We start from the raw sequence: 56,438 nt of genomic DNA, 5'->3' as shown, positions 1-56,438 counted from the left end.
TCTTTGGAAAACAATCATCTTTTTTTAAACATTGTATTTTAAAATTAAAATTTGAATTCCTTTTCCTCTATTGATATACTATTTCATAATATAGAAAGGAAGAAAATTTATGAATAAAGTCATTTTAATGTGTGGAGTTAGCGGCGCAGGAAAGACAACTTTTTCAAAAGAAAAAGAAAAGGATGGATACATAAGGCTATCTATAGATGAACTTATCTGGGAAGATTATGGCGTATATGGTGTCGATTACAAATCTGAAGAATATGAAAAAGTGTCGGCCTTATCATCCACGAAGATGAAAGAACTAACTATTAAGTATGTGCAGAAAGGAAAAAATGTTATCGTAGATTCCAGTTTTTGGTCAAAGAGCCATCGAGATAGTTATCGTAAATTACTAGAAGATTATGAAGTAGAAATTCAAGTAGTTTACCTCAAAGCCGATTACGCCATACTTAAAAAACGCTTGGAAATTCGAAATCAAACTCAAACTGCTAATTCAGCTTTTCCAATTACTGAGGATATCCTTAAACGATTTTATTCAGGGTTTGAAGAACCCATAAATGAAAATGAAATTGTTATCATTCAAAGTTAAGTCTTAAAATGATTACCCACTTACTGTGTACTTGAAAGATACACAATTTCAGAAAAACAACGGGTAAACCATGTATATTTGAGTCAATTTAGCTAATTTCATTCTATTTTATACTTTTTGCCAAAAACAGTAGTTAATTACAATTTGATTTTGCCACAAGTTTTGGTACAGTTTTAAGTAAAAAAACAGCCTTTTTAAGGCTAATTTTGAAAACGGCATAAACAAATGTTTTTGCCTATCTTGCAAATCATAAAATAAATAAGATCAACTAGAAAAATCTAGCTTCTCTTATTTAAGATTGTACTATATATTTCAAAACACAGTATTTGAGGTTCCATTGCAAAGTTTAAAAATCAATGAAATTAAAGTATAATGGACCAAAAGTGGTAGAGGGATTCTTCATGAAAAACGCTTTTAAAGGAAAACAATTTGATAAAGTCATTATTATTGAAGCCGTAGGCTTATATTGCCGGTTTTCTTTGAGTTACCGTGAAGTGGCTGAAATTCTTCGACACCGCTGGATTTCCCTAAACCCTACAACCATTATGCCTTGGGTGCATGAATACAGTAAAATTCTATATGGGATTTGGAAAAAGAAACAAAAGCGACGGACGTATTCATGGCGCATGGATGAAACCTACGTAAAAATTAAAGGCGTCGAACATTACCTATATCGGACGGTTGATTCTCAAGGAAATACGTTAGATTTCTGTTTAATAAAAAAGAGAAATCACAAGTCCGCCATGGCTTTTCTTACAAATCTGATTAAACAATATGGGGAAACTAGAGCGCTGGTTAGCGATAAAAACCCAGCCATTATTTGTGCAATTAAGAAGCTTCGCAAGAAGAAATTACTAAGAAAACCGAGTATCGCAAAGTGAAATACCTCAATAATATCATTGAACAAGATCACCGACAAGTGAAAAAGCAGTTTCCGAAGTAGCTGGGTTTCAAAAAATACAGACGGCCTCTGCTTACATTAAAGGTATTGAAGTCGTCAACGCGTTATACAAAGAAAGTCGAAGAACGATTTCACTCTTCGACGTTTCCGTATGGGCTGAAATTGAAACTATGTTGGGAGTCGCATAGAAAATGGTCGAAAATTAAAGATATTCTTTCATTTTTGTTTTTACAAAACTTTGCAACGGAACCTTTTCAATCATTGATAACACTCTTTTCCTGTTTATTTCTAAAATGATAATAAGCCCCTAGCATACCGGCTTCATTTTCATGATGGGCAAAAACAATCTTGGTGTTAGCGACTAAACTTGCTAACAAATAATCGGCTACCTTTGCTTCTATTTTATCTTTTAAATAAGCTTTTTGTCCCATAATCCCACCGCCTAGAACAACCGTTTCAGGGTTAATCACATAACAGATTGTAGCAATTCCTTGTCCTAAATAGTCCACCATCCGGTCAATTGCTGTGATGCATTTTTCATTGCCTTCCTTGGCTTCTTTAAAAATACGATGACCATTCCAGTCGCTGTGATAATCCCCGTGAGCCTCTGACACAGCCCTCACGAGGGCTGTTGTCGACGCTAAATCTTGAAAAGTAGAATCCCCCATTTTTAAATACCCAATCTCACAAGCACTATTATTGTAGCCATGAAAGACATCTGTTTTCGTTAACATACAGCCACCTATACCAGTTCCAATTGTTAGACATAGTGTCACTTTACTTCCTTTGGCATTTCCTGAGAGTACCTCGGCTAATCCGGCGCAATTCACGTCATTTTCAATTTCACATGGCAAATTGTATTTTTCTTCTATTATTTGTTTAAATTGTGTCCCTGCATAATTTGGAATAGCTGGACCCGAGTAAAAAATCTTGCCTTTATCTGGGTCAACCATCCCAGCAGATGACAAACAAATTCCTGAAAGATTCTGCTCTTCTTGAAAACTGTCAATAATCGCCACTACTTTTTGCAAAATTCCTGGACCTCCAAGCTCTGCAGCAGTATCCATTTCATTTTTTTTCAGCAATTTCCCTTGATGATCAACTAATCCATATTTAATCATCGTACCACCAATATCTATTACTGCATATTTTTTCATTTTTTCATCTCAACTTTAACAACAAATTTGTTTTTCGTTGCTTGAATCAACTCAGCGGCTTTTTTAATAGTTATTTGATCACTTTCAATAATTTCTGCTAATGGGGAGCGAACAGAACCGATATCTAGCGCTTCATTCATTCGTAAAATTTCTTTAACGACAGCGTACATATTCCCATGTCCTGACACCATTAAACCAATGATATCATTAATTGCATATTGTAATTGTTTTGCTTCTTTTAATTTTTTATCTTTGATAAAAGTATTTAATTGTAGGAACAATTCCGGCATAACACCATAAGTGCCTCCAATACCACCTTGTGCTCCCATTAAACGTCCCCCTAAGAATTGTTCATCTGGGCCATTGAAAACGATATAATTTTCCCCACCAAGAGAACAGAATGTTTGGATATCTTGAACAGGCATTGACGAATTTTTAACGCCAATTACTTTAGGATTTTTCATCATTTCAGTGTAAAGGCTGGGCGTTAATGATACTCCTGCTAATTGTGGAATGTTATAAATAATAAAGTCTGTATTAGGTGCTGCTTCACTGATTGAATTCCAATAATGAGCAATTGAGTATTCTGGCAAGCGGAAATAAATTGGCGGAATCGCTGCAATGCTGTCTACCCCTAAACTTTCTGCATGTTTTGCTAACTCTATACTATCTTTTGTACTGTTACAGGCAACGTGAGCAATAATAGTTAATTTACCTTTAGCTACCTTCATGACATTTTCTAGCACAACTTTACGATCTTCTACACTTTGGTAAATACATTCGCCAGAAGAGCCATTCACATATAGTCCCTTAACCTTTTTTTCAATAAAGTAGTGGGTTAATTTTTGGACACGCTCTGGACTAATTTCTCCCTTGTCATCGTAGCATGCATAAAAAGCTGGAATAATTCCTTCATATTTCGTTAAATTTTTCATTATTTTTGTTTCTCCTCTGTATTGTTTATTTTTTTATTTCTGTTACAAATCGTTCAGTAATAAGTTGAGGGCGAGTAATAATTGAACCCACTACCACACTAAAGCAACCTAAATCTAATACTCGTCTAGCTTTTTTTGGTGTGTCTATATTTCCTTCTGCAATTACAGGATGTTTTACTTGAGCTAAAATAGTCCGTATAATGTCAAAATCATTCGCTTCAATTTTTAAGTCTCTACTTTGGTCTGTATAGCCCACTAAAGTTGTTCCGATAAAATCAAACCCTAGCTTATCTGCCAAAACGGCTTCTTCAACTGTGGAACAATCTGCCATCCAGAGCTGCTTTGGGTATTTCCTCTTTATTTCTTTAAAGAAGTCCGTTAAATTTTGATTATCTGGGCGGTTATCTATTGTAGCATCTAGAGCGATAATATCAGATTTAACGGAGACCAACTCATCGACCTCTTTCATTGTTGTTGTAATATATACTTTGGAATCTGGATAATCTCGTTTTACAATGCCTATAACTGGTAAATCTACACATTTTTTAATTTCAGCAATGTCTTCTTTGCTATTTCCACGAATTCCTGATGCACCACCTTCTTTAGCTGCTACAGCCATTTTCCCCATAATAAATGACGAGTGTAGTGGTTCCTCTGGTAATGCTTGACATGAAACAATTAACTTCCCTTTTAAATTCGCGACGTTCTTATTCAAATGACTTCCTCCAAATCCTATGATTTCCTTTTATTCATATTTTTTTAAAAAACGTTCGACAATTAGGAGCTGTACACACGTAAAAACTGAAAAACCAAGTACTAGAAAAACAGAAACCATGGCCATCATCATCACAATAGTTGCTTGAAATAATTGACTCATTACAAGTACAATTCCTGCTAAAAAAAATGACCCTGGGAGGTTGAGGCAAGCCATTAAAAAGCTTTTTTTAAATAGCACCTTAATCGATTGATCAAACTTGATACTCATGGGGATTAGATATAGAAAAATTATCAACAACACCAGCCCTCCACCGTAGCATAAAGCTTTAAATAATAAGAAAATTTGCCCTTCCCCAGTTTCAATAATAATCAAATCTGCGTACAAAACAACAGCAGCAGTCAACTCAATCAGACCAATAAATAAACCTTTTTTCCAATTTTTTTGTAATGCTTGAAAGAAAATTTTAGATGGAGCTTTACTCGACCCGCTTTTAATTTCTAACATACTGGCATATAAACTGCTTTGAGCAATACCAATAGTGACTATTGGCAAACAGCCTATTAAAAATAAGATATTTAAAATAAATAAATTATAGACTCCAGTAAAGGATTTTGTTAATTTGCTATCCGTACTAAATATCGAGTTTCCGTTATCTATCAATTCTTCTCACCTCAGTTTGCTTATAACAATTTATCCACAACTGCCTGTGAACTCTTATGTTGGTTTTCTAGACTTTGTTTTCTATTCCTTTGATAATAAGTGTGATAGAGCAAGTCCAACAAATAAAGCTGACTCATCTTAACGGTCAAATCGCCTCCTTCTAAGGGAGATTCCTTCCCACCACACAATAGAACCTCATCAGTGTAAGCTGTCAAAGGTGATTTTTTATAACGCGTAATTCCTGCAATTTTAACCTGATTATTTTTAGCAATTTTAGCAATATTCACAATATCTTTCGTTGCCCCAGAATAAGAAACTAAAAAGATTAAGCTACGCTCTGTCAACATTGATGTCGCCATTGCCTGCATGTGGGCATCTTCTATAATCCGCACTTTCGGGGTTATTCGGATAAATTGGTTCCAAATATCATGGGCTGTCTGTAAGCTATCACCAACACCAAAAAAATACACAGAATCAGCTTCCTCAATCAGCTTAACAATCTTCATAATTGAGTCTTTGTCCAATAAATGATAGGATTCTTCAATAGCTTCAATCTGCCTTTGCATACGTCTTTTTTCAAATCCGGTATCCTCTGAGCTTGTTTGTACCTTGTGCCCATTTTCATTGGAAGCTAAATACAACGATAATTGCATTTTAAACTCTTGGTAACCACCAAATTCTAACGTTCGGCAAAAACGATACACACTTGTTTCGCCAACTTCACAATCATTGGCTAATTCAGTAATAGACATATAGATAACCTTTTCTTTGTTAATCAAAATATAATCAGCGATTTTCTTCTCCGATTTTGTTAATTGATTGTAACTTATCTGTATTTTTAATGGTAAATCCATTCTTTTCACCCTACCTTTTTAACTAACTAGACTACCATTAAATAAGGACTTTGACTACATATTTTTTAACCTCACTACTTGTTAACGTACTTTTCCCTGCTTGATGCGCTTCTTCTGGTAAAAATAAAAGGAAATTACCTACAGATAAAGAAAATGTGTAGGTTTCACTACAATTTACTAAACCAAAATCATTTCCTTCGTCATAAGGCTTCGTTGCTACTTCTTCTCCTGTTCCGTAGGTAACTTGCTCTTCCCCCTCAATCACAATATGAATATCTGCATAGCGCCTGTGGTACTCAAATTCTTTGGGTTTATCGGACTTCAATTTATTTTTTTGTACCATCAAATAAATTTGTTCTCTTAATATCTCATTCTTACCTAATTTCAATTTGGATAAATCATTATTTGACAAATAAGCAAGTGCTTTGGCTAAATTAGGATACATTCCTTTGTAGCTCTCTAAATTTTCAATCTTATCATAAATCATTTGGGGCTTCCTCCTATTTGAACCACTTAATTTAAGCTGTTTTATGTGTGCTTAATCGTTCAAGGCTTTAGAACGCCTTAAACCTTTATCAATCGCTTTATTTCCTGCTTCAACAAAAGAATCTAATGCATCTTTAGTCGTTTTTTCATTTGTGAGTGCTGCTTGAATTTCTGGATACAAAGCATTTCTAATTTCAGCATAACCTGGTGTATTGTTTGAAAAATTCACCACATATTTATCATTATTCATATAGGTTTCTAATAAAGGTAAATTCTCCTTCTCTGCTTCAACAATACTAGTCCTAACTGGTAAGAAATTCATACTCGCTTGAATTAATTCTTCATTTTCAGAATAAAATTTAACAAAATCTTGAGCTAAATTCATTCGTTCATCACCATTGGTATTAAAAACACCTGAACCTAGTACGTAGGTAAATGATAATGGTTGGTCTTGGCTAGGAATATTTGCTAAGCGGATATCAAACTCATCTAGCGAACCATTTTTCATATTTTCTAACATACCCTCATACAAAACTGCGTTAGCAAAACTAATGCCCACTTGTTTATTTTGAAACATAGCGTTCACATCACTACTTGAAAGTGACTCCGCACCTGTGGTCAATAATTTTTCATCGTTTAACTCTTTTAAAAAATCAAGAGCTTCGACTCCTGCTTTTTGGTTAACATTTAAGTTGCCTTTTTGTTCAAAAAAAGGACTGCCAAACATACGCAAATACATCATATTCCATGTATCACCTTGATTATTTTTTGCATAAAACCCTAGTGGAGCTACTTTATCATTACTTTCTTTCAATGCTGTTAATATTTTTTTGAAATCATTAACAGACCAATCAACAATGTCATTTTTTCCAGCCATATATTCCTCTAACCCAGCTTCTTTAAACATTTCTGCATTATAAACTAAAAGTCCAGGATTTTGAGCAAATGGATAAAAATAGGTCTTGTTATTAATACTTACATTATCCCATATTGCCGTAGAAATATCTGCACGATTGGTTTCATCAATGACAGAGTCAAAGGGTTCCAATAAACCTTGATGTGCAAATGTCGATAAAACAAAGGTTGAATCAAAGAAAATATCAGGCAAAGTGTTGGTTTGTGTTGCCACACTCAGCTTACTATCTCGCTCATCTCCGGGAACAACTTGGACACTAATTTTTGTCCCTGGATGCTCTTTTTCATACAATTTCGCAGCTGTTTTAAGAAAGCTATCGTAGTCCGCTCCTTTTTCATCAGCATCAAAGGTACCCTTCCATTGCGGGGTTAACCACACTTCAATTTCATTTTGCGCTTGCTCATTGTTGGATGAACAACCTGCCAAACCAAGAAGAGCTATACATGCCGTTGCTAAGAAAACAATTAATTTTTTTTTCATGAATCGATTCCCTCCTATTATTCTTTTACTGATCCGGCTGTTGCTCCTTTAACGAAAAAACGTTGGAATAAGAAAAAAATGATAATCATTGGTAAGGCTGCAATTGCTGCACCCGCAACGCGCAATCCGATATTAGGATTTACATCTTGTTGCAAACTAGCAACACCAATAGTCAACGTCTTCATTTCTTTACTACGAGCCATCAATAACTGCCATAAATAATCATTCCAAGCCATTACAAAGTTCAAAATAAATAATGCACCTAACCCTGGTTTAACAATAGGTAGCATCAATTTATAGAAAACAGTCCACTCATGAGCACCATCAATTTTAGCAGATTCACGAATTGACTCTGGAATTGCTTTAAAATAAGAATATAACATGAAGGTTCCAAATCCAGTAGCTAAATTAGGTACGATCATAGATTGATAGGTATCAATCCAATTTAATTTGACAACGACATCAAATAAAGGAACAATAAAGGTTTCTTTTGGCACCATGATAGAAACAATGACAAGTAAAAATAAGACTGTACGCCCTTTGAAATGAAGTTTTGCAAATCCATAGGCGGCTAAAGCAGATATAATTACACTAAACAAACCAACAAAGAATGATACGATAAAACTATTGGTAATCCATTGAACTGCGGGTTGTCCTGAAAACAATTCTTTTAGATTTCCCATGAACCAGTTTTTAGGTAAAATATCTGGTGGCATTTTATAAATTTCTGCGGATGTTTTAAAAGTATTCGTTAACAACCAAAATAATGGGAGTAAAAATAAAAGAGCAATTACAAACACAATTATATTGGTAATTAAATCAAATCTTTCCATTCGTTTTAATTTCTTTAACATCTATATCCTCCTAATTATTTTGTTTTTAAGAATGATTTCAATTGTGGCATGCTTAATAATAAAGCAATAATAAACATCAATACACCAATAGCTGAAGCAACTCCAGTATTATTATAAACAAAAGCATTTTGGTATAAATAATACATCATTGTGACTGATCCATTATTTGGCCCACCGCCTGTTAATAGCTGAATAACAACAAAAATCTTCAACACAGCAATGATATTGATAACTGTTAAATAAGCTGTCGTTGGCTTCATTAATGGAATTAAAATATGGCGAATTCGTTGCCATCTTGTTGCACCATCTAACTGTGCGGCTTCAAAATAATCCTCTGGTAAACCAATCATTGTAGCTAAATATAAAATGATGGCTTGACCCACATTCCCGATAAATGTAACAAAAATAATAACAGACATAACTGTATTGGGATTCCCTAAAAGGTTAACATCTTTAACCCCCATATTGCCCAACATGTAACTTATTAAGCCATTTGATGGATTTAGTAAAAAATTCCAAATAATACTCATAACAACCATTGAAACCATTACTGGTAAGTAATAACTCCCTCGAATAAACGACACGTATTTTGAATTTTTATCATAAACTGTAGTTGCTACAAATAAGGCGAACACAATAGTAAGAATTACAATTGCAGCAACAAAAAAAATAGTATTTACTACTGACTTCATGAAAATAGGATCACTAAACAAATTAATAAAATTATCAAAACCAACAAAATAAGAATCCATACCATACACTTCATAAAAGCTCATCTTAAATCCATTAAAAACTGGATAGATTATAAATACAGCCATCAATATTACCTGTGGTGCAATAAATAGATATCCAGAAAAAGGGTTCTCAATGCTTGTGAATTTTTTCTTCTTTTTTTCATTCATTTTCTAATATATCCTCCTCATATTAATCTAGATTATCTCCTAATGTCTTACTATCTTTAATCCTCCTCATTATAATTATCAGATTTCGAACCCGCTTACAAAACAGAATTCTTCATTCACTCATCTAATGGAACTAACAACAACATTTTGTATGCGTTTTCAAAATCAGTATACTACATAAAAAATAAAAAAGGAAACATTTTCCAAAAAAAAATAAAAAAAGAAAATTCCCTCCTTAATTTATTTTTTTATTTAAAAACTTGTCTTTTATATGAAATATGAATTCTATATATTTAGTTCATTTGAAAATTTTATGTTTTTCTAGTAATCTTAATGGTTGCATCAGAGTCAATAATTAAGACAATTTGTTCGAGATACTTTTTAAGGAGTTATTATTACCTAGAACTAAACAACAACCAAACTATGTAATATGTGAAGACACTTATTTAAAAATCATATCCAAAAACGACAAAACTGAAACGGCCTACTTTCCTGAACTTCTGAACATCGTCATTCTAACATTAGAAAATGACCCTTTTGATTTTCTTGGGTATATCTATATGGGTTCAGTTGAAAAGTTTAAAAATCAATGAAACTAAAGTATAATGGACCAAAAGTAGTGGAGGGATTTTTCATGAAAAATGTTTTTAAAGGAAAACATTTTGATAAAGTCATTATTATTGAAGCCGTAGGCTTATATTGCCGGTTTTCTTTAAGTTACCGTGAAGTAGCTGAAATTCTTCGACTTATGCTAGTTTGAAAATACATCATATAGAGTTTAAGGGTATACGATGTGACTCGGCTCTTATAATGGAATCACGGACAATGTATTCGATAAAATCAACAACTAAAAAAGTAGTCAAGAACTTATACGTTGATGACTACCCATTTTTATTGTTACTAGTAATTTTATTATGGCGCACTTTAATAGTGGCACGCAAACGTATAGATTTAAAAAACAACATAATCAAATGAAAGGAACTGGCAATGGTAAAGAAAAGTAATGTACCTAATAACGACAACATCATAAATATTAATTTGATTCCTAGCATACTTTCCCACTCCTTCCAATGTTTATAGTTATTCATCTTACTAACTATAAACAAAGTATAACATATTTGTTATACTTTGTAAATACATGTTATACTTTTGTACATATTATTTACACTTTTGTTTTATTGTTGTATAATAATGAAAAGGAGGCGTTTAACTTGCTACAAATTCATGATATTTTAGAAAATGACTCACTCTCCACAGATGATAAAATAATCGCCATAGAAGCGTTTTTAAAAGAAGACCTAATAAATATTAAAGAAGCAATTGAAATCTTAGGAGTAGCCAGAATAACCGTAAATAGACATATAGAAGATGGGAATCTCCCTCTCTTAATCAATAAAGGCCAATTTAAAGTTCTAAGTAAAAATGATGTCATCAACTTTAAATCAACAATTGATTCTACAAAAGAATTCTTCAAGAAAAAGGAAAGAAATTAAAATAAACGATTCTAACTCACAATAGTGTGAAAGAATCGTTTTTTATTTTCTAATTCACCTGGTCACCAAGTTTTTCTTATGCAAAAAGGGACAAGAAATATAAATAATTTCTTGTCCCTTTTTATATGGTTATTTCTAGACTGCTAATTGCTTATATCGATAAATCTTTCTAAAAACTAACGCAACTAATAAGAAAATTGTTTTTACTACCAACACGATTAAATGAAAAGCTATAGAGCACGCTAAGAAAATTAAGGTGAATAATAAAGATGTCACCATGATTAATAGTCTAATTCCTGCCATAAATATCCACTCCTTTCATTTATTGTGTTGCCTAAACGTAATAACTCTCAACTTTTGTTCTTGTTTTCCTCACGAATAATAGTCACTGTTAAATTTTCAATAGTATAAATTACTTCTTCAAATGAGATCCCATTAGCGAATGAATTTGTTTGAGTATATTCAGTCCATCTTCTTTTAACACTATCACTATTCTTAATCAATGGAAAGTCTTGACTATAATAATCGTTGAATGCATTTGTTAACCCTCGTTGGTCAAATGTTTTTCGAATACTTTTTTCAAGAGTTTTATCATTCAATTGCTCCATCTTAGTTATTGTATAGATATCGTACAAATCTTTTGACCTAGTATTTATTGAACCAAGCGCATAAAATGCACTTAGTTTCTCAGATAGGATCTGTTCTGTTGGATAAGCAGCAATGTTAATTTCTCTGTCTCCAAATAATATAGGATGTGTGTGATTGTGTACTGGAGGAAAAATCGAGTCTCCAACCGTAACATCAATTTTTAATGATTCTTGAATCCGTTCATATTGCGCTTTTAGCTTCACTTCAAACCCATCATATTGGAATCCTTCTCGAATACCCCGAATAGATTTCAATTCAAATTTAATCCCATCTACTGTTGGTTCCGAAAAAATAGTATTAAATACTTCTCTTAATTTCTCTTCCGACACTGCTATTTGTTGAATCGTTGTATCAATATCCTGTGTCGTTCGATTTTCAATTCCGTATCTAGAGCCTACTAAAAACCCACCTTTTAGAACAAAATTCGTTTTGTATTCAGATTCAGCAATAGCTTCCAATAATCGATCCATCATAAAATGTTTTAAAACTAATTGTGCCGGAATATTCTTTTCTTTTGCTACATTTCTAACTAGTGCTTTAAGTTGAACTGGATTCATTTTGTTCATCCTTCCATTTAAACCAGTGCCTGAATATAGGAATCTAATTCCTTATCCACAGGTAGATAGTTCATGTACTTCAGTAATTTTGGAATGTCTCTATCTTTCATTTGCATATAATTTTTTACAGCTTCGATTTTATATTCACTTAACGTTCTCGACCACGGATTCCAAACATCACAAAGGGTACGTTCTTTATTATACATTCTTAATTCATTCCCTAACACACTTTTCACATAAATCATTCCTAATAAGTGATACTCTGCCTTCACATAATGAGCATCAATGGGAATCTCCTCTAACACTTTTTTATTTAAATGATACCCTTGAGGAAATGAAAAGTGAACTTTTTCTGGTAATACATTACTTAAATCGTGCAAAGCTAATGCAGATTCATGAGATAAAATCCCTTTTTCAAATCGTTGCTGAAGGAGAAAATTTGTATCTTCAAAATCACTACTCCCAATAAAAAGTCCTCTATAAACTTGTTCAAGTTCACCCGACTTAAGCATACGATAAATCGTATTTCGTGCAATACCAGCATCGTTAATTTGGTTCCAAGATAAATTACCATTATATTGATCCAATAATTGATAGACACTTTTTTTCATGATATTGCCCCTTTCGTGTACAATTACACTTTTATTATAACATAATTAAAGTGTAATTGTACACAAACGGACTATTATTCGTTAAATAAACTTAATTGCGTTGTGTTTTGTTCAATTCGTTTTAACGAATTTTTGTAATAACTTTCATTCATTTCAAAACCTATATATCTTCGTTCTGTGTTAATCGCTGCAATGGCTGTCGTTCCACTTCCCATGCAGTTATCTAGAACAAGGTCATTTTTATTTGTATAGCTTCTTATCAAATACTCTAGCAGTTCAACTGGCTTTTGAGTAGGGTGAAAACAGTGTTTTGATTCCTTGTTAAATTTCAACACATTATTTGGATATCCACTAAATTCTTGAATATATCCCTTCATAGCCAAGCTCTCTGAATGATAAATATCACTTTTATCTGGATTACGTCTTGTTTTAACTTGTGGGTTTCTAATTGGAACAAGCCCTTGCGGATAATAACGTGGTGTTCCTTTACTAAAAACTGAGATTGTTTCTACTGACCGCATGGGTTGTTTTTTAGCAAAAGCAAATCCAGTAGCGGTATTTTTCACCCAATACCAATCATATTTATATTCCTTTAAATTACTAGCTCTAAGTGCTGTAGAGAAAGGTTCTGCACCAAATAGGACAATTGCTCCATCCTTCTTAATCAAACGTCTATACTGCTCCCACAATTCATCAAACGGTAGTATTGTGTCCCATGAACATGCTGTTGTTCCATAAGGTAAATCACAAATAATTGCATCGATACTTTCATTTGGCAGTCGTTCCATTCCTTTTAAACAATCTTCATTAAAAATCGTATTGATTTCCATTTAATTTCTCCCAATAAAGTGCGGCCACACAAGTTCTATTTATTTAAGATCTTATGAACCTAGTATACTGAGAAGTCGGTTTACACATGGTTAAAACGTTGATTTACAAAGGTTTCTAAAAGGTTTCATTTCTTTAAATGGTATAAAGCACAATTTACATCCCCTCTTTTTCATTTTATTTAAAGTATTTGGCTATCTCATAAATGACTAAAGTCGTCACGCTGTTACCTGCCTGTTTATACAGCTGAGAATTTGACATTGTAGGCTCATATTCACAATCATAATGATTTAATTGTCGATTTAGTATGTCGAAAGCTATTTCTTTACTACCGAATTTTGCGGCTAAAAATGCCCAATCAGGAAATGCCTGGAGTCGCCAACATTCCATAGGCGTTAGTTTCCGTATTTGAAAGTCTTCAGTTAAAATTCCTTGTTGGTCGTTCGTTAGTAGCGTGTTGGCAATATCTTTACCAACACGCCCTCTTCTAAACTCTGAGTCTGGGAATGAAAGATTAATGCTATCCCCAACTGTAGCTTCAGCATATCCTTTCTTCGTTGATTCTTTAATGGCGATTTTTGGTTCTTGCCCGCCACCACTCATTGTAGTCAATGTTGTTGATATTCCATCAATATCTAGCACACTAGAGCCTTGACGAAAATTACTTTCTAAATTTCCCATGACCATAATTCCATGTCGGTCTTGAGCTGTTACAGTAAACATATCTTCTTCATTTGATTTAAATCTTCTACCATTTTGTCTATTTTTTAGTCTATCTGGAGTCAGTACAGGGAGTACTATTTTATTTCCTTCACCATTATTAGTTGTCAACGTAGGAGATAATCCATTACTATTATAAACTGATCCATTCATCCCTCTTTTTGAAGGATTGACGTTCCCTACAACAATTTGTTTAGGTGATTTATAGTCTGTTGCAGTCAAACAACTCATTACACCATCCGTATAAAAAGTTCGTTCTCGTGTATGCAGACTGACATTGTTTTCAACATGAGTCGTTCCAGCTAAACTTATTTTTCCTGATTTACTATCAGTTGATTGACCTTCTGTTGTGAGAGGAAAAATGTTTGCGGAACATTCTCCTCTAAGATGTCCGATAATATAAATCCGCTCTCGATTTTGGGGGACGTATCCTTTACTGTTAATACACGAGAATTCCACATCATACCCAAGCTCATCCAGCGTTCTGAGGATTGTTTCAAACGTAGCCCCTCCTTCGTGATTGAGTAGTCCTTTGACGTTTTCAAGGAATAAAATGCGAGGTCTGAGAATAGATGCGAACCGTGCAATCTCAAAAAAGAGAGTTCCTCTAGTATCTGAAAAACCTCGTCTTTTTCCCGCAAGGCTGAAAGCTTGGCACGGAAATCCTCCGCAGAGAACGTCGACACGTCCGATTCCTCGAATAAAGTCATCTGTGATTGTTGTAATATCATGCATTTCCACCTCGTTTTTCGTAGTATGAATTGACTTGTAACTCTTTCTTGCATAGGAATCAATTTCGCAAAAACCTAAACATCGATGTCCGGCTTTTTCCATTCCTAAACGAAATCCTCCCACTCCGGAAAATAGATCCAAAAAAGTTAAAGAGTTTGTATTTGCTAATTCATTTTGAGTTGCTTCTTGTTCGTTAAGTTGACTATTTTTTTTCAACATGGGCTAATCTTTCCCACAGCTGTGTTCGAGTATTTCAAGTACTTGATATATTCATCTTAACGAAAATAAGGGTGGAAAAAGGCTGATATAATAGTACTTAAGCGATTGCTAAACGTTTATTTTTTCAACACTAACAAGCTCAATCCGCAACTAAACTGGAGCATTGTTTTTTTAGAATCATCTACAACAATATTTTTTTGATAATGTATTCTTTCGCTCACATTTGAAACAGTTAATCCATAAAAATAACGCAACATAAAAATTTTCCTTCTTCTTTCAGTTATCTCGGGGCGGTAAGGGTGTATGATAGAAGAATACCCAACTACAAAATATTTGTGGAGTCGCTCATACTCAGACTGATAAATTTCAAGACTAGTATTTGTTTCAATTTTACTGCTTGAATCTGATTCAAAATTAACCAATGTATACTCAGATGTGAGTTTTGGCAATATCGGTTGACCAACACGTTCCCTTGCTGTTTTGTAAGCAGCAATGAATATTCCGACATTGTGTTTCGTTTGTTTCCAATCAATTTCATCATATGAAGGCAGTTCATAGTCACGAATATCAAAAAGTTGCACACAATAACCTCCTTTGTGTTAAAATATAGAGGTTGTTGTGTGGCTTGCCTAACGACAGCAATAGGGTTGGCGGAGAGAAATCTCCGCCTTTTTCCTTGTCTTTAGTTAAAAAAAATGGGAAAATACTGTTCGTTCATCCAACTTAATGACTATAATACCTACATATCGTTTTTATTTTTTTCACGTTTTGCCTTCCATAATTTTTTTGGAATAATAGTTAAGATCCACCAACAACTTTTTACAAATAAGAGCAATAAAAAGAGCACCATTCTAATAAAAAGTATTACTATAGAAAATAGAATTTTTAAAATTTTCAACTCTAACATTTAGAATTAGCTCCTTTCTATAATTGATCTGATTAAAAATAATGATTATCGTTCGAGGTCTTCTCTCTTTGCATGTTGTTTTTTCTTTTCTTGTTCCTTTTGAGGAACTTTGTTCAATTCAACAAGGAGTTCTTTCACTTGTAAATACCTCGTTAAATTAGTTTCTTGACTAGTTAGCTGTTCTTGTAATACTTTTTCCTGAGTATGGTTTTCTTTAACTAATTCAATAACTTTATTTGAGTCCACATTAGGACTAATTCCTCGTTTTTCTAATTCATTTTTGGAAACTTCAAATGCCTTAAGTTCATCTTTAAATTTCATTGATAAACTATTTTTCTGAAATCCTGATTGCTCAACAGAAACATACGTATCGTAGTATTTTTGATAGGTAATTAAGAATTTGGCTACCGTATTGTACTCCCCAATCTTCTCTTCCAAACTTTTTATACTAACTCTAGTGGAATCAACTTGACTCATTAATTCATCAATCGTTTTCATTAGACCTGGTATATCCTTAACTTTATTTTTTCTCAAAAGAGAGAGATTTTCAGCCAACTCTTTTGTATGTTTAATTGACAATCTTCTATCTAAATTATTGAGTTTATATTTTAAATGGTCATCTAACATTGGGGATTGGTCTTCAATTACTTTTATTAAGTCTTTACCCTTAATAGGTTCATATGGTATTTTTTTCTTGCTGTTATTGCTTTGTTCTTTTTGATAGTAATAGTTCCAATTATTTGATAATTCAATAGAAACTTTCTTTGACATTTTATTGTAATGAACAAACTCTTTCGGTAAAAAGAAACGAGAAATCCCATGACTCTCAAAATTAAGACTGACTCCTTTTTCACTTATTGATTGAATATTTTTTGCAGAAATTTCAATCGTATGCCGAGGTATTTCTAATTTTGTTTCTAATTGTCTAAGTAACATTTCACCTTTTAAGAAAAAGTTCGTCTGCTTCCCATTCTCCATAAAATAATAATTAAATTGATCCCCCAAATGAATTTGATATTTTTTTTCTTTTGGTAAAAAATCAACATGGTTCGCATCAATAAAAATATGACCCGTCTGACCTGTTCCATTGTCAGCACGAATTAATAATCCTTCTTTTGTAATTTTTTCAATCATAGAATCATCTAATAATACAGGAGAATCAATTTCACTGACTGCCGTTTGAGCCTGTTCTTCATATACCTCTTTAAGTGGAATTGTTAGTTCTTCCCTAACTAAGGGCATACCTTTTCTTAATTGTTCGGTTATTTTATCAATGGTCAATCCTTGATTAAGAACTCGTTCATTAAGCTTCAAGTTTTCTGTATCTAGAAATTCAAACTGAACTTCACCTTTACGATTACGCTTATAGCTAATTGAGAATTCATTTTTTAATATCCTTTCAAAATCTTCAATTGAAAGACTCTTTTCAAATGTTTCTAAAATGGAATTTTCAGTTCGACTAATTAACATTTCATTTTGTTTTAGTCTTTCTTTTAGTCCATCTTTTGTAAAACGACCATCATCAGAAAGTTTTTCATCACGTGTATTTCTCTTTTGGTCTTCAAAGTTATAAGTAACATGTTTGCCAGTTAAGTCCATCGTTACTCCTAACTCTTGAGCATGAGAGACTAATGATTCCAAATTTGTTTCACGTTCTAATAAAAAACTCATACGTTTACGTATTTGAACTCGATATGTTGTTTGAGTTCTGTACTTCTGATACTGCTGATAATTATTTTTTAATGGGAGTTTTTCTGGAAGAACAGAAAGCCCATGTTCTGCACATAGCTTGTCACTTATTGACCGAATTTGTGAAGCTGTTTTATAAGGTACGCAGCGAAACTTTGTATGGGAATAAAATGATGTAGCATTAAATACAATATGATTATGGATGTGCTCCTTATCTATATGGGTTGCAATCACGAATTCGTGCTTACCACCTAACATTTCTTGCATTAATTTTTTCCCAATTTCATGAGCTTCTTCTGGAGTAATATTATCTTCAGGAGAAAAACTTTGGATAACATGATGTGCTCGTATATCTGCACCACCAACATTCCTATAATTCCCTTTAACCTCACGAGCTAATTCTTGTGTCATTGCAAACTCAGCAACACTGAATGATGGATCACAATTATAGCCAGATACTAATTCACCTTCACTTGTTTTTAAATCATTCGTGATGTAATCAATTGCTTGTTGTTGTTCTGATTTTTCTTTATTGGTTTTATCGAAATCCATGATATACTCTAAAGCTTCTTTATGGCTTCTTTTAATTTGAAGAATTTTAGTAACTGCCATCTAAATCCCTCTCCGGTCTTCGTAAATAATTTTTAACAAACCTCGATTAATTTCTTTGGTCAAACGAATATAATTTTGGTTCATCATATTCATATCGTCACGAGTAAAGCTTCCAGTTCCATTTAATTTTTTTGCAATCTGATTGATATTGTTTCCAATCATAGAAAGCTGTTTTATCAGTTCTTTTAAATCTGAAAAGTCTTTATGAATGACAAGACCCTCTGTTAGCATCCGTCTACTGTAAGATGAAAAGTTTGTAGTATTGGCCAACTCCATTTTACGTTGAATTTGTAAGTACTCATTTTTGGATAATCTAATATTTTTTTGTACGTCTCGTTCTCTTTCAACCATTACTATCTCAGCTCCTTTAGTAAACATAACGAAATTTTTTATTGACATAATATACAGGAACGGAGAACGCTCATTTCAAGGGCGGTTTTGGCGCAAGCATTGCAAGTGGCTAGCCACTTACTAAATTATATAGGCAGACAAGAAAATCTTGTCTGCCTATATAAACTTTGGGGGTTCCCCCCAATCTCCCTTTCCTCTAGCTTTTCTGTTCTATTTTTTTTTCTTACTTTGTTCTTATTTTCGATTTTTTTACGTGTATGATTTCATCATTGACTAACTCCAATGGAGGGATTTTATCGTAGTAGATTAAGAACTCTTCATCCGTCATTTTTTCAATTTTTAGGATCATTTTTCTTTGTTCATTGGCTTCTCTTGAATCTAAAGTAGCCATCTCTTCTTTCAACTCATCTAGTAATTCCTGTTTTGTTGGTAAAGGTTCCATGCCTAGATATGTCCCCTTACTTAGTCCTATAACTGCTTCCATATTTTCCTCAAAATTCAAGGGATTCGAATTGGTTGAATAAGTCATTATTTATCTCTCCTTCTGTGGATTTTTCTTGCCCTGCTGACGTTCCTGGGCTTGGGACTTTTTTACATTTTCATTGTGATTATCAGAGCGGCCACGTGCAATTCCGAGCTTCACTCCGACTCCTTGTTCTACTTGTTTTTCTTTTGAAAGCTCTTCTAAACTTTCATTAATTCCAGTAATTACCTTATCAGCTTGTTTTTGAATTGTAGCAAAACTTTGAGTAAGTTCTTTCACTTCTTTTCCACTACTCCATGAAGCAAGATAACCGAATGAGTAGTCTGAAGTATCTAACCCAAATCTAGAACAAACTACAAAAGCGACACTCTCAGCTTCAACTTCCATCGTTCGTCTATCTTTATCTTCCCTTAATTTTGGCTCATGCAAATGACTGTGGGTAATTTCATGGATAAGTGTTTTTATTGTCTGAGCTTCACTCATCCCTTTGTTTAAAGCAATCCGTTTGTTTCCGAAATCACAATACCCTTTTGCACCACTTTGAATCTCCTCAAATTCAATTTTATAAGAGGTAGTGCTAGCTATTGCTTCAAACAATTTACTATAATCATTAACCGGTCCACTTAACTCTTTTGTTAAGGTTGGCATCGGTGCTCCATCTGTTTGGGAAACATCAAAAACAGTCATAGTCTTAAAACGTCTAACGGTAACTTCTTCCGTTACAGTTTCCTTTTTACCATTAATTTCTTTTGTTTTAGTTTGTTCTTGCTTGATGTTCATTGGAGCAAGAATCTTGATTCCTTTTTGTCCTTTTACAACATGACGTTCAAAAACTTTTTTCCAAGTTTGAAAACCAGCCACTGCTTTTGCATTTGGCATTTGTTGCAAAATTAATATTGTATTGCTCCAAGAATAATTATGAAATTGACTCATTGTTTTTAAATATTGTTTATACTTATCTGATTCTAAAAAATCTTTAACTCCTTCTCTTGCATATTCCACTAAATCTTTTGTAGTTGCATTTTCTTTAAAACTAGGTGACAAAGTAGCTGCTCTTTCTTTTTTATTCTCCTCTTTTGTTCCAGGTTCAAACAGAACTTTATCTGTTATTTTTGACCCTTTCGGTTCATGGTTTTGGTTAACTGACTTATTTTTACTTGAGTGATCTGTAATAACTGCTTCGCTTTTTGTTTCAATTGAAGTTTCTTTTTTTCCTCTACGAAAAAACCCTTTTTTACTTTGTGCCTCATTTTCTTTTTGTTCTCTTTCACTTGTCACTTCTTCATTCTGATTGACAATAGTCTGAACAAAATTCTCCGCTTGTTCTTGTCGATCAAAGTATATCGGATTCCCTACTCGTGTCGGATCTTGGAAATAAATCATTTTTTTATTTGCTGAAGCGGACCAAGTTTCAAAATCTTCAACGTAAATATTCTTCCAAGCTGCTGCTGAAATTTCTTGCTCTTTTGTTTCAATAGGGGTAGATAAGTGTGATTCTTTTTTCGCCAATAAATTCTGACTCATGACTTCATAATACAAACGATCTTGATTATCACGATTGTCAAAATACGTAGTTGCGCTTTGATAAGAAATTGTTTCACTCCAGGCATTACCATCAAAACTTTGAAGATAAGCCTGAACATTAGCATACTCTCTAATATAAGCTCCATTTACAATGTCTTGTATCATATAAACTCCAGCCTCATTTTGCTTCACGTTCAAGGCAGCCAGTTCATGATAAGGGATGTACTCTTTATCTAGTCCATCATATTGTTTGGCCCAATCGTTCAATGCTACTAACTCATTTTGAAGATTTTCTTTTTGCATGTTTAATTGATTTTGTTTTAGTGCATTTGCATTCACTTCTTGTGCAAATTCATTAAACTCAGCAAATGTTTCAAATGTTTTGGGCTCTGTACCAGGTATCGCCATCACCAACATCGGTTCCATTTTAGTTGCATCGAATGTAGATTCATTAGCTGATTTTCCTTTTTCACTTTGATTTTGTTTAACTCCCATAAAAGTACTCGTATGTTGGTACATTGCTTTTGTTGCTTCGGGTACTAGCTTTCCTTCACCTACATCCAAAGAAACATGTTTCAAAGCTTCCAGTTTATCTTTCATGACTAACTGATCTCTATCTTCATGGACAAGATTTTCAATAAAAACTTGAGCATTTTGAAAGGCAACTGATTGACCAAAATTAAAGTCCTTATGAGTTACAAGATAATCTCCTAAAGAATGAAACCAAGTGTCTGCACTTTCTAGTACTATTAAGTTTTCCGGTGTTAATTTTAATTCGTTTATTTCATCAATTGGAACATATTCTTTACCAACACCATCATATTCATTTGCCCATTTTTTAAATTCATTCAATCGTGTTAAATTCAGTTCTACTTTGCCTGCAGTTGGCATATACGTTTTGTGAACTTCTGACAACTTTTCTGCACTGTCATATGCTGTTTGAATTGAATCATTGGTCATCACTTGAATCATTGCGGCAAATTTAGAATCTTCCGGAAGTTGCCCCGCTATCTTACCAGGTATCTTTTTCCCATCCTTGTCTTCAATCAATTGATTATCTATCAACTGCTGATTCAAATAATCCATTTGAATCGTTAATCGCATATTATCAGAAGGCGACAACGCTCCTTTTTCTAATTCGGTAATTTCTTTTGTCAAACCTTCTAACACCAAATCTATTTTATTTTCTAAATCTTCAGAAAGAGTAAATACAGATTTTTCTTCCTCTTTTTTATGAATATTGACTATGCTTTCAGTAAGCTCTACCATTGATTGTGGTGTAACGTTAGTATAAGCATCGACTAATTCTCTAATCTTTGAACCTTCTTTTAGTTGATCCCCACGCTCACTAACCACAAGTTTGTTTTCTTGTACCTCAACTAGTTCATTTGCAATTAATTGCTCTTTAAGATAATCAACTTGAAGCGACACTCTCATTTCTTGAACTGGAGTAAATGTTCCATTCTCTATAGCATCCAATTCCTGACTAATTCCTTCTAAAACTAATTCGACTGTTTTTTCTACTTCAACTGGAAGAGTATAAATCACTTGTTCTTTAGAATGTTTTTGATCCATGAACTCAAGAAATTTATCTGGAAACTGTGCTTCAAAATCTTTTTGATTCGTTAACAATGATGTGTCTTCTTTAATACTTTCAAAAGCATCATTTAAAGGTTCTTTACTAGCTTCTAATGTCTTCACAAAGGTTTGAACCTTTGGATCATCCATATTCATTTGTGATAGCTTTTCAACCAATTTCCCCTTTCCTGAAATAATTTCACTTTGTTTAAAAATTTCTTTTGGATCTAACTGAATCATTTGTTCTTCAAATTGATTCAAGTCTGAAACCAATCGTTCAATTAATGGTACTTTTAAATCATTCACTTGAGTTTCAATGACCCCTTTATCTTTAATCTCAGTTGCTTCATTTTGTTCAAACGTTTCATTGAATACAGATAAGTCTTCAATATTTGGAGGTTCTTCCATATTGGCTACATCAAAAGGATCAACTTGTTGTTCAAATGATTTATCTTCTTTTTGAATTTCTTGATTCAATTCACTTTTAGACAAGATAGTAATATTTTTCGGATCAAATACAACGTATTCTTTTGTATGAGTATTATCATCAAGCACAAAATCTTTGATACCATACTTAATATTTAACTGCTCTAAAGCTTCGTTAAGATACTCATTACTACCGAAATCACCACCAAGTCTATTATTTAGGTCATTAATAATTGATAAGTCATCCGAACTACTATTTACTACCTCTTCTGCTAATTGATGTGAAATTTGTTTGTTTCCCTCATCCATCATTACTTCACTTGATAGTTCTGCTTCATCAGCAATAATAAAAGGATATTGTTCCTCACCTTGAAGCTGAGATTCTGCTATATGATTTATCAGCAACTCTACTTCATCAATTGTCAAAGTTACTCTTTCGTCATATACAGCTCTGCTTGTTAGTAAATCTCCGCTTACTTCATACAAATATCCTTCATTTGCATACATTTCTGCTCTTTCTTTATTATCTGTAAAGTACAATCCATAGCCCATTGATGTTGCATCTGAAGTATGAACACTTTGAAGTTGAAACTCATCAAATGATTTTTCTGAACCATGAAAAAGAACCATCGGCTTATTAGTCGATGGCTCTCCATTTTTCTCTTTAGTTATGGTTGGCACAACATTAACCTCCTCGATTTTCACGTTCTGTTGCATTTCATTATGAGGTTTATATAAATCCCCCTCTTTTACTGATATACGCTCCTGCGAGCTTCTAGCAGCCTTTAAAACATCATTCCAATCTTTCAAAACTTCTTCTTTTACTTCTATCCCTTGTGTTTTGTACATCAACTGAATCCGTTCAAGTTTTTCCACCATTTATCTGGTTTCTTTTGTGTCATTACGACTTACAACTAATTTTGTAAAATCATACGTATTCGATTCAGATTTAACTTTTGCTAACGCCTGCGCAGCTTCTTTACTTTTTTCAATTACATTAATTGGTTCTGGTTTTTCTTTAGGACCTAAAACCTTCCCAAAAAACTGCTCATTTTTCCATGGATTTGCTAATTCATTTGTGTTACTTCCATTCGTAAATGCTTTATGAACAGTAGCAATGGCTATAGGATCAACATTATATTCAGTCCCTATCCTTTGATAGATCATCATATGTTCCTTTGAAACAGCATTATTATAAGGCTGTGCAAGTTGGTAATTTTCTCTAGTAGTAAATTGGTATTTACTTGATAGTTTATCTACAAACTTTTGACCAGCTGCATCATTATCAACTGCAAGTATTACCCCTTTATCGATATTTCCTTTTTTCTCAACAACTAGATCCTTTAAAAATTCCACTAAAGACCTTTCTTTCAGTCCTTCCAAATCAACAAACATACAGTTATCAAGAGTCGGATGTAATGTCCAATAACTCAACAAATCAATAAATGATTCACCTACAACTATTTTATCTGGAGTTCCTATCGTATAATTCCATCCATAGTTTGACTCACTATTTCCCATAATTCGTTTGTCACGGCCGCGCTTTCCAAATTTTTCTTCATCATACGTAAGACCTTGAATTGTTCCACCTACTAGTTTTCCATGCCTCTCCCATTTAGCCGTAATACAAGGCGCTTCTTCTTTACTTTCCGGATAGAATGGCATGTAGGTTGACTGCCGTATAAAACCCTCATCATATAAACGAGCAATTAATTTTTCATTTATCCCACGTACATCCACTAAATAATCTTTTGCGAGTGAAAAGTCATTCTTATCTTGCACATAATAGTAAAATTTTGGTTTCTTTTTTTCTTCATACTTTATTGTTGTTTCAATTAAATCTGTTGTATTTAAAAACTCAACAGCTTCCTTAAACGTCTTATCTGCAAATAATTGAACAAAAGTAATAGCATCGCCACTGATATCTTGACTAAACCATTTAAAACGATTCATTTTCGGGTACATAACTAAACTATTATGCTCTACTCCTCGAATTGTTCTACCTGATTTTTCTAATCCGATTCCTAATGATTCGCAAACCGAAAGAATATCGATTGTTTTCGCATATGAAACTTTTTCTTTAAATGATTTCTGTTTTTCGGTTTTGGTTGGTATTTCAACTTCAGTGATTGTAGCTGTTTCCACCATATTTCTACTCCTCTCTATTGAAAAAAACCAGGACTCCCTATAAGAAGTCCTGGTTCAATATGATTAATCAATTTTATTTTCTTGTAGGTTCATATTCTCTTCTGAAGGTGGCACTTCAGGAAGAACAGGTTCCTCTACTTCTGGAAGTTCAATCACTTCTTTCACAGTAACTGTTCTTACATAAAGTTTAGAAGCTTTGCCGTGTCTATCTACTACTTGATAAGTCACTTCATATACACCTGGTGTACTTGTATCTACTAAATTTGTCACCTCAATAGTAGAAGTCAAAATATCACCGTCTTCAGTATCCGTAACTGTAACTCCTTCCAATGGATCAAAAGAAGAATTCAAGTCAATTTCTACATCTACAATTCCGTGAATAACTGGTGCATCGTTGATTATAGTCACATTAATTTCTTTGTTTGTTTCTTTACCATGACTATCAACAACTGTATAAGTTAAAGGATACACACCTTCTTGTTCCGTTTGAATAGCATTAAATTGTTCCATATTTACGTTTACTTCAAGAGGTAATCCATTCTTGTCATCCTCTCTATCAGTAGCTGTCACACCGTCCATGACGTCATCCAACGTAATATTCGTACCAACATGGAAACTTAAGTCTTTAATACCATGCAACACAGGGGCATGATTTTGTACAATTACTAGACGCTCTACTTTTTCTGAAGCTTTTCCAAAGCGATCTCTTACTTGATAAACAACTTTATAGCTACCTTCAGTATTTGGATCAACCGTGTTTTCAACAATATCGTTTTCAGAAACAAGAATAATTTCCCCATTGTAGGCTTTTGCTAACACACCATCTAAAGGATTGAATGGTTGGTCAATTTCATGATAGACAGTTGGTGCATAAATTCGTGGTGGCGCATTTACAATTCGAACGCTCATTCTAGTTCTAGCCGAAATACCATAACTAGTAGTAACTTCAAACCATACATTGTAAATCCCTTCCACTTCAGTGTTTACTTGTGATGAAATCATAACTCTTGATGAAAGATCACCCTCAATTTCATCCCATGCGGTTACCCAATCAGTGGGATTAAATGACTCCCCAATCTTTAATTCAACAGCTGTAGAAGAAAGTGAAATACTTGGTATTGATGCTACAAATACAGGAACTTTAGCAACTGTAGTTTCATTAAATTTGTTTGTAGCAATCACAAGAAACGATTGATCACCAACATTTGAAGTATCTAATCCTGTTGTATCAACATAAACAGCTACATTCGGATCAAGTGAATCCACTACATTGAAATAATCCATCGGATCAACTATTGAATCTTTCACTATTACAATACCTTCTTGATAATGAATAGTCGGTTTACTCGTTTCAATTACTGGTGGTAAAATTGGTTCCACTGGTTTTGTTGGCTTATCTGGTAAGTTTGGCAACAGAACTGGAGGTGCAACTTCCGTTGGATTTGCAGTAGCAATAACCTTTTCTGCTTCTTTGGTTTGTTCTTTAATTACTGCAGCAACCAATTGCATTTCTTTTGGTGTTAATGATGAAGAAAATCCAGTAACTGAATTTTGATTATTTTTTAATTCAACATCATATTTTTTCAGCGTATCTTCAGCAATATCCGTTTTTTTACTGTTATTCTCTTTTTTTCTGTTAGATTTATCAGATATTTTCTTGTCAGATGACTCTATTTTTTTTGTAACCTCTGTCTTAGGTTCAGATGTTGATTGCAAACTAAAAGCTGCTGTACCAAGTACACCAGCTGATAATAATATTCCTAATCCTATATAAATACTCTTCTTACTTATTGTTTTTGGTAGATTCATTAATAATCTCTCCTCCTAAATTTTCTAAACGAGAAACCCATTGTTTTTGGCTCTCACTATCATTCTCTTTTTTATAATGTTCAATCATTTCTAAACATGCCTTTCCTGTTGCTAATAATTCTTCAAGTTCGTCATCGTTTATCTTTTTTTGAATTGCCGCTGCATCATCTATTTTTCCAGCTTGAATCAGTTTAATAGCTTTGATCTTATAAGCAAAATGAATCTCATTAGTTAATATTTTGCTTTTCAAAGTTTTATTGAGAATTTCTGCTTCAGTTAATCGACCAAGCTCAATATATGAATGTGCTAACATTACTTGACGTTCTTTTGTAAGTTTAGAATCATTGAGTCCTATGACTTCTTCCCATTCTTTTTGATAAAAAGCCAAGTCAAAAGTAGCTTCAGCTGTTGGAAAGGTCTCGTTTAGTTCTTTTAATGCTTTAAATTCTTGCTTTTCTGTTAAATAATCCACTAAGTCTCCTAATTTTTCAGGGAACTTCTTTCCTGCACCAATATAGTCTTTTTCTTCCAAGTAGTCATTCCATGATTTTTCTGGTTCACTTTTACTAAGCCACTGAACAGCAGATTCAACCAGGGGAAATGATTGAACTAGTATACCTCCGACAGTTAGTAAACAAACGGCTCCAACAAGTAATAAAACCATCCGTTTCTGTCCTTTCAATAATGATTTTTGAATTATGGACTTGTTTGTAGTCTCTTTATCCATAGAACCTGGTTCTGATTTTTCTATTTTTTCTTTGCTACTTTTTTGTTTACGTTCTTTTTTTGGCTTCGGGTCCTTAGTAACTTGGATTTGCTTGTTTGGTTTTACTATTGACGATTCTTTCGGAGCAAAAAAACGTTCAGATAAAACAACCTCAATATCATTTTCAAGGGGAAATACAACGTCCTCCGAAAACAACAAATTGTCTTTTTTATCATACAAATTAACCGTACAAGCTCCCTGTGATTTTTCTACTAATAATCGCTTGTTTTCCTTTTCCAGAATTTCAAACGCATCGTACATATCCATTCGTTCCTCTGGAACAGTCATTTTTTTTGCATTAACCAGACAAATGGTTTCTTTGGCCATAAATACTCACCCCTCTCCAATTATTGTGAATGGTTATTTTTTTGTTGATGTCCTTGATGATTCGATTGCTTAATTTCTTGATGTTGTGGTGTATTTGTTTCTCCCGATGCGTGTTTTGACAGTAAAGCTTTCAACTCACTAGCTGATAATTTATAGGCTTCTAATACGGCCATAGTTGACTCAGTTTCTAAATTTTTAACTGCTTTTTTCTTTTGTTGCAACTTTTGTCGATCACTTTCAATTCTTCCTTCAATAACTTTAATTTCATCATTTAAACTAGTGATTTTTTCTTCAACCGTTTTTTTTCGTGCCATCTTCATTACTCCCATTCTTTATACACATTTTTTAATTTTTACTTATTCTGAAATTGTAATCAGTTCAAGTTTATTCACTAAAAACTCTTTACTATCCTTATCTTTAACAAACTGAAGTTTTACTATAGGATTGTTTTCTAGTCCTCTTTTAACAATTTCACCCTCTGTATTGAGTAAATTAAGAGTGTGAGTCACCATACTAATAACTTCCACAGTTCCACCATCAATTTTCCGGATATAATTAAGGCTCCTAACGAATGACGAATGCCCAAAATTTTGTGGTCCAGTACTTTTTTTGGCGATGTCCAATTGATTACGTTGCTCTTTTTGCATTGTAGGTGTTAATTGATCCTTATAATCATTAAAATTGTCACCAGTCTTTTCAAAGGTATAATACTGAAGTAAAAACTCTGTTACTACATCCTCCTTGAATGAATCTTTTTCTTCTTTTGTTATTTTCACTATTTTTTCTTCATATTCTGATGTCGTTTTATTAACACCCATAGTTTTTCCAATACTTACAGAAATAAACACCAGTGCGATGATTACAATAGCTACTATTGCTATTTTCGATTTGTTTTCTGCCATCATTTTCTCCTCCCTTAGTTGATTCTGTAAAAATAAACTGGAGCTAATTCGGGACTACCATAATATCCATCAAATGGTGTCTTAACTACATTTCCATTTTGATTAACTGAAGGAGTACAATGAATTATTGTTTTCCCACCATCATCTAAAAATATTCCTGTATGACCATAGTCACCTCCCGAACCACCTTTAGTTCCCCAAACAAAGATATCACCTGCCTTAACTTGATCCCTTGAAATAGGTTGCAATAAAGTTCCCTCTAATCCATACAAAGTTTCTGTACTTCCTAATCCAACTTTTAATCCAGCCTCTTGCATTGCTTTCATAACAAAAGAAGAACAGTCATGATATGGGAATGTTCCACGTTTCCCTGTATCTTGTGAGTATATGACTCCTTTACCAAATAAAGAATGCGCAAATTCTAGCATTGTACCTGCTGTACCACTTGCTTCACTCCACAAGAGACTCATGTCTTCAGTTCCACCCAATTCTTTCATGAATCCTTTAATAGCTGGAACCCAATTTTTATTTAAACCAAGTGGATCATTGGCTGCTCCAATAGGACAATAGACACTTCCTAGTGCTTCAACAGTTTGAAGCTCTCTCTCTATAATAAGATTTTTCAAAGTGCGACCAGTAGCCTCTATGCCTTCATCTAACGTTGCATAATGGATAATTCCACTTGAAGACATTTGACCCGATGGATTATTGTGCTCCCTAATTGCTTTACTTGTCCCCCAAGCACTTTCATGGATCATAATTGCTGCAAATATAACTGGTGAAACACCTGCTTTTTGCGCCTCCGCAATGATTTTATCCGCTTTAGAGCTAAATAAATTACATTTTGTAAGAATGACCATTCGAAAAACAGCCTCGTTAAATCCTGATCCAGATGTCATGTAGCCAAAATTGGTAAATTGTAAATATTGGACGTTTGGAAAATAAAAGCCTGGGTTAACGATTGTTCCTGATCTTGTATATTGAATAAACAAACTGTTTTCACCCGTTGTTTTCCCAATAACTTGACCTTTTTTTACTTCAGTCCCTACTGAAACCGACCCTTCAAGCCCCTGTAAAGAAAGTATTTTTTTGCCTTTCGTTAAAGATAATTGATCTCCACTTGAAACAACGGTCCCTGACATAGGAGAATGAACTTTTTGTCCTTTCTCAGATTGGATAATTATTCCTTTAAGCTCTGCTTTTTTATTATCCTTTATATAGTAACCAAAGCGTTGTTTAACCATTAGTTGATCAGAATCAGGAAACGAACTTGCTAATTCTACTAATGAAGCATATTGACCAACTTCAGACATTGCTGCGAGTTGGTCCGACATGTCACTGTTTTTTTCATTATTTTTAATAATTTCAGTAATTTCTTGTACTGAAATATTATCCTTTGTTCCTTGTGTTGATTGTGTCACTAATTCTTGGTATAACGAATCAATTTCTTGTCGAGCGGTAGTAGTTTTTTTAGGTAATTTTTTATCTAATTTATAATCACCATACAGTCCATCCATATAAGCTAGCACCCCATCAATAGTGGTCACTATCTCAACATTTTCTCTACTAGCATATGCTCCATTCATTTCCAATTCATTACTTCCTGAACGAATATTGAGCGTTGTATCTGTATCTAATTCTGTTAAATACGACCAGGTTTCTGTTAGTGCTTTTTCATCTGATTTTATTGTAAAAGACGATATCATCATTGATATAGAAACTACTATTATCATTAATACTCCTACTACTACTGAAGCAATAATCCCTACTCCAGCCCCTTGAATAACTGCTATAGGATTTGCAATAAATCTAGAAATTGCTTTAAAAACATTAATTGCTTGTTGCTTACTTGCTTGGGCAATTCGTTTCCTATTTTTAATTATCCAACTTGAAGTTTTAGTGACCTTAACCGTGGTTTTAGCAGTTTTATTAACCATATGAGCCGTTGCCTTCACTCCATCTTTGGTTGCTCGAATATGGCCAGCTACTTGTTCTGCCTCACCAATAAGAGTGTCATCTGTTCCCAATTCTGATTTAACCTCTGCACCAACTTGATCTCCAACAAAACGAACGAGAGATTTTTTATTCTCTTGATTATTTTTTTTTGAATTTTTATCTTTTTTATTCCTATTACCACTAGATTCTTTTTTCTTTTCAGAAGATTTACTTGTATCTTTCTTTTCTTTTGTTGCTTTATCTTCCTTTTCTTTTGTTGCATTACTTTCTTTCTTTTTTTCAAGTGCTGTTTTTTTTGTACTCGCATCTTTTGCTTTATCTTTAGGCTTATTTTTATCAGTTTCTTTTTTTGATGGCTCTTTCTTACTTCCTTCAACTGAATTAATCCAATTATCAATCTTTTTTTCTAGCTTCACACTATCAGACTTTTTATTTTTCTTTACTAACCTAGTATGGACACTCGATTTTACTAAAGTCTTTAATTGCTCCTTTTTTTCAACATGAACGGATTTTTTATTTTTTGTATCACTTGATTGAGTCCATAAATCAGACTTTCTCTCTCTCATGTGTCATTCACCCTTGTTTTTTTTTCAATTTAATTCGGTCATCTGGATCGGTTGTAACAAGATCATAAACTTTCGTACCGTTAGGAATAATATTTGAAAAAGGAACAATTGCATTCCCAGCTTTAATCAAACCAGCCCCTTGACTCGGATTAGCAAGTTGTTTCTCTTGTTGATAAGAAAGTCCAAAAAGTGAAGAGATTTCATCTAAATCACTTTTAGCTTGTTTTAGCATAATGATAAATTCACTGTTACTTAGCATACGTCGTGCTTTATCTGATAGTAAGAGTGTTTCGACATTCTGAGTGACTCCAGTAGGAATTGCTCCCCATTTACGAATACGACTCCAAAGTTCAAAAAAGTAATTTTCACAATATTCATCATTTAGCAACAATTGCATTTCATCAACATAAAGCCAGGTTGTTATCCCTAATTCTCTATTTCTAACCACTCGATTCCACACTTGTTCTAAAACCACCATCATGCCAAAAGTTTTAAGCTGACTTCCTAATTGTTTTGTATTATAAATAATAAATCGTTTATTCAACTCCACATTAGTTGGTTTAGAAAAAACAGACAATGATCCTTCAATATAAAGTTCTAAATCTAAAGCTAACGTTTTAGCAGCTTCTTCTGGTTGAGCCTTTAATATGGGGAACCAATTATCTTTGAGATTTGGCATAGGAGTTCCAGGCGTATTCAAATATTCTGCATAGGTCAAGCGTGTCACTCGATCAATAATAGAGCGAGAAGACGAACTTAAACCTGTATTTCCACCAATAAGTGTTTCAAAAGCTGATAATAAAAAATCTGCTTTAAGTTTTACTGGATCTTCTTCGCCATTTAGATCTTCCGATATATCTAACAGATTGATAAAGGTATCTGTGCTTGGTGAAATCTTAATTATTTGAGCATCAAATGCCTTCCCAATAATTGAATCCTCATCTTCCGGATCAATTGATATAATTTCATCATTGGGATTTTTTAAAAGCGTTGTTATTTCTTCATATTTTTTAGCAACCCCTTTTCCTGTACCTGAACTACCCAATATAAATCCACTAGGTGTATTTAACTTTTTTCGATTTACTCTCACAACGTTCTTGGTTGTTTCATTAACGCCATAAAATTTACCATCCTCATGATTTAGATCCTGAGCTGTAAATGGAATAAAAATAGCTGTACTGGCAGTAGTTAAAGTTCTTTGAATATCAACAAAATTCTTTCCTAATGGCAAAATAGAATTTATACCCTCAAGCTGTAAATAATCTAAACGGCTAAATCCACATCTATTTTTACGACCTGTACTCAGAACTTGTTCTATTACATCTTGTAATTGTTCTTCAGTATCTGCTCTTACATAAACAAGAAAAGTAGCATAAAATAATTTTTGTCCATGATGAACCATGTCATCCAATAATAAATTTGCTTCAGCAATACTCGTATTTAATTCATAAGGTAAAGAATCCGGATCATATCCACGTTTACCAGCTGTCCTTTGAGCTGAAACTTTATCAGAATCCATAAACATTTTTTTCTTTTGAACCAAATCGTTGGCTTTATCCGGATCAACAGGATCAATATGAATTGAAATAGTTAATTCTTCTGGTATTTCGGTCAATTCTGTTACTAATTTATCCGTTAAATTTGACGGATAATCTTTTAAATATAAAACTTGACCGAAACCTGAACCTATTTCAAAAGAATGCTTATTTTTCTTAAAGTTAAAGCTTGAAGGAGCTACGGCTGACTTCGTTGTAAGCCCACTATACAGGAGGTCTTCATACTTGAAATGAAACAGATCATTTGGTTTCATCAAATGGTGCATGACTTCTAACCGATTTATCCCTTTTAGTTCCTTACATTCGGCTCCCATTTCTGCAAAGCCGCCCATCAGAGTTTGTTCGGTCCTATCAAGGTATTGTTGTGCTTGTTCGATTGTTTTAGCAGTTGTTGAATAAGTTAAATAGTTTTCTTTAAGAAAACCATTTTGGCCTCCAGTAATCGTTTTACTTAACATGTCGTTTAGTTCACTTCGATATACATCTTCAGAATCACCTTTCTTCTCATAGAAAAGTTCCCTTTCAAAAGCCTCAATATCAATCTTTTTATTCATAATCGTAACATTTAAATGCGTACTCGAATCACAAGCATTTAGCAATTCACAATAATCACTAAAAATATTTAGTTGATCATCCCTTTGAGCTATTTGGTAGTTTACATCTGAGAAACGAAAACTTTTTGAAAATAGTCCATTTGATAAATCACACAATCCACTTTCATACATTTTTTCGTAACGTAAAACGTTTTGAGCACTTTTAACTGGAGCTTCTTTCCGCTGTCGCTTACCACGCATTTTTTTTTGCTTATTCAATAAATGAACGATTTTTTTGTTTTCAATTTCCATATTCTGTTCGTTTTTTACGTTCTTTTTTGTCTTCAGCTTCAACAACTTCTACCTCCAATTTCCTATTTTTAAAAGGATAAGCGTTAGCCAATCCTTTATATCGCCACATAATCAACATATACTTTTCAAAAGGCATCCCTTCTTTTTTAAACCATCCAACAGCCAAAATAGGAATAGATAAAAACATAATCACTACTCCTATATCATCAATAGCCCAATGGATAAAAAAATGATTAATTGTCCCAACTCCAGCACTAAACGCAACTGCTACAGTTGCACACGCCGCTTGTCGTAATGACATTCCACCTATCAATTTTTCTTGATAGGACTTTATTTCTTTTCTTACTGAAACCTCTATTGCCATAAATATCTTCCTTTCTATGCAGCTGTGGTAATAGACTTCGACCATTTTCCTGTATAAAACAAACAAAAAGCCAATGCTACACTGTATCCCAATATAGATGCAGTAATTTCAAATGCTCCTTCACCACCAGTTAAAGTAAATATTCCATTAACTAAAATGGGATAAAAACTTAAAACTAAAAATAGCAACGTTCCTTGTAAGGACGCTGCTACAAATGATTTAAAGAAATTCTTTCCAATTTGATTTAATTCTGCATTTGGTAAAGTGGCAACCGGCAAAGGTGAAATACTCATGTAGACGTATAACTCAAGAAATCGCATAAATACAATTACTTTAACTAGTACATTCGTAAAAATTGAAATTAATAGTACAAGCAAGAATACGACTAGTAACATGAGTTGGGAAAAGAAACCTAAGTCAGATATTGTGTCCATTGCATTGGAAATATCTATTTTATTACTTCCTCCAGCTGCAATCCCAAGATTAGAAATCCCTCTAGTTATCGTTATTCCCACATCCATGATTGCTTTCAAAAACAGAGCTAAATTCCTCATGACTAATGAACAAAATCCCACTTTAATTACAAGTGGCAATAGGAATTCCATTCCACCAGTTTGTCCATTACTTGAAGAACTCATTTTCTGCGCTAACGCTTGAAATTCAATCAATAAAAAAAAGCCTAATAAGGTATATCCAATTGGCTTCACTACTATATCCATTATTGACACACTATATTTATATAACTCAGGTAAATACTGATCTAAATTTTGGAGTAGAACGCCTTTGTCTCCACTTGATAGACTCAACTGTTCTGCAATGCTTTTTAATAGAAATTCAAGTGCATCATTCATTTTCTTCTCCTTTACAAAGTAATATTGGTGAACCATGCAGCTGCAGCCACAATAATCCCCCCACCAACAGCTTGTAAAATTGCATGCTGCATTCCTGGTCCGTTACTATCCTTAATCGCTAATCCAAGTTGTACCAATCCCCAAATCGTTAGTAGTGATCCGGCTGCTAGTACTCCCTTCGAAAGCATAGACATTGCTTCATTAAAATAATTCACTGTTTTCCCTCCATTAACTTACTAGTTTATTAATTTCACTATAATCAAAAGTTTCTACAATTTTCACATTTTTTAAAAAGTCTTCCATTGGACTTAATGAATAATTAGGCACGTACCAATTATCTGGATTTGAGTCAGATAATTTACTGTAATTTTTGTGTTTTGTTGCATCATATTTTTTAGATTTAAATGCAGGCACACCACGAATTTTTAATATACAGTAATCATTATCCAGGTTGGCCACTTCGCCCTCATCAATTAGGTCCCGTCCTGTTTTGTCATAGCTTTTAGAATAAGAGCCTTGCATCCCAAAACTTTGACTCACTTTTAGAATATCAATCGTCTCTTTACCCACTAACTTACTAACCTTTTGATGTGATGTTTCTTCCATCCCACCTAAATAAAGAAACGAATCACAAGATCCTGTTATATCTTCCCATGTATCTTTATATAGATTTTTTAGTTGTGACATACTTTGAAGCATGATCGTAACAGAAATCAATCGACTCCGAATTGTCGTTACTTTTTTCTCAAAACTTGGAATTTGACCTATATTTGCAAATTCATCTAATATACACCTTACAGGTATAGGCAATTTCCCTTTATGAACGTTATCCGCTCTATAAACAAGCACTTCAAATAGCGTATCATAAAGCATAGCTGCTAAAAAATTGAACGTTTCATTCGTATCTGGTAAACAAACGTACAATATCGTCTTTTCGTCCCCAAGTTTATCCAGTTCAAGCGTATCCTTTGAAACTAGATTTGCAATTGAAGAGATATCAAATGGCATTAAACGAACACTTGAACAAATAAGAATTGATCTAGCCGTTTTGAATGTTGCTAATTTGAACGTATCATACTGCTTGGTTGCAAAATGTTCAGGATACTCTTCTTTAAAGTCATTAAACAGCATGTCTAATGGACTGACTAAAGCCTCATCGTCCGAATCAACCCGACCTTCTCGTAAGAGCATACCTACCATAGGAAATGTTTGTTCTTCAGTAGTTCCTATCTCTTTCAAATAGCTAACCAACGCACAATATAGAGCTGTTTCAGCCTTATCCCAAAATGGATCACCTGATTTTTGAACATTTCCATCCGTATTTTTCAACAAATTTTTAACTACCATTAACACATGATCCTCTTTGTCTATATACGCAAAAGGGTTAAAATAATCACAATTCTCACGATTCACTAAATCAAATATTTTCACTTTATACCCATCATCTTTAAACATTTTTCCAGTTTCATGTGGGAGTAAACCTTTTGACTCTGTTAGTACGTATGAAGAATGAAGTTGCATTAAATTGGGCTTTACAACACCAAACGTTTTTCGTGCCCCTGCTCCACCTACGACTAAAACATTCTTATTTCGCTCATATTTCATTTTTCTTTTTCTCAGATTGGACTTCATTGTTAAACTTTCCGTTTGAGTCAAAATCACATTATTCGATTTTTCTTTATCTTTGAAAGGTGCGCTGTCTTTTGCTGTACCCCATCGAGCTGAACCATGCTCTTCCCCATGCCTATAGTTTCTTTGATTGGCTGAAATATATAATCCACAAATAACACAACAGAAAAAAGCAAACGCTCCAGTTTGAAGTGATTGCTTTGTAAATTCAAAATTTATTGGATTACGACTTAAATCTTGCCAAACTAGACTCAAAGATTGATTAGCTCGTGTTATTACATCACCACTTAAATCAGCAAAAACCAACGCGATTCTATGAAACAGATAAAAAGAAAAGAGACCCACGATAAATGAGAAAAGTACAATTTGACCAGCATTTTTTTTCATTATTTTTCCGGACCTCCCTTATTTTTAGGAGCTTTGTTCTTATTCAATGCTTGTTCTTTTTTAACAGCTTTATTAAATTCGCTCGCCTCCTTTTTGGCTTTTTCTAATCGAGTCCTTACTGTCGGAGATTTTCCTAAATGCTTTTTTTTATCCCCTCTAACTTCAATTCCTGAATAGTCTTTAAAACCTGGATCTGCAGCTTCTTTTTTTAAATTTATTTCTTTTGCAGCTTCAACTTTAGACAGGTTTACTTTATCTGTTTGGTCCTTCACATCCTTAACTTCATTTTTTGAATCGGTGACCTGTTTATCATCAACAGCCGCTACTTTTTTCTCTTCCGGATCTACTTCTTTTGATTCATTTGTCAATTTCTCTGCATTTTTCTTATCAAAGTCTTGAATCACCTTCTCAAGAGCTAAATTAAAGCGCTCAGTATCTTGTGTTTTGAAAAAGACATGATACGTCTCATTGCCTTCTTTAACGATGCTAAAATCAATTGAATAGCGTTTAAGCTCTTTTTGTAGTTCTAATAGATCTTGTTTATCATCAATTGGAACAAATGCCGTTTGTCTTCCATGTTGATTTAATTCATCTAGCTTTTGCTTTCCAGTTTTCGGAGCATTTTTTTTCTTTCTTTTTTGATATTTTTGTTCTTTACGAATATCTTTGTAAATGTATCCAACTTTTCTTTGTGAGTCTTTTAAAGCTTGGATAATTACATTTGCTGAGATTTTGCTCGATTGAATTACAAGATCTACAGCACGTTCATCAATGTCACTCACGCTTTACCTCCTCTTTTAAGAATTACATTTTCGGGGTAACTTTCGTAAATACCAACCGACTATCTTTTAAAAAGGCTTCTTCATAATAAAAACTACTAGTCGGAACTTTTTTAACCCATGTCCCTTTAATCCCATACGCTCCCCAGCGATAACCGTGTTGCTTCAGTAATTCTTTTTCACCATATGCACCAGGGACTGCGATATAATAATTTAAGGTAAATAACGTTGTTGCTTGGCTAACAACCCCGATATCCATAGTTTCAAAGGTATTTTGAAGTAATTTTGCCTCCCGATTTGCATATAAGGGGTTGGGATATTCTTTCCCCCAGGCTTGACTCTTTTTAAAATATTTATATCCTCTTTGCTTCAACTCCTCTCGTTGGTGATATTCATTAAATACAAAGACAAATCTTTTTTTTGCTTCTTCAGTTACTTCATAGTCCCAAAATTCTATATCACCAAAATATCCAACTAATTTTTTATAGTCCTTAGAATCTTTCGCATCATCTTCTAAATCTTTAGGGACTACAAACCCATGAGATAAAGCAGATAATAATAAACCATGAAATCGACTGTAAAAAGATTTCTTATGCCCTGTCTCCCCTAAATCCATAAACTCTACATGATGTGCGAGTTCATGAATACAGGTCAACATTGTACATCCAGGCGGACGGGCCAAATTAAAAATTTCAATCTTTCTATCATTCGGTATATAGTGGCCATGTTTTGACTTCAATTCTTTAGGAACAATGCTAATACTAAAATTTATATACGGTTTGATTGAATCGTAAGTGTCTTCCAATAATCTGCATAACATATCTTTCAGTACTATTTTTTCAGTATCCATAGTATCCTCCTAACATTTACTTCTTATAAAATTATTCCTTCAGTCATCTTAGTAATTGGATAGGTTATCATCTTTTTTTAAAAACTAATATTCTGTAACTGTAGCAGCTCTTTATTTTTTTCATTCACATAGAAAATCCATCGTGTTTTTTCATCTGGATAGTAATCGGATAAAAGAGATCTTTCTTTTGTTAATTCTTTAAATCTATGGTCCTTTAAAACTCGTTTTTCTAATACAATTCTCTCTCCTTCAGTTTCAGATAGGTCCCGAAAAAGAGTGTTATCACTGTTCATTTCAAAAACTGTATCCATTTCAATTGGTTCATTTATTTTTGATTTAACAACCAAATTTACATTTGTATCAATTTTTTTTTGTACTTTTATATCTACTTGATCAAGTGAAAATACATATTCTTTTTCCCATTTATAGACAACATTAGGAGTATTAAGAATTTGTTTTTCTAATTTATAAACTTGGATGTTAACGAAAATACTTACTATGAGTCCTAAAAATAAAGAACAAATCACGGCGCTCATTACATAATTACTTTTGTCAGTACTTTTCTTTGTTTTTTTCGAGTTTCTATACAATAAAAATACGACTATTAAAACAATTCCTACCAACATTAACAATAGATTGAAAAATCTTGATTCTATAGATTCAACTGCTTTTTGATAGGTTTCATAATTAGTTACTTCTATTTTTTCAAACACCATTTGCACCTCTCATTTCTGTAGAATAGCCAATATATTCAAAAATTGTTTAACCTTTTACTTTTTAATCGCTCTTAAATCCTTAATTTTGTCATAGCGATAATTCTTAACTACAATGGCTTTATCCATTATTAACAATATTCTGTGTGCTATATAGCCGTATACTGGTAATGTTGCAGTCATAATATAAATACTTCTGATAATATGACCTTGCCAGTTTTTATAAAACTCTTGAAAAAGTGATAATAAAAATACCCATGCTATTGTGAATAGAATTAAATACAGTGTCCTTTTAATTTGAATTTTTTTTTTCATCATTTCCAATTCCCCATTTCATTTTTAATGGATCTTAAATTCTTCATTTCGTCTTAGTACTAATTTAACGACACAACCAATTGATAGTAGGTTCAGATAGAACCACAATGAATCTAAATATATATTCTGATTCATTAAAATAAATGCAAGCATCAAAAATAAACCATTAGTATTGACTACGAGCATGCAATACAAGATTATCTTTTCGCTATTTACCCTTTTATTTATCAAACTAATCAAAATACAATTTACAATCATAATCAAAAAAGTTAGTAGGTATATGTTTACAGAGACAAATGAGCAAATATTTACCAATGCAACCTCCATATCTTTTAAATAAAATCCAAAACCAAGCAAAATCATAAACTACTCCGATTTTTAGCAACTTGGATCTTATATTTCGAAGACACTTCTCGTATTTCATCAGTCATAAAGTTTGCCGTTATTTCAGAAATAAATCCATCTCTCTTTTTGATTCTGTCTAACACAAATGAAAATTCACGAGATGTTTCTTGAGCTGTATTATCACCTAAAACTTCCAAATTGAAAAAATCTTGTTTTTTGTAATCAAACACCATTATGTCCTTTATTACTGCTAAAAATACTTTAAGTGGTAACTTCTCTTTCCATAAAAACTCGTCAATTGATAGTAATTCTTGAAGGATTGTTTCTCGTGATAAATCTAGTCTTTTTTCATCATAAATATAGTTAATATATTGAATAAGAACTATTAAAAGATTTTTTACACTCATTAAATAAAATTCACGGTTACCATTAGGAAATCTTTTACTGTGAAGGTCCATAAGCTCCTCTTCAATTGATACAGAATGAAAAGGTACAGAAGTGCCTGGTACTACATTAAAGTTGTCTTCATTCTTCCTCAAAGCAGTTTCTCGCTCAACTAAATTTTTGAAACTCGAGTTTTGGGCTTCTGTAGCATCTTCCTTGATCCATTCCTCTATTATTTTTTCTACTGTTTCTCTTTGTCTTTTTTTTACTTTATTGTAAATATAGATCATGGGTACTATTCCAATAAATACAAGTTCTCTCTGTTTAACAATCACTTTTATCTGATTCACTATATAGATAAATAAAATTGGCAAAATCACACAAACATATAACCTTAACAGAATTGGTTCATTTCTTTCATTAAAATCCCTATAAATTGCAAAAAGTACAAAAAGAAAAAGTATCTTTACAAATGTTGTAAAGATACTTTTTTTAAACTTTATTTTACTGATATCTATACTTCCCTGACTTACATTTTTAAACACTATACCTATGGGAAATAGAAAATTCATATACATTGCATTTTTCATCAAAAATAACGTCAATTGAATTATTATCTCAGTATTAATAGGAATCCCTCCGTCTTATATTTTTGTAAACACATCAATATTTTTTCCATTTCTTGTAATTCTCGTTTCTAGGGTTAATATCCACTGATCTAAATCATCAAAAGAACAATTCATGCTTACTAATTCTTCTGGCAACACGTTTGAATCTCTAATAGAGTACATATTTTCTAATGCTGCTTCCAAGCGACCAAATGGAAACAAATGTTTTTTGAGCTTTTCCCCTTCCAGTCTACCGTGAAGGTAAACGTATAAATGGTCTCTAGATTTTACAAATTTCAAATATCCTGTTCCTTCTATCATTTACCTTCACTCCTTATGATTACAGTGTTGTCCCTCTTAGTTAAAATTTATTAATCTAGGGACAACACTGATTAATCAGCTTTCTTTGATTCATATTAAAGTTCAGAATCCAACTCGTCTTTTAATACATCCTCTTGGTCACTTGTGCTGTTTGTTTTTGAATATTCATTTACTTGGGATTGCTTAATAAGATCTAATAGTGTTTCTGAATCAGCATCAAAACCTTCACCATTTTTTTCTAAGGTAAATTCAATTTCAATTGCTTCACCAAGTAGATCCATTGGAATGCCTTTATCACCATAAATAATGTCATACAATTTAAACGTAAATAAATTGTTAATTGCTTTAACGTCTGTATTTTGAGAACTTCCAATCATATCCGACACTTCTAAACCACCATAAAGATTGGCTCTTGCCCATGTAATCGAATTTGAAACACTATTCATTGCAATAGGATTAACCATGTAAGTCACCGTTGCAGTATCATCCTCAACAGAAACATTTTTCACCTCATAGTCACCAATTTGTTTAAATCCTTGAATATAGACTTTCGAGTATTGTCTGAAAATATCTTCTGCAGTATAAATACTTCCATCTACTTCTAAGCCCCAACCACTACCTGGGTAATCTTTAATTTTACTTTCATAGACCGTATCTTCAAGAATACGATTCATATCTGTTCCAGCCACACCTGTTACATCTTTTAAATTTGCTGTTTTATTTTTATATAAATAATCTAAAACAGTGGTTGCTGCTTTGGTTGCTTTTTTTTCATCTGAAGTACTGCTTGTTTTCGATTCACTTTTTTTATCTTCTGATGAATCAAGTAGTTTATCTACTTTTTCAATCACTGCACTTCCACTCTGAGAGCTTACTTTACTGCTTTCTTTCTCTGCTTCATTATTTCCTCCACAAGCTGTAAGTACCATCACAGACATAAGAGTAACAAAACCAATTTGTAATTTATTTTTCTTTTTCATAATAATCTCCATTTCAATTTCCATTTTTTATTTTTTTATTATTAATCGTTGGCCAACAAAACAACTAACTTTTGGCGCGTAGTGTTGAACTTTGCAGCTCGAATACGAAATGTTCGAGATGTGTCACCACTAATTACAATCAAATTATGACCGTCTTTAAAATCAGTTATACTGTAGTTACCCTGTCTGTGAGCACATTTTTCTTTTAAATAAAATGCTTTAATTTCCACTCGTACAGCTTTTTTTGTATTTATTTTGTTCATAATAACCGCATGTTTCCGGTCAATATAAACCTCATTTCTCACCTTAACTCCCACTGTCATCTTGACCCTCTTTCCGTAAAATAAGGACATAAGCTTTTACACTTATGCCCTTCTACATGTTTTATTTTTAACTAAGCATTAATTAGGACTAAGAGAAAAATCTTCATCCTTTAAGCCTATTTTTTCCCATAATCGTTTATATTCTTCCAAGTCGCTCTTAAATTTATAGTTGTATTTAATCGTACTCAAAATTAAACACGTTGCAGCATAAACTTTTCCTTGATCGTCTTCAGTAGAAAAAATACTTTCTGGACCACTGTAACCATAAGTTAACGCCATGTTCATTTGTTTTTCTTCTTGCTTTTTTGCTTCTTTTTTCTTCTTATTAGTTGAAAGACCAAACCAAGCACCAACACTAGCAACAATCACTAAACCAGCAATCATAAAGATTATTTTATTGTTTTCGCCTGTTTGTGGCAATGGTAAAGGTTTTTTAACTGGAGTTAAGCTTTGATTGCGATCTCTTCCGTCAAAATTATGCTCGGTATCTTTTTCTCCAGCTTCATTGTACCCAATCTCTTTAAAGTAAAAAGAAGTGCCTTCAGGATAACTTCCAGTGTCTACTTTTGTTACAACAGATTGTGCAAATTTTTGATCATTGACGATATAATCAATTTTTTCTGATTCCCAAATGTCGCGTTCAACCGTTTTTCCATTTTCAGGAATAACTGCAACTAGAATCGCTTTAAATGCACGTTTCGTTCCATCTAACACATCTTCGTGAGTAAGATCAACGTTATCGTAAGCATCGATAATATCACCATGTGTGAATGTTTGTGTTTTACCATCACCCGTATGAGCCTTAGTTTTAATTCCAACTTTTGGCGTTTTAAAATCAACTGTCTGAAGTTTAAGTGTTAAGTCATCTTCACGTCCAATTTCTTTTGTTTTTTCTTTATCTTCATAGAAAATATGAGTCGCTGTTAAAGACATACCGTCTTTCATGGTGCCTTTTGGTAAAAACAAGTTCGTTGATAGTTTTTGAATAGCATCACCTGTAGAGACAAAACTGAATTCAGAAGAACTTACTGCTTCACCAGTAGCTGAGTTTCTGTAAACTGTGTCTACATAATACTCATGACCGGCTTTCCCACCACGAACTTCAATATAATCCGTTAAATCATTATCCACATCAGGATTCACTTGTTTCAAACCACCTACCGTAGTCGCAAATAATGTCGTAATTTCAAGAGGTTTACGTTTGTTTACAACGTTTAACTCAATTAATTCACCGTCATTATCCGGAGAAACAGTAAACTTGTATTCTTCTTTATTTGCTTCGTACCAATCAAGTGGTTTTGTTTCCACAAATTTGTACTCACCAGTTGGTAAGTTTTCTACCTTAATTTTACCTTCACTGTCCGTTTTATATTCACCAACAATGGTTTCTTTGCCATCTGCATCTGTATGAATAAGATTAAAAGCGACGTTTTCTAACGGTTTTCCATCTAAATCATCGATCTTAGTTAATTCAACTGAAGCGCGAGCTAATTCGTTTTCTACAGAGTATCTAGCAATTTTCAATAGGTTCTCATTGCCATACGCTACACTGTCTTTCCAAATACCAATTTCATAAACTGGAACATTGTTTTGTGCTGTAAATTCAAAATCATATTCTGTTTCGTCTAATAAATGACCTACTCCAGCATCAACTTCACGCACATAAAACTTCCCTTGTGGGAATTTCGCTTGGAATGCAGCAACGCCATCTTTAGTCGTTGCGAGGCCCATTAGACCGTCTGCAGGAATGACTTCATTCGTATCAAAAGTAAAGGCATCACGAGCATATATACCGAATTCTTTCCCATCAGCAGGTACTTGCTCTGTAACGGCTTCTCCATTTTCCCAAGTTACGATTGTTTCTTCTGTTTTATAGATTTTTACTAATAATTCTTGCAATTTATTTTTTGCTTGTACAGCTGTAGAAGAAATTTCAATATCTTCTCCCTCGTAGACCACTTCAAAAGGAATAGTAGTAGGATCTACAACGTATCCATTTGGCGCTGACTTTTCAACAGCGTAGTATTTCCCTGGATAAAATGTTTTTGTTTCTGGATCTGTTACAATTTGACCAGTTGCATCACTAATGCCTGAATCGACTACTTGAAATTCTGAATAACGTAATGTTCCATCATTAGTGTAAATATCTTCAGCAGCACTGAACTCAAACTCAGCACCTTCTAGTGGTTTTTGAGTGTAAACTGGATTGTATTGTGTACCATAATCCGTTTCAACTTTGTCAGCATCCGTTAATACTTCACCAGTTTTTGTTAACGTAATTTTTGATACTTGTGCTTTGTTTTTAAACGTAACAGTTACTAACCCATTTTCTTGGCTTTCTTCATTAATAATGAAATCCATAGGTTCAGTATTTTTTACATAACCGTCCGGAGCTTTGATCTCGTGCAATTTGTACTCACCGAATGGCATTTTGTTGAATAATAAAATTTCTCCGTTTTCGTTGGTTTCAAATTGACTAATGTTGTGTGTTGTTTCTGTATAAAGTTCATCAGTATCCCCAATTGTAATTTCAAAAAGAGTTCCTGGAACCAATACATTTTTACCAGTATCCGCATCTGCCTTCACAATTTTCATTGGTGAAGTAAACGTATTGTTTAAAATGGCATAAAAATAAGTTGCTCCATCCTCGGTAACTTCTACCTCGAAATCGTCAACTTTAATTAAGCCTGGTAATGATTTAGTTTGACTTACAACATAACGGCCATACGGAAGTTTATCAAACTCAACATGTCCTTTTGCATCCGTTTCTTTACGTCCGTACTCAACACCTGAAGATTTAAGAGTGACTGTAAATTCAGCACCTGGTTCAGGTGATAAGTGACCACCACCAACAATTAATTCATAATATTTTTGGATCTCAACTTTTCCTAAAATGACTTGATTGTTCACTCTATCCGTTGTTGTAACTAATGGAATTTCTTGTGTTTCGTATTTCAATTCCATTGGAACTGGAGTAGGATCTAATACATAGCCTACTGGGGCTTTCGTTTCTACTCTCTTGTAGTTTCCAGGTGGTAGTGGTTTTGATGTCGCTTTAAACTCACTGCCGTCTGGAGCGATTACAACCTTGTCTACAACAGTACCAGCTGAATTGATAATATCGAACTCGGCTCCTACTAAACTCGCATCCCCTTGAGCAATGTTTCCTGTTTGTGCATCTTGTTTAAATAATACAAATTGACCTAATACAGCAATATTTGTAAATGTAACTGTAGTCGTCTCATTTGAACGGACAATTACTGTTTTCACTGTTTTATCAAGTAAATATCCGTTTGGAGCTTTAATTTCTTTTACCTGATAGTTTCCAGGTAACAATCCTTTTGTTTTAATTGTTCCGTCTGTAGCAGTTGTAACTGTTTGTAAAACTGCATTATTTTGTAAAATTTGGTATTGAGCGCCTGCAATGTTTTGGGTCGTGTCATTTCCTTTTTTAACAAGGTTTAGCCAACCTTCGCGAGCAAAGAAGGTAGCCTTAAATTGAAGTGTGAAATCTGGATCAAACCATCCACCTCTTCCCAAGGTTTGTAAACTGCTATCATTTGGTTTTGTTAAAACTGCTTGCCATTTTTTCATTGAACCATGTAATGCACCTGTAGCATAATTATTCGTGTAACTCATATTGGCAGTTAAAAAAAATGTATCTCCACCTTTAATATTTACCGTTGTATTTGTTTGAGTACCTCCACCAACTAAGTTAAATGTCATACCAGCTGGGATAGGCAATTTGAAAACATTTCTTGAATCAGCATTTAAAGTGATATTCTCTGTACGTTGTTGACCATTTACTATAGAGACAGTTGGGTTACTAGTTGAAAAACTCGCTGAAGGATTTGGCACAGGATTACTAGCAACCTTATTCATTAATGCCTGCGCTTCAGGGGTATTAATTCCTGAAGCTACACCCGTATAATAGTAACTTACAACCAAACTAGTAGCTGTGTATCCCATTGCAAAATCAGTAAAAATATTTTCTGAACCGTTCCAACCATAATACAATGCAGAACGTACATTTACATCATTATAAATTAGACCATCATCAGCAGGTGTACCTGTTGGTGGAGTTGGCTTAGAATGCTCAATACAGAAAGCATCTTCACCATTGACGCGGAAATGTCCAACTACATTGTATCCATATATTACTTGACCCAAATATTCAATCGTCACATTAGCTCGAACTGAACGAGCTAATACTGTTGATCCATCAGATTGTGTATTACCACCTTGTTTCATTAATTCAGCAAGATCTTCTTTAGTTATTTGTTCTTCATTTTTATAAAATGCTTCACCATCGAGCATTGGAGTTCCATTTTCATTAAACGTAATTATCTTTGAAGATGGTTCAATTACTTCATTTGTAGATGATTCAATGACTTCAAAAACTGGTAGTTCTTTTTCAACAATGGGACTATCATTAGCATTTTGATTTTCACCTACGGTTGTTTGACTATTTTTTTCTTCACTATCTTTATTTTCAGTTACATCAGAAACTTTAGTTAAATCTGTTTCCTTATTTTCTTCATCAACGATTGCTTCTTTTTCAAGTTCTTGTGTAATCGTCTCTTGTGGAGGATTACTTACCACATCAGCAAACGCTGTTATACTAGGGATAAACAATTGAGTAAGCATAATTGCTACTGTTAATTTTACCCATAATTTGTTTAACATTGATTTATTTTTCATTAGTACACCTCAAATTCTATTTTTTGTGTCATTAAAATAATAGATTAAATGGTAGGTGCTCGTATTTGCATATTATCCCCTCCCCCAAAAACACAAAAAAGGACGATATCAAATTTACTGATATCGTCCTTTTTTTATAATCTTACCAATTTATTATCCCGCCTGAATTGTTTCCACCTTCTCCATTATTATGGTTCACATCATTTTCAAACTCTTCTGTATCACCTGTTGTACCGGTCCAACTTTCGCCAGGTGCTGGATTTGAAGGTTGTGATGGAGGTGGCTGAGTAACTCCGTTATTGCTGTTATTCCCTTGAGAACCGCCAGGTGATGGCGTGCTATTACCAGAACCATTGTCCGTATAGCCTGCATTTGAAGAGTTTCCACTATTATTATTATTTGCATTGCTTGATTGAGCTTTTGCTTGGGAGGCTTGTTCTTGTTGTGCAGTTGCTTCAACTGCTGCTGTTTCTTGGGCTACTTTTTCAGCCTCAACTTCTGCTACTCGCTCTTTTTCTGCAAGTTTCGCATCGACTACAGCTAATGAAGCAAATAAATCAGTTTTTAATTTTTCTTGCTTTAAAGCTTCAACCTTTGCAACTGCTGCAGTATATGTTTCTCTTGAAACATCTTCTTTTACAGCTTGTTTCGTGTTATCTGCAAATAGATCACTTGTTAATTTTTTTGCTTCCTCCATTAAAGCTAATTGAGTTGTCACTTCTTCAACTCGTTTTTGTTCTTTTTCATAAAACTTTACTTTATCTGATTTTAAAGTTTCTAATAAATCTTTTGATTCATTTAATGAAGCACCTTCTTTAACAACTCCTTCTGATTCAAAGGCTTTGTCTAATTCACTTGTTACAGTATACATGCTTAACGCATAGGTCAATTGAGCTTCGTTTTCTTTTATTTCTTTATCTTTTTCTTCTTTTTTTCCATCAAGTAATGCGTTATTAATTTTCTTACTTTGTTTATCATCAAATTTTTCAGATAAAGCCTCTAAAGTTGAATCTGCATAAGATTCTTCAACTAATTTTGATAACGATTTTTTATAAGAAGCTTTGTTTGAAGCTTGTAGTTCAACTTTTGCCTCTGCTTGTTTTGTTGAAAGTGAATCTGCCAAAACGACTCCTCCACCAAGTAATACTAACACTGTACAAGCTGTTCCAATCCAAATCTTTTGCTTTTTAGTCCATTTTTCAAAAAACTTTGTCATTTTAATTCCTCCAGTTATAAATAAGTTCTTTTTTAGTTACTTTAAGATTAACATAATTATTTAATCTTGTGATAGTTATATCTGACTAATTACTGTTTTTCTCATATTTATTTAATTTCAATTGTTACTAATCAACATCATACTAGACTTCGGAAGTAAAACATCATTTACTTCTTCAATGTTTAATACCTTTTTAACTGAATTAAATTTTTCAACAACCATTCTATCAATTTCTTTTTTCGTTAAATTTTTAGTGAAAATTATATTTCTTCTAATCGTCTGTCCACTATTTGTTTCAAACGAAATATAATACTCAATACCATCATACCAGTGATCTTCAATTCTCATAGTACCCCTCCTTGATTGTAATGAATCATTTCTTAATTCTCTTTTCTTTAAATGAGTTTGCAGAATGCATAAACGAAATAGCTAAGATAATCGATCCTGAAAAGTATATCGGAATGGCTAGAAAACCTATCCAATACAATAAAAAATAAAACGGAAGTACAAAAAGCACAGCATTCATCAAACCTACAAAAAAATCTGTTGATTTATCTTGTTTCATTTCATCACTCCTTATACAATTTTCTACTTTTAGGTATCGTATAAATCATTAAAACTTTGATGTTTACTAACAAATTTGTAAAACAGTCCAACATTCGCAAGGTTTATATGCAATCGTTACCTCAAACTCTACAAGAGTAGACTACAGCTTATTTGAACTAAACTGTCTCTTGATGTACTGCTGATACCCGAACCCTTTTAAAGGCTTTATTGCGGGCTTCACCTTCTGCATATCAGCGCTTATCACAGAAGCGGAGGACTAGTCCGAATATGATTGGGGTTACACCAATTTTTACCACAACCTCTCAAATGTCTTTTAATGACACTCTCCGTTGCTTTTGTTAACAAACATCAAAATTTTAATGATTTTGTTAGTTGATTCTACTTCAGTAAATACTTGATTACGTGTTTTGGATTGGAAGATACTACTACACCATTACCATGTTTTAATTCTTTAAATTCAACCCTTAAAGCACCAGCCTTTAATAGCCGTACTTCAATTTCTTTTTTTGATTCACTTGTTAATTCATCGAATGTTATTGAGGAAATATTTTGTGCATGAACTGCATATTTTCTCTGCATTTTTCGGTCATCTTCTTTGAACTTACGCTCAAGACTTTCAGAAACTTTAAAAGGGATCTTGTTTTTATCTATCAATTTCACCGACTTTAACATCCCTTTATTTGTTGATAGTAAATTTGAGTGAATGTTCTTTCTTTCAGCAATTAAGGTTCCAGTATGATCATAAACCTTTTTAATTGCGTAATACGACTTTTGTATCGTTGTTTTACTTTCAATTGGCTCAGAAAAATCAACGCCCCAATAAGAATTTTCTATTAACACTAAATTCTCATTTTCTATCCTTCTTTTTTTTCCATCAAAAAGTACAACTTCATGACCGCACTCTCGAACATTTTCCCAACTTACAACATTACCAGGCTTTTTCATTTTAGTCGCCATACTACTTTCTCCTCCCCCAAATTAAAATTATTATTATCTATCTCGAATATTGCTAATGTATTGTCATCACTAAAACTGTTTGATCCAAATCGATTTCTCAACTTACAGTAAAAGTATTTTTTAGCAAAACTCGAAAAACAAAAAAAGGAGTATCACTAGTATAAATAGTGATACTCCTCTTTTAACCTTGCTCTGCCATAATTGGCCCCATAAAATTAATAATATAAAAACGTTGCTTATGCATAAAACTTACATTTACAGACTATTCTAATTGAAAAATAAGCTGAAAAATATACAGTTGTATGCTATATTATTAATTGTTGCAACTTTTATTGCAACTCGGGGCTTCTTATAACAGGAGCAACGAAAAAAGGCGCTGTACACTATCTAATTAGAGTAGATATGCTGTACCCTGGGTGTGCTTGACCGTATTAAATCGTTTGGCGACGATTCATTACGTTAGCACTCAGGGCCTTTTTTTATTTACCCAGTTTTAATAAAAAACCAGTTAAGTAAAATTATATTCAATTTTCAAAATAGTCATTTTTATAATTATCGCTAATTGCTCACATAATCTTAAACTTGCTGTTTAAGATTACCACAGTCGTTTTTCTTTTGCAAATACAAATAATGGGACTTGTGATAATGAAATTTTGATTTTTAAGCTATAAAAGTCGGTAATTAAGGTAAATCCGAAACCCTTTGCATAATCAGAGTAATACAAAATATTATTTTATTCTCAGCCGCTAGCTACCATCCCCAGTGTAGAAATTAAAATTTCAACATCAACTGCCTCTACAACAGTACCGTTCATATTATCTACCTCCTTCCAAAAAATAAATTATGAAATATTTCAGTAAATTAAGTATACACAATTATTTACCAAAAGTCTCTATTTTTTTGACAAAAGCTGTTTTTTAAATCATTTAGGTGTGATAAAATATTATTCATAGGAAAAGCCTTTAAAAATAGTCTAAAAAGCTTTTAAAAAGAGCTCGTTTCCTTATTCAGACATTTATATTAACATCTTGTTTTTTCTGCTTAAATCTTAAAAATTATTTTACTAATATTTATAAAAGAATTTTAAAATATAAGGGAGTGGTATACTTGGAAACACTAACAACAAACAAAATTATTAGGAAACTGAGAATTGAGCAAAAAAAAACACAAACCCAATTTTATAAAGGTTTATTTTCAAGATCTGTTTACCAAAAAATTGAGAATGGAGAAAAAAAGCTTAATCATCACGAACTTATTTTAATTGCAAACAATTTAGGAATTGACTTGTTTGAACTATTAACACTGTGCGCTGAAGAAACGAAAACAGATATAAAAGAACTTAGAGAACGAATTCAGCAAACAATCCTTTCTCCAAACGGACAGAGAAAAAGAGAATCCATTAGCGAGATCCAGTCTATCCTTAAAGAAAACAAAAAATTTAACCCGGAATGGTTTAATCTATATTTATTTTTTTCAATTGCCTTCAGAAATTCAGAAGAACCTATCATAATGCCAAGTATAAATGACCTACATTACCTGGAAAAAATATACTCTGAAAAAACCTTTTTTACTTTAATCGATTACAAAATATATTTAAACTGTATAAATATATACGGTCTTCAACAAATTAAATTTTTAGAAAAAAAACTATTTCCAGTCAAACAGAAAGAAATAAGAAGTCAGGAATTTATCTCCACTGTCTTTTTAGCTTATAATAATATGATATGCCAAGCTGTCTATGTTAAAAATTACACTCAAGGTTTTAAATATTTAAAGCAAGCACTTAAATTTGAGAATAGAGAAATTGAATATTCGTCAAAAATACAATTCCTATTCCTTGAACAGCTTCTATATTGCCAATTATACAAAGCACACGACAATCACAAAAAAGAAATAGAAGCCTACCTTAAAGCTTATAATTACGCTGAACTTGTCGAATCTTTGGGGGATACTCAGCAAAGTAAGATCATGTATCATGACCTAGAACAAGTTAAAGAAAATAAAGATATTATTTCTCCAGGTGATCCGAGTCTCAAATTTGATAAACCTACTCAACAGGACAGTGAAGTTAAATTGTATTTAAATAGCCTTCCACCAAGAAAAATCAAATAACACATTCCAGCTAGCAACCAATAATTTTCATTTGTATTGGTTGCTGCTTTCGTTTATTTTCGAGATAAAACTTCTACAAAAACTACAGAAACCTCCACAAACGTATCTTCATCACTTAAAATCCCTGTTACCCATCCAGGTAATGTTCTCCCCATCGTTACATACAACTCAATCATAACCTTCAAAAACTCATCTTTTTTACTTTTTTCACTAGCTTTTTTTAATCGACGTACAAAATCTAAAAAACGAATCTCTATCTCGCTACCTGCAACGTCAGCTTTAACACTCTCAGCTTCCCTAGCAACCTTCTCAGTCAATTGTATCCCCTCTTCAGCTAGAAACGTCTTATTTCCAACTTGATTAACCAGGTATTCTGATTCTAAACGAATCAGCTTATTATAAACCTCGTCAATTGTAAAATCACCTAATGCAGCAATCCCTACAAAAAAATAAATTGGATACTTCTCTATCCCCCACTCACGCTTAAACCAAGTGGAAATCGTTGATTGCGGGATTCCTGTTGCTAAACAAAACTCTGATAAATTCATTTTCAACTCTTCTTTTAAAAAAATTAACACCGGATGTTTACCCAAAATAAAATCTTTTCCCATTCCCTTGCCTACCTCTCTATCTTAGAATTACAAACACTTTGCGATATAATTATCGCAAGCTCTATTTAAACTCTAACATAAATCATAAACAACGCAAACAATAAAATAAACTCATACTCTTAAAGTATATCTCTAAATAGATCCCTAATGCTTGGTTAGAGAGAAGTGCGTATATAAGATATATTAAGTAATTGGCAGACTGGCTCTTTTAATTTAACTTGTATCTAGTTCTGATAATTCCATCTGCATCGTTCTCACAGGCTGTTCTGACGCATCTTTTAGGAAATTAGCCACAACGCTACGGCATTTTGGAATTAACTCACAAAGCGCTAAAACTAATTTTTCTGCTCTTTCTTTTTTATTGTGGTAGATTGATTGAATCAGCATAGCCCTGGTAGTCAAGTATGTTCGACTTGCTCGCCCACGTGTGGTTTCTGTAAATAGTTCCCCACGTTGTTCCAGGTCCTTTAGTAATTCCTTCAGTGTTGATTTCGGAATTCCAATTCCTTCTTGAATCGCAGCATAGGTGGTTTCGATAACCATTTTATCCGGAGTAACTTGTTTGTTAATCCACTCAAAAAGGTCCTTCTGCCATTCGTATTTATGAACTCGTTGTCTCTCTGTCCGTGCTTTTTTATGCTTATGCCATAAACTTCTATGCACTTTTCCATTTGTTTTAGTTTTTAATTCTTTCATGTGATCTGATTTGGCCCATTTATGGATTAAAGCATTAATGTGATCCTTGTGTGCACCTTTGTATTCTCCGCTATAGGCATTTATTACCGTTCTTTCAAGTTCCATGTACTCAAGGGGGCTTGTTAAATTAATATTAAATTCTTCCATCATGTTTAATGCCTCCTGAAATGTTAACCCCGAACTGTAACATGCCAATGACATTGTTAATACTGCATTGTTTCTTCCCAAATCTTGGCCAGCACCACAATCAATTTCATTTGCATTGATCAATGCTTTAAACCAAGCAGCATTAATTTGTTTTCCGTATTTTTTTATACGTACATTATTTTTGCCATCAGCAACTGCAGCAATATTATTCTCTTCAACACAATTTTTGGCATAAAACATGGACCATTCTTGTAAGTCATCAAAATAATATTGAAACTCCGGATTAAAACTAACAATATTATCAGAATTCGGCGTTCTAAAAATACCGAAATTGTTACAACCAACGTCCACACAGTTCATTTTCTCAGCAAATGCTAACTTAATGCTACGAGAAATCGCTCTTGCTGTTCTTAAAGATTTATAATTATTGGCACTCGATACAAAACTCGGTTCTTTTAGTGAATAGTAAAAGTGATACCCTTTTGTTGTTTTCAAAACTAGTGTAGGTACATAGTAAAAGCCTGCTTTAAAAGTATTTTCAATGATTTCGTTAACTGATGCTCTCTCATAAGCTGATTTGAAATCAATATCGACAACAAAACAGTTGATTTGGCTTAGATTGTATTCTTTATGTCCTTTTACATAGAGCCTAGTCTCATCCGTATATCCACCGTAACTAAATATATTTGGAGTCCAATGGGTAAATTGATCTCTATTTTCTTCTAGTGCTTCAAGTGAAGTCAATACAATGCCTCTTGCTGCTTGCATGTTTTCCTTTGTTCTGAAACCAAAAATAGCACCCTTTTTATTTTTATCTTCCTGAAAGTTCAATGAATTGTATTTACTATTCTTAACTTTGTAGCGTTTTAATCCACCATTTAGAATTAGTTCTTGAACTTTAATCGGATCTATTTTGATTGCTGCAGTATTAGGTTCTGCTATAGTTTGCATTATATTTCACCTCCAGTTAATCAACAAAAAAAGAGAGAGCACTAGTACTAGTGCTCTCTCTTTCGTCATTCCAAACTGTTATGCTAATTCCCAGCGTGAAAACACACTTAAATAAGCCTTAAAAGGTTGAATTTTCCTTGAAAATTTGGTATAATAAATTATCAGAAACAGGCTCCAACCTGTTTCATTCAAAATAAAATACTAATTTTTATGGGACGAGAATGAACACATAGCTTTCGTATGTGATTCAGAATGTATTAGAGGGACCAAGCTCTTATACTTTCCGTCTCTTTTTTTGTATCAATCATACCTAAACTTTTTTAAAATGTAAATATTTTTACATTTGATATATGCTTTTAATTCAATTCAAGTGCATTGGCACCCTTTAATCGAAATCTATCAATTTCTTCTGGAGTATTTAACTCAGAAATCATTTTTTTTATTTGTTCTAACTCAAATGAATGGTTTAAAAGGAGTGGCTCATATTTACTAAAAACCATATCTTCAAATCTATCCAATGCTTCAGTACCAAAATTTCTAGTTCCGTTGTCAAACTCTCTAACATAACTAGATGCTAATCCAATTGCTTTAGAAAGTTCAATTCGACTAATATAATAGTTATCGATTAGAAATTTTAGTACATAACGATTATACTCATTTCTAAATTCTTTAGTACCCTTTTCCATATAACCTCTCCTTGTTGTCACTTGTAACAACAGTTCTTAAGTAACATAATACCACCTTTTTTTTACATACTCAATAGATATTACTTTTTTTTTTCACTGTTTTTGTTTTTATTTTTGAAAAAACCCTTTAAAATCAATTAGTAATATATTGTATTACTATTTAAAATACATTATTAATAGTAATACAATATATTTTATTACTAAATACTATTCAGAAAACCCTTATTTATAAACTTTTATTCACTTAGTTGTTGATTTCGACAACGTTAAGTGGTATTATATTGTAGTAGTATTATATGTATATTTTTAATAGTAATATATTAGTCACATTTTTGTATTACCTTTATATTTCTTTAAGGAGGAAACTTACTATGGCAGTAGGAATTACAGTTGCAGCAAACAAAGGTGGGGTTGGGAAAACTCTTATCACACTAAATCTTACCGGTGCTCTTAGAAAATCATTTCCAAATGCTCGTATACTAGTTGTTGATACAGATGCACAGGGGAATACAACAAAATCATTTAGAGTTAAACTGAAGAACGATCAAAACACTATATACGATGTTTTTATGGGAACAGCCACTGTTGAAGAAGCCATTGTTACAACATATGACAATCAAATTGATGTATTACCAGCAAATGCTGATAACAACTATTTAGAGTTTGACAAAATGGAAGTCTTTCGTGATACAATTCTAGAATGGTTTATATCATTAATTAAAAAGTTTAAAGATAACATTTCAGAATTAATGACCCTCGAGGGATTGAAAAAAAAGATGAACAAGAACATTGACCCTAGCTCAAATTACTTTAACGCTCTGGAAGGTGCTTTTGATAAGGTTGAGCATGATTATGACTTTATTATTTTTGATACTCCTCCTGAACTTAAACAAGTAACGTCGTCAGTGTTGTCAATTGCAGATGTTGTATTGGTTCCTTATGAACCTGATTTGAATGGTGTAGATGGTGTAACACACCTAATATCACGAGTAAACACACTAAAGGATAAATATAATCCTAGTTTGAGAATTGGTGGTGTTTTGGCAAATAAAGTTTATAATACAAATCTACACGCTAAAATGATTAATGCCATGATGAAATACACCAACAGAAATAATTATCACTACTTTGATTCTGAAATCCCTAGATCTATTACATTTGCTGATAAGTTAGTACGAAACGGTATGCCCATTACTATGAGCGCACCAGAAAATAAATTTTCTCAAAATTTTTACA

General features: G+C 33.1%; 50 protein-coding genes and 2 pseudogenes (1 of these 52 only partly in view). 6 read left to right on the top strand and 46 right to left on the bottom strand.

Going from position 1 to position 56,438, the window contains the following annotated elements; translation table 11 throughout:
- The first annotated feature begins 109 nt into the window (after positions 1–109).
- Positions 110–592, top strand: a complete 483-nt coding sequence (locus MHI00_RS17100; RefSeq protein WP_034558298.1) for an AAA family ATPase — start codon at positions 110–112, stop codon at positions 590–592.
- A 401-nt stretch (positions 593–993) separates the two neighbouring features.
- A pseudogene (locus MHI00_RS17095) lies at positions 994–1,681 on the top strand (IS6 family transposase).
- A 66-nt stretch (positions 1,682–1,747) separates the two neighbouring features.
- Here MHI00_RS17095 and MHI00_RS17090 read toward each other — a convergent pair.
- The 9 genes from MHI00_RS17090 to MHI00_RS17050 are packed head-to-tail and all read right to left on the bottom strand — an operon-like array spanning position 1,748 to position 9,455.
- Positions 1,748–2,650: an ROK family protein gene (locus tag MHI00_RS17090; protein WP_176455250.1), complete on the bottom strand. Its 903-nt coding sequence runs from the start codon at positions 2,648–2,650 to the stop codon at positions 1,748–1,750.
- Positions 2,647–3,585 (bottom strand): dihydrodipicolinate synthase family protein, encoded by a 939-nt coding sequence (locus tag MHI00_RS17085; RefSeq protein ID WP_056998955.1) that lies wholly within the window; start codon positions 3,583–3,585, stop codon positions 2,647–2,649. The genes MHI00_RS17090 and MHI00_RS17085 overlap by 4 nt, the downstream gene beginning before the upstream one ends.
- A gap of 25 nt (positions 3,586–3,610) precedes the next feature.
- Complete coding sequence (locus tag MHI00_RS17080) at positions 3,611–4,300, bottom strand: N-acetylmannosamine-6-phosphate 2-epimerase (protein WP_056998954.1); 690 nt, start codon at positions 4,298–4,300, stop codon at positions 3,611–3,613.
- 30 nt (positions 4,301–4,330) lie between these two features.
- Entirely contained in the window at positions 4,331–4,963 is a 633-nt protein-coding gene (locus MHI00_RS17075) for a YesL family protein (RefSeq protein WP_056998953.1), read from the bottom strand.
- Positions 4,964–4,983: 20 nt separating this feature from the next.
- Complete coding sequence (locus MHI00_RS17070; protein WP_176455248.1) at positions 4,984–5,817, bottom strand: MurR/RpiR family transcriptional regulator; 834 nt, start codon at positions 5,815–5,817, stop codon at positions 4,984–4,986.
- Positions 5,818–5,854: 37 nt separating this feature from the next.
- Positions 5,855–6,304, bottom strand: coding sequence for a YhcH/YjgK/YiaL family protein (locus MHI00_RS17065; protein ID WP_056998951.1), 450 nt, complete (start codon positions 6,302–6,304; stop codon positions 5,855–5,857).
- 51 nt (positions 6,305–6,355) lie between these two features.
- A complete protein-coding gene (locus tag MHI00_RS17060; protein WP_056998950.1) occupies positions 6,356–7,699 on the bottom strand; it encodes an ABC transporter substrate-binding protein in 1,344 nt (447 codons plus the stop codon).
- A gap of 17 nt (positions 7,700–7,716) precedes the next feature.
- The gene (locus tag MHI00_RS17055; protein WP_056998949.1) at positions 7,717–8,553 is read right to left on the bottom strand and encodes a carbohydrate ABC transporter permease; all 837 of its coding nucleotides are present in this window, start codon (positions 8,551–8,553) and stop codon (positions 7,717–7,719) included.
- Between the two features lie 14 nt (positions 8,554–8,567).
- The gene (locus tag MHI00_RS17050) at positions 8,568–9,455 is read right to left on the bottom strand and encodes a carbohydrate ABC transporter permease (RefSeq protein ID WP_056998948.1); all 888 of its coding nucleotides are present in this window, start codon (positions 9,453–9,455) and stop codon (positions 8,568–8,570) included.
- 634 nt (positions 9,456–10,089) lie between these two features.
- On the opposite strand from MHI00_RS17050, the pseudogene MHI00_RS17045 reads away from it, so the two are divergent.
- Together MHI00_RS17045 and MHI00_RS17040 are read left to right on the top strand one after the other, a co-directional pair.
- Positions 10,090–10,200: pseudogene (locus tag MHI00_RS17045) on the top strand (IS6 family transposase); the annotation flags it as partial.
- 466 nt (positions 10,201–10,666) lie between these two features.
- Positions 10,667–10,948: a hypothetical protein gene (locus MHI00_RS17040; RefSeq protein WP_056998946.1), complete on the top strand. Its 282-nt coding sequence runs from the start codon at positions 10,667–10,669 to the stop codon at positions 10,946–10,948.
- A gap of 135 nt (positions 10,949–11,083) precedes the next feature.
- Here MHI00_RS17040 and MHI00_RS17035 read toward each other — a convergent pair whose 3' ends face one another.
- The 34 genes from MHI00_RS17035 to MHI00_RS16865 all read right to left on the bottom strand — a co-directional run bounded on the left by MHI00_RS17035 (position 11,084) and on the right by MHI00_RS16865 (position 49,999).
- Positions 11,084–11,251 carry a hypothetical protein gene (locus MHI00_RS17035; RefSeq protein WP_162922032.1) on the bottom strand — a complete coding sequence of 56 codons (168 nt, stop codon included), beginning with the start codon at positions 11,249–11,251 and terminating at the stop codon, positions 11,084–11,086.
- A 47-nt stretch (positions 11,252–11,298) separates the two neighbouring features.
- Positions 11,299–12,153: a nucleotidyl transferase AbiEii/AbiGii toxin family protein gene (locus MHI00_RS17030; protein ID WP_162922031.1), complete on the bottom strand. Its 855-nt coding sequence runs from the start codon at positions 12,151–12,153 to the stop codon at positions 11,299–11,301.
- A 17-nt stretch (positions 12,154–12,170) separates the two neighbouring features.
- Positions 12,171–12,764, bottom strand: coding sequence for a type IV toxin-antitoxin system AbiEi family antitoxin domain-containing protein (locus tag MHI00_RS17025; protein WP_119907105.1), 594 nt, complete (start codon positions 12,762–12,764; stop codon positions 12,171–12,173).
- 74 nt (positions 12,765–12,838) lie between these two features.
- A complete protein-coding gene (locus MHI00_RS17020; protein ID WP_119907104.1) occupies positions 12,839–13,594 on the bottom strand; it encodes a DNA-methyltransferase in 756 nt (251 codons plus the stop codon).
- 175 nt (positions 13,595–13,769) lie between these two features.
- On the bottom strand, positions 13,770–15,146 hold the full coding sequence (gene dcm, locus MHI00_RS17015; RefSeq protein WP_441293629.1) for a DNA (cytosine-5-)-methyltransferase: 1,377 nt from the start codon (positions 15,144–15,146) through the stop codon (positions 13,770–13,772).
- 233 nt (positions 15,147–15,379) lie between these two features.
- Entirely contained in the window at positions 15,380–15,844 is a 465-nt protein-coding gene (locus MHI00_RS17010) for a transcriptional regulator, ArpU family protein (protein WP_135057775.1), read from the bottom strand.
- Positions 15,845–16,215: 371 nt separating this feature from the next.
- Positions 16,216–18,471, bottom strand: a complete 2,256-nt coding sequence (locus tag MHI00_RS17005) for a relaxase/mobilization nuclease domain-containing protein (protein WP_278752265.1) — start codon at positions 18,469–18,471, stop codon at positions 16,216–16,218.
- On the bottom strand, positions 18,472–18,822 hold the full coding sequence (locus tag MHI00_RS17000) for a plasmid mobilization protein (protein WP_278752268.1): 351 nt from the start codon (positions 18,820–18,822) through the stop codon (positions 18,472–18,474).
- 223 nt (positions 18,823–19,045) lie between these two features.
- Positions 19,046–19,351 (bottom strand): hypothetical protein, encoded by a 306-nt coding sequence (locus MHI00_RS16995; protein WP_278752269.1) that lies wholly within the window; start codon positions 19,349–19,351, stop codon positions 19,046–19,048.
- A gap of 3 nt (positions 19,352–19,354) precedes the next feature.
- Positions 19,355–23,713: an ArdC-like ssDNA-binding domain-containing protein gene (locus MHI00_RS16990; RefSeq protein ID WP_341115455.1), complete on the bottom strand. Its 4,359-nt coding sequence runs from the start codon at positions 23,711–23,713 to the stop codon at positions 19,355–19,357.
- Complete coding sequence (locus MHI00_RS16985; RefSeq protein WP_278752151.1) at positions 23,714–24,982, bottom strand: toprim domain-containing protein; 1,269 nt, start codon at positions 24,980–24,982, stop codon at positions 23,714–23,716. It lies immediately after the preceding gene.
- Positions 24,983–25,045: 63 nt separating this feature from the next.
- A complete protein-coding gene (locus MHI00_RS16980) occupies positions 25,046–26,791 on the bottom strand; it encodes an immunoglobulin-like domain-containing protein (protein WP_278752149.1) in 1,746 nt (581 codons plus the stop codon).
- Positions 26,766–27,884 (bottom strand): hypothetical protein, encoded by a 1,119-nt coding sequence (locus MHI00_RS16975; RefSeq protein WP_278752147.1) that lies wholly within the window; start codon positions 27,882–27,884, stop codon positions 26,766–26,768. The genes MHI00_RS16980 and MHI00_RS16975 overlap by 26 nt, the downstream gene beginning before the upstream one ends.
- A gap of 20 nt (positions 27,885–27,904) precedes the next feature.
- The gene (locus MHI00_RS16970; protein WP_135057793.1) at positions 27,905–28,198 is read right to left on the bottom strand and encodes a hypothetical protein; all 294 of its coding nucleotides are present in this window, start codon (positions 28,196–28,198) and stop codon (positions 27,905–27,907) included.
- 42 nt (positions 28,199–28,240) lie between these two features.
- Entirely contained in the window at positions 28,241–28,786 is a 546-nt protein-coding gene (locus tag MHI00_RS16965) for a hypothetical protein (protein WP_135057796.1), read from the bottom strand.
- Positions 28,787–28,800: 14 nt separating this feature from the next.
- Positions 28,801–31,308 carry a peptidoglycan amidohydrolase family protein gene (locus MHI00_RS17760; protein WP_278752145.1) on the bottom strand — a complete coding sequence of 836 codons (2,508 nt, stop codon included), beginning with the start codon at positions 31,306–31,308 and terminating at the stop codon, positions 28,801–28,803.
- Between the two features lie 7 nt (positions 31,309–31,315).
- Entirely contained in the window at positions 31,316–33,751 is a 2,436-nt protein-coding gene (locus MHI00_RS16950) for a VirB4-like conjugal transfer ATPase, CD1110 family (protein ID WP_307781486.1), read from the bottom strand.
- Positions 33,699–34,073, bottom strand: a complete 375-nt coding sequence (locus tag MHI00_RS16945; RefSeq protein WP_035067159.1) for a PrgI family protein — start codon at positions 34,071–34,073, stop codon at positions 33,699–33,701. The genes MHI00_RS16950 and MHI00_RS16945 overlap by 53 nt, the downstream gene beginning before the upstream one ends.
- Positions 34,074–34,087: 14 nt before the next feature.
- On the bottom strand, positions 34,088–34,924 hold the full coding sequence (locus MHI00_RS16940; RefSeq protein WP_035067162.1) for a hypothetical protein: 837 nt from the start codon (positions 34,922–34,924) through the stop codon (positions 34,088–34,090).
- An 11-nt stretch (positions 34,925–34,935) separates the two neighbouring features.
- Positions 34,936–35,139 carry a hypothetical protein gene (locus MHI00_RS16935; RefSeq protein ID WP_035067165.1) on the bottom strand — a complete coding sequence of 68 codons (204 nt, stop codon included), beginning with the start codon at positions 35,137–35,139 and terminating at the stop codon, positions 34,936–34,938.
- Positions 35,140–35,152: 13 nt separating this feature from the next.
- On the bottom strand, positions 35,153–36,940 hold the full coding sequence (locus tag MHI00_RS16930) for a VirD4-like conjugal transfer protein, CD1115 family (RefSeq protein ID WP_080732589.1): 1,788 nt from the start codon (positions 36,938–36,940) through the stop codon (positions 35,153–35,155).
- Positions 36,940–37,722 carry a DUF3801 domain-containing protein gene (locus tag MHI00_RS16925; RefSeq protein WP_035067168.1) on the bottom strand — a complete coding sequence of 261 codons (783 nt, stop codon included), beginning with the start codon at positions 37,720–37,722 and terminating at the stop codon, positions 36,940–36,942. The genes MHI00_RS16930 and MHI00_RS16925 overlap by 1 nt, the downstream gene beginning before the upstream one ends.
- A gap of 22 nt (positions 37,723–37,744) precedes the next feature.
- On the bottom strand, positions 37,745–38,569 hold the full coding sequence (locus MHI00_RS16920) for a hypothetical protein (protein ID WP_080732590.1): 825 nt from the start codon (positions 38,567–38,569) through the stop codon (positions 37,745–37,747).
- A 77-nt stretch (positions 38,570–38,646) separates the two neighbouring features.
- Positions 38,647–39,285 carry a hypothetical protein gene (locus MHI00_RS16915; protein WP_035067171.1) on the bottom strand — a complete coding sequence of 213 codons (639 nt, stop codon included), beginning with the start codon at positions 39,283–39,285 and terminating at the stop codon, positions 38,647–38,649.
- Positions 39,286–39,339: 54 nt separating this feature from the next.
- Positions 39,340–39,600, bottom strand: a complete 261-nt coding sequence (locus tag MHI00_RS16910; RefSeq protein ID WP_135057810.1) for a hypothetical protein — start codon at positions 39,598–39,600, stop codon at positions 39,340–39,342.
- 356 nt (positions 39,601–39,956) lie between these two features.
- Entirely contained in the window at positions 39,957–40,916 is a 960-nt protein-coding gene (locus MHI00_RS16905; RefSeq protein WP_155520240.1) for a hypothetical protein, read from the bottom strand.
- Positions 40,917–40,970: 54 nt separating this feature from the next.
- Positions 40,971–41,255, bottom strand: a complete 285-nt coding sequence (locus MHI00_RS16900) for a hypothetical protein (RefSeq protein ID WP_035067183.1) — start codon at positions 41,253–41,255, stop codon at positions 40,971–40,973.
- A 95-nt stretch (positions 41,256–41,350) separates the two neighbouring features.
- Positions 41,351–42,235 carry a hypothetical protein gene (locus MHI00_RS16895; RefSeq protein ID WP_035067185.1) on the bottom strand — a complete coding sequence of 295 codons (885 nt, stop codon included), beginning with the start codon at positions 42,233–42,235 and terminating at the stop codon, positions 41,351–41,353.
- 41 nt (positions 42,236–42,276) lie between these two features.
- Positions 42,277–42,558 carry a hypothetical protein gene (locus MHI00_RS16890; protein ID WP_035067188.1) on the bottom strand — a complete coding sequence of 94 codons (282 nt, stop codon included), beginning with the start codon at positions 42,556–42,558 and terminating at the stop codon, positions 42,277–42,279.
- Positions 42,559–42,636: 78 nt separating this feature from the next.
- Complete coding sequence (locus MHI00_RS16885; RefSeq protein WP_035067191.1) at positions 42,637–47,259, bottom strand: SpaA isopeptide-forming pilin-related protein; 4,623 nt, start codon at positions 47,257–47,259, stop codon at positions 42,637–42,639.
- A 142-nt stretch (positions 47,260–47,401) separates the two neighbouring features.
- Entirely contained in the window at positions 47,402–48,475 is a 1,074-nt protein-coding gene (locus tag MHI00_RS16880; protein WP_035067196.1) for a hypothetical protein, read from the bottom strand.
- 117 nt (positions 48,476–48,592) lie between these two features.
- Positions 48,593–48,823, bottom strand: coding sequence for a hypothetical protein (locus MHI00_RS16875; RefSeq protein WP_051926850.1), 231 nt, complete (start codon positions 48,821–48,823; stop codon positions 48,593–48,595).
- A 25-nt stretch (positions 48,824–48,848) separates the two neighbouring features.
- Positions 48,849–49,040, bottom strand: a complete 192-nt coding sequence (locus MHI00_RS16870) for a hypothetical protein (RefSeq protein ID WP_035067199.1) — start codon at positions 49,038–49,040, stop codon at positions 48,849–48,851.
- Between the two features lie 380 nt (positions 49,041–49,420).
- Positions 49,421–49,999, bottom strand: a complete 579-nt coding sequence (locus MHI00_RS16865) for a hypothetical protein (RefSeq protein WP_341115429.1) — start codon at positions 49,997–49,999, stop codon at positions 49,421–49,423.
- Between the two features lie 1,107 nt (positions 50,000–51,106).
- Here MHI00_RS16865 and MHI00_RS16860 point away from each other — a divergent pair.
- Positions 51,107–52,111, top strand: a complete 1,005-nt coding sequence (locus MHI00_RS16860; RefSeq protein ID WP_035067206.1) for a helix-turn-helix domain-containing protein — start codon at positions 51,107–51,109, stop codon at positions 52,109–52,111.
- A 53-nt stretch (positions 52,112–52,164) separates the two neighbouring features.
- On the opposite strand, the gene MHI00_RS16855 is transcribed toward MHI00_RS16860, so the two are convergent.
- The 3 genes from MHI00_RS16855 to MHI00_RS16845 form a co-directional block, all read right to left on the bottom strand.
- A complete protein-coding gene (locus tag MHI00_RS16855; RefSeq protein ID WP_034558395.1) occupies positions 52,165–52,722 on the bottom strand; it encodes a hypothetical protein in 558 nt (185 codons plus the stop codon).
- 213 nt (positions 52,723–52,935) lie between these two features.
- Positions 52,936–54,516 carry a primase C-terminal domain-containing protein gene (locus MHI00_RS16850; RefSeq protein ID WP_051926852.1) on the bottom strand — a complete coding sequence of 527 codons (1,581 nt, stop codon included), beginning with the start codon at positions 54,514–54,516 and terminating at the stop codon, positions 52,936–52,938.
- Between the two features lie 356 nt (positions 54,517–54,872).
- Complete coding sequence (locus MHI00_RS16845; RefSeq protein WP_034558397.1) at positions 54,873–55,202, bottom strand: hypothetical protein; 330 nt, start codon at positions 55,200–55,202, stop codon at positions 54,873–54,875.
- 371 nt (positions 55,203–55,573) lie between these two features.
- Here MHI00_RS16845 and MHI00_RS16840 point away from each other — a divergent pair, with 371 nt between their 5' ends.
- Positions 55,574–56,438 carry the 5' portion of a ParA family protein gene (locus tag MHI00_RS16840; RefSeq protein ID WP_034558399.1) on the top strand. The gene runs 98 nt beyond the window's last position, so only the first 865 of its 963 coding nucleotides appear in the window; the start codon lies at positions 55,574–55,576; its stop codon lies beyond the right edge, outside the window.

Source organism: Carnobacterium sp. FSL E2-0243 (assembly GCF_038003605.1).
GTDB lineage: Bacteria > Bacillota > Bacilli > Lactobacillales > Carnobacteriaceae > Carnobacterium > Carnobacterium maltaromaticum.
This window is presented reverse-complemented; position numbering and strand designations above follow the sequence as displayed.

Excerpts from the sequence above, each read along its gene's own strand:
- MHI00_RS17100 (WP_034558298.1), top strand. The coding sequence starts at position 110 with ATGAATAAAGTCATTTTAATGTGTGGAGTTAGCGGCGCAGGAAAGACA.
- MHI00_RS17090 (WP_176455250.1), bottom strand. The coding sequence starts at position 2,650 with ATGAAAAAATATGCAGTAATAGATATTGGTGGTACGATGATTAAATAT.
- MHI00_RS17085 (WP_056998955.1), bottom strand. The coding sequence starts at position 3,585 with ATGAAAAATTTAACGAAATATGAAGGAATTATTCCAGCTTTTTATGCA.
- MHI00_RS17070 (WP_176455248.1), bottom strand. The coding sequence starts at position 5,817 with ATGGATTTACCATTAAAAATACAGATAAGTTACAATCAATTAACAAAA.
- MHI00_RS17065 (WP_056998951.1), bottom strand. The coding sequence starts at position 6,304 with ATGATTTATGATAAGATTGAAAATTTAGAGAGCTACAAAGGAATGTAT.
- MHI00_RS17060 (WP_056998950.1), bottom strand. The coding sequence starts at position 7,699 with ATGAAAAAAAAATTAATTGTTTTCTTAGCAACGGCATGTATAGCTCTT.
- MHI00_RS17055 (WP_056998949.1), bottom strand. The coding sequence starts at position 8,553 with ATGTTAAAGAAATTAAAACGAATGGAAAGATTTGATTTAATTACCAAT.
- MHI00_RS17050 (WP_056998948.1), bottom strand. The coding sequence starts at position 9,455 with ATGAATGAAAAAAAGAAGAAAAAATTCACAAGCATTGAGAACCCTTTT.
- MHI00_RS17035 (WP_162922032.1), bottom strand. The coding sequence starts at position 11,251 with ATGGCAGGAATTAGACTATTAATCATGGTGACATCTTTATTATTCACC.
- MHI00_RS17030 (WP_162922031.1), bottom strand. The coding sequence starts at position 12,153 with ATGAATCCAGTTCAACTTAAAGCACTAGTTAGAAATGTAGCAAAAGAA.
- MHI00_RS17025 (WP_119907105.1), bottom strand. The coding sequence starts at position 12,764 with ATGAAAAAAAGTGTCTATCAATTATTGGATCAATATAATGGTAATTTA.
- MHI00_RS17020 (WP_119907104.1), bottom strand. The coding sequence starts at position 13,594 with ATGGAAATCAATACGATTTTTAATGAAGATTGTTTAAAAGGAATGGAA.
- dcm (WP_441293629.1), bottom strand. The coding sequence starts at position 15,146 with ATGGAAAAAGCCGGACATCGATGTTTAGGTTTTTGCGAAATTGATTCC.
- MHI00_RS17005 (WP_278752265.1), bottom strand. The coding sequence starts at position 18,471 with ATGGCAGTTACTAAAATTCTTCAAATTAAAAGAAGCCATAAAGAAGCT.
- MHI00_RS17000 (WP_278752268.1), bottom strand. The coding sequence starts at position 18,822 with ATGGTTGAAAGAGAACGAGACGTACAAAAAAATATTAGATTATCCAAA.
- MHI00_RS16995 (WP_278752269.1), bottom strand. The coding sequence starts at position 19,351 with ATGACTTATTCAACCAATTCGAATCCCTTGAATTTTGAGGAAAATATG.
- MHI00_RS16990 (WP_341115455.1), bottom strand. The coding sequence starts at position 23,713 with ATGGTGGAAAAACTTGAACGGATTCAGTTGATGTACAAAACACAAGGG.
- MHI00_RS16985 (WP_278752151.1), bottom strand. The coding sequence starts at position 24,982 with ATGGTGGAAACAGCTACAATCACTGAAGTTGAAATACCAACCAAAACC.
- MHI00_RS16980 (WP_278752149.1), bottom strand. The coding sequence starts at position 26,791 with ATGAATCTACCAAAAACAATAAGTAAGAAGAGTATTTATATAGGATTA.
- MHI00_RS16975 (WP_278752147.1), bottom strand. The coding sequence starts at position 27,884 with ATGGCCAAAGAAACCATTTGTCTGGTTAATGCAAAAAAAATGACTGTT.
- MHI00_RS16970 (WP_135057793.1), bottom strand. The coding sequence starts at position 28,198 with ATGGCACGAAAAAAAACGGTTGAAGAAAAAATCACTAGTTTAAATGAT.
- MHI00_RS16965 (WP_135057796.1), bottom strand. The coding sequence starts at position 28,786 with ATGGCAGAAAACAAATCGAAAATAGCAATAGTAGCTATTGTAATCATC.
- MHI00_RS17760 (WP_278752145.1), bottom strand. The coding sequence starts at position 31,308 with ATGAGAGAGAGAAAGTCTGATTTATGGACTCAATCAAGTGATACAAAA.
- MHI00_RS16945 (WP_035067159.1), bottom strand. The coding sequence starts at position 34,073 with ATGGCAATAGAGGTTTCAGTAAGAAAAGAAATAAAGTCCTATCAAGAA.
- MHI00_RS16940 (WP_035067162.1), bottom strand. The coding sequence starts at position 34,924 with ATGAATGATGCACTTGAATTTCTATTAAAAAGCATTGCAGAACAGTTG.
- MHI00_RS16930 (WP_080732589.1), bottom strand. The coding sequence starts at position 36,940 with ATGAAAAAAAATGCTGGTCAAATTGTACTTTTCTCATTTATCGTGGGT.
- MHI00_RS16920 (WP_080732590.1), bottom strand. The coding sequence starts at position 38,569 with ATGGATACTGAAAAAATAGTACTGAAAGATATGTTATGCAGATTATTG.
- MHI00_RS16915 (WP_035067171.1), bottom strand. The coding sequence starts at position 39,285 with ATGGTGTTTGAAAAAATAGAAGTAACTAATTATGAAACCTATCAAAAA.
- MHI00_RS16910 (WP_135057810.1), bottom strand. The coding sequence starts at position 39,600 with ATGATGAAAAAAAAAATTCAAATTAAAAGGACACTGTATTTAATTCTA.
- MHI00_RS16905 (WP_155520240.1), bottom strand. The coding sequence starts at position 40,916 with ATGAAAAATGCAATGTATATGAATTTTCTATTTCCCATAGGTATAGTG.
- MHI00_RS16900 (WP_035067183.1), bottom strand. The coding sequence starts at position 41,255 with ATGATAGAAGGAACAGGATATTTGAAATTTGTAAAATCTAGAGACCAT.
- MHI00_RS16895 (WP_035067185.1), bottom strand. The coding sequence starts at position 42,235 with ATGAAAAAGAAAAATAAATTACAAATTGGTTTTGTTACTCTTATGTCT.
- MHI00_RS16890 (WP_035067188.1), bottom strand. The coding sequence starts at position 42,558 with ATGACAGTGGGAGTTAAGGTGAGAAATGAGGTTTATATTGACCGGAAA.
- MHI00_RS16885 (WP_035067191.1), bottom strand. The coding sequence starts at position 47,259 with ATGAAAAATAAATCAATGTTAAACAAATTATGGGTAAAATTAACAGTA.
- MHI00_RS16880 (WP_035067196.1), bottom strand. The coding sequence starts at position 48,475 with ATGACAAAGTTTTTTGAAAAATGGACTAAAAAGCAAAAGATTTGGATT.
- MHI00_RS16875 (WP_051926850.1), bottom strand. The coding sequence starts at position 48,823 with ATGAGAATTGAAGATCACTGGTATGATGGTATTGAGTATTATATTTCG.
- MHI00_RS16870 (WP_035067199.1), bottom strand. The coding sequence starts at position 49,040 with ATGAAACAAGATAAATCAACAGATTTTTTTGTAGGTTTGATGAATGCT.
- MHI00_RS16865 (WP_341115429.1), bottom strand. The coding sequence starts at position 49,999 with ATGGCGACTAAAATGAAAAAGCCTGGTAATGTTGTAAGTTGGGAAAAT.
- MHI00_RS16855 (WP_034558395.1), bottom strand. The coding sequence starts at position 52,722 with ATGGGAAAAGATTTTATTTTGGGTAAACATCCGGTGTTAATTTTTTTA.
- MHI00_RS16850 (WP_051926852.1), bottom strand. The coding sequence starts at position 54,516 with ATGCAAACTATAGCAGAACCTAATACTGCAGCAATCAAAATAGATCCG.
- MHI00_RS16845 (WP_034558397.1), bottom strand. The coding sequence starts at position 55,202 with ATGGAAAAGGGTACTAAAGAATTTAGAAATGAGTATAATCGTTATGTA.